The following is a 55,021-nucleotide window of genomic DNA, read 5'->3' as shown; positions in this document are numbered from 1 at the left end:
GCCCGCGTACTCGCCGCGCGCGGACACCGCGTCGAAGGTCGTCGCCGTGCCGAAGTCCACGACGATCGCGGGGCCGCCGTACATGTCGACGGCCGCGACCGCGTTGATGATGCGGTCGGCGCCGACCTCCTTGGGGTTGTCCATGAGGATCGGCACGCCGGTCTTGATGCCGGGTTCGACCAGGACGGCGGGCACGTCGCCGTAGTAGCGGCGGGTGACCTCGCGCAGCTCGTGCAGGACCGAGGGGACGGTCGAGCAGATGGCGATGCCGTCGATGCCGTCGCCGAGTTCGTCGCCGAGCAGCGGGTGCATGCCCATCAAGCCCTTGAGCAGGACGGCGAGTTCGTCGGCGGTCCTGCGCGCGTCCGTGGAGATGCGCCAGTGCTCGATGATCTCCTCGCCGTCGAACAGACCGAGGACCGTGTGGGTGTTGCCCACGTCGATGGTGAGCAGCATCAGGCGTCCGCCTCGCGCAGGTCGAGGCCGATGTCGAGGATCGGCGAGGAGTGGGTGAGTGCGCCGACGGCGAGGTAGTCGACGCCCGTCTTCGCGTACGTGGCGGCGTTCTCCAGCGTGAGGCGGCCGGAGGACTCCAGGAGCGCGCGGCCGTCGGTGATCGCCACGGCCTCCTCGGTCTCGCCCGGCGTGAAGTTGTCCAGGAGGATCAGGTCGGCGCCCGCGTCGAGGACCTCGCGCAGCTGGTGCAGGGTGTCGACCTCGACCTCGATCGGCAGGCCGGGGAAGCGGTCACGTACGGCCTGGAAGGCCTGTGCCACGCCACCGGCGGCGACCACGTGGTTGTCCTTGACCAGGGCCGCGTCCGACAGGGACATGCGGTGGTTGACGCCGCCGCCCATCCGGACCGCGTACTTCTCCAGGGAACGCAGGCCCGGGGTCGTCTTGCGGGTGTCGCGGACCTTCGCCTTCGTGCCGTCCAGCACGTCCGCCCACGCGCGCGTGGCGGTCGCGATGCCGGAGAGGCGGCACATGATGTTGAGCGCGGTGCGCTCGGCGGTGAGCAGGTCGCGGGTGCGGGTGGTGACGGAGAGCAGCTTCTGGCCCGCCTCGACCCGGTCGCCGTCCTCCGCGTGCCGCTCGACCTCGAACTCGTCCGTCGCCACGACGGAGACGACCGCCTCGGCGACCCGCAGACCGGCCACGACGCCCGCCTCGCGGGCCGTGAAGTCGGCGGTGGCGACGGCCTCTTCGGGGATCGTGGCGACGGTCGTGACGTCCACGCCGCCGTCCAGGTCCTCGGTGATCGCCATGTGGGCGATGTCCTCGATCTCGACCGGGTGCAGGCCCGCGTCGAGCAGCAGCTGGGCCAGCGACGGGTCGAGGCCGCACTCCATGACGTCGTCGGAATCTCCCTGCGCACAGCCGCAGTCGTCGCCGCAGCCTTCGCTGCCGGCGGCTGCCAGGGGGAGGTCGGGGGTCGCGCTCACGTCGGTCACTGCTCCTGAGTGTTCTTGGCCGTTGCCGGGAAGTCTGCTGCGGGTGTGGTGTGCGTGGCCAGGGTCCGGTCCGGATTCAGGCGTACGACGATGTGGCGGCGCCACGTGGCATCGTCGCGGTCCGGGTGGTCCTCGCGCCAGTGGCAGCCGCGGGTCTCCTCGCGGCGGCGCGCGGCGGCGACCAGGACGCGGGCCACGCACAGGAGGTTGGTGGCCTCCCAGGTGTCGACGCCGGGCTCGGCCGTCTTGCCGTTCTCCGTCAGGGAGTTGACCGCCTCGGCGTGGATGCGGCCCAGCCGGGCGGCGGCCTCGGCGAGGGAGTCCGCCGAGCGCAGGACGCCCGCGCCCGCCGTCATCACACGCTGGATGGCGAACCGGGCCTCCGGCGGAAGCAGCGGGTGCGTCGGGGTCTCCGGGTGCTCCACGGGTGCGGGCACGCGCGCGTGGAGGGCGTTCTCCGCGTGCAGGCGCGTGATGTCGTCCGCGATGCGCTCCGCGTAGACGAGGCCTTCCAGAAGGGAGTTGGAGGCCAGCCGGTTCGCACCGTGGACGCCCGTGCAGGCGGCCTCCCCGCACGCGTACAGGCCCGGCACCGTGGTGCGGCCGTACAGGTCCGTGCGGACGCCTCCGGAGGCGTAGTGCGCGGCGGGGGCGACCGGGATGGGCTCGGTGACCGGGTCGATGCCGTGGGCGCGGCAGGCGGCGAGGATCGTGGGGAACCGGTTCTCCCACATGTCGGCGCCGAAGTGCCGCGCGTCCAGGTACATGTGCTCGGTGCCGAGCTCCTGCATGCGGCGCGTGATGCCCTTGGCGACGATGTCGCGGGGCGCCAGCTCGGCGAGTTCGTGCTGGCCCACCATGAAGCGCACGCCGTCCGCGTCCACCAGGTGCGCGCCCTCGCCGCGCACGGCCTCGGAGACGAGCGGCTGCTGGCCCTCCGCGTCCGCGCCCAGGAACAGCACGGTCGGGTGGAACTGGACGAACTCCAGGTCGCTGACCTCGGCGCCCGCGCGCAGGGCGAGCGCGACGCCGTCGCCCGTGGACACGTGCGGGTTCGTGGTCGCCGAGAAGACCTGGCCCATGCCGCCGGTCGCGAGGACCACGGCGGGCGCCAGGACGGCGCCCACGCCGTCGTGCTGGCCCTCGCCCATGACGTGCAGGGAGACGCCGGCCGTGCGGCCGTCGGCGTCCGTCAGCAGGTCGAGGACCAGGGCGTTCTCGACGGTCTCCACGCCACGCGCACGTACCGCCTCGACGAGCGCCCGGGAGATCTCGGCTCCGGTCGCGTCGCCGCCCGCGTGCGCGATGCGGCGGCGGTGGTGGCCGCCCTCGCGGGTCAGCTCCAGGGCGCCCTCGGTGGACTCGTCGAAGTGCGCGCCGGTCTCGATGAGGCGGCGTACGGCGTCGGGGCCCTCGGTGACGAGGGTGCGCACGGCAGCCTCGTCGCACAGGCCCACGCCGGCGACCAGGGTGTCGTCCAGGTGCTGCTCGGGGGTGTCGCCCTCGCCGAGGGCCGCCGCGACGCCGCCCTGCGCCCAGCGCGTGGAGCCGTCGTCGAGGCGGGCCTTGGTGACGACGACGGTGCGCAGGCCGGCGGCCTGGCAGCGCAGCGCCGCGGTCAGCCCCGCGACGCCGGAGCCGACGATCACGACGTCCGCCTCGACGTTCCAGCCGGGGGCGGGGGCGTGGAGCCTTATGCCGGTGCTGCTCACTCGTGGCCTCCGAAGGTCAGCGGCAGGTTGTCGATGAGGCGGGTGGCACCCACGCGCGCGGCGACCGCGAGCACGGCCTCGCCCTCGAAGCCGTCGGTCACGTCGGTGAAGTCGCGCGGGTCGACGAGGGCCACGTAGTCGAGCTCGACCGGCGGCTGGAGCCGCTTCGCCTCGTCGAGGATCAGGCGGGCCGCCGCGAGGACGGCCGAGGGGCGGCCCGGGGACGCCGTGGCGACCGCGTGCGCGTCGGCGGCCGCCCGGGCCTCGCCGATCCTGCCGAGCGCCTTGGCCCGCGCGCGCGGGGTCGGGCTCTCGGCGGCACGCGCGCGCAGGGCCTCCTGCGCCGCATGCCGGTCGCGGCCCGTGAACAGGGCGTCGGAGAGGGCCAGCGCACTGCGGCGCTCGGCCGGGGACAGGTAGCGGTTGCGGGAGGAGAGCGCGAGCCCGTCGTCCTCGCGGACCGTGGGCACGGCGACGATCTCCACGTCGAAGTTCAGATCGCGCACCATGCGGCGCACCAGGGCCAGTTGCTGCGCGTCCTTCTGGCCGAAGAGGGCCACGTCCGCGCGCGTGAGGTGCAGCAGCTTGGCGACCACGGTGAGCATGCCGTCGAAGTGGCCGGGGCGCGAGGCGCCTTCGAGCCGCTCCCCCATGGGGCCCGCCGTGATGCGGATCTCGGGCTGCCCGCCGGGGTAGACCTCGTCGACGGAGGGCGCGAACACGGCGTCCGCCCCCGCCTGTTCGGCGATCCTCACGTCGGCGTCGAGGGTGCGCGGGTAGCGGTCGAGGTCCTCGCCCGCGCCGAACTGGAGCGGGTTCACGAAGACGGTGACGACCACTTCGCCGTCCGCCCCGGCACGGGCCCTGGCCGAGCGGATCAGCGTCGCGTGCCCCTCGTGCAGGGCGCCCATCGTCATGACGACGACGCGCGGCCCGGTACGCGTGCGTGCCCGCAGGTCCGCGCCCTTGTGGAGGAGCCGCGTACGCGAAGCCCTCGAGGGGCTCGCCGCTATGGAATCGGTGGGGCTCATCGGGTCTCCTCCGCACCGGTCGCGAGGACGCCCAGCAGGTCCTCGGCGAGCTCCGGCTTCAGCAGGCCGTGCGCGAGCGCGCGGTCGGCGGTCGCACGGGCCATCGCGAGATACCCGGCGACGGTCTGCGGGGCGTGCTTGCGCAGCTCCGTGATGTGGGCGGCGACGGTGCCCGCGTCGCCGCGCGCCACCGGGCCCGTGAGGGCCGCGTCGCCGGACCTGAGCGCGTTGTCGAGGGCCGCGCCGAGCAGCGGGCCGAGCATCCGGTCGGGGGCGCCGACGCCCGACTCGCGGAGCAGTTCTATGGACTGCGCGACCAGGGTGACCAGGTGGTTGGCGCCGAGCGCGAGGGCCGCGTGGTAGAGCGCGCGGTTCTCCTCCGCGATCCACTCGGGCTCGCCGCCCATCTCGATGACCAGGGCCTCCGCCGCCATCCGCAGCTCTTCGGGCGCGGTGACGCCGAAGGAGCAGCCGGCCAGCCGCTGGACGTCGACGGGGGTGCCGGTGAACGTCATCGCGGGGTGCAGCGCGAGCGGCAGGCCGCCCGCGCGCAGCGCCGGTTCGAGCACCTTTGTGCCGTACCGTCCCGAGGTGTGCACGAGCAGCTGTCCGGGCCGTACGGAGCCGGTCTCGGCGAAGCCCTCGACGAGGCCCGGCAGGACGTCGTCGGGGACGGTGAGGAGCACCAGGTCGGCCTGCGCGAGGACCTCGGCGGGCGGCACCAGCGGCACGTCGGGCAGCAGCGTCGCGGCCCGGCGCACGGAGGCGTCGGAGACTCCTGAGACGGCGACGGGGCGATGCCCGGCCAGTTGCAGGGACGCGGCGAGCGCGGGGCCGACGCGGCCCGCGCCGACGACGCCCACGGTGAGGCGGGCGGGGCGGTCCTTGGGGGCGATGGGCTCGTTGGGTTCGGATCGCGGGTTCGGAGAGGGTGTAGTCACGAGGCGATGGCCTTCCGTTCCAGTCCGCTCGGGGTACCGGACGATTTCTCGTCATGTTAACGCTATCTGTCCGCACGGGTCCCGGCCGTCCACAGGCTGTGGGCAAGCGCACGCGGGTGCGCCATGATCGACGGATGGACGGAACCGCCGAGAACACTGTCACGCCCGAGAAGACGCAGGCCGAACGGCTGATCACAGCGTTGCGGGGCGCCGAGCGCACGCTGGCCCGCAGGCCGAACGAGGCCACCTTGGGCGAGCGGTGGGAGAGCCTGTCCGGCGCCGCGGCCGCGGTGGCCGACCTGTCGGGCGACGTCGACATCTACGGGGACGGCGTCGTGGCCGACCTGGAGACGAGGGTCGCCGCGCTGCTCGGCAAGGAGGCGGCCGCGTTCTTCCCCACCGGCACGATGGCCCAGCAGGTGGCGCTGCGCTGCTGGGCGGGCCGCACCGGGAACGCCACGGTGGCCCTGCACCCGCTGGCGCACCCGGAGGTGCACGAGCGGGAGGCGCTGACGACGGTGGCGGGGCTGCGCACCGTGCATCCCACGAAGGCGGCGCGGCAGATCGGCGCCGACGACGTGCACGACCTGGCCGAGCCGTTCGGGACACTCATGCTCGAACTGCCGCTCAGGGACGCCGGGTTCACGCTGCCCACGTGGGAGGAGCTCGAAGAGGTCTGCGAGGCGGCACGCGCGCGTGACGCCGTGATCCACTTCGACGGGGCCCGCCTGTGGGAGACCACGACGCACTTCGGGCGGCCGCTGGACGAGATCGCGGAGCTCGCGGACAGCGTCTACGTGTCGTTCTACAAGTCGCTCGGCGGCCTCAGCGGCGCGGTTCTCGCCGGCCCGGAGTCGTTCGTCGGGGAGGCGAGGGCCTGGCGGCACCGCTACGGCGGCCAGGTCTTCCAGCAGTTCCCGCAGGCGATCTCGGCCCTTGCGGGCCTGGAGCGGGAACTGCCGCGGCTTCCCGAGTACGTGGCGCACGCGCGCGTGGTCGCGCAGGCGCTGGTGGAGGGCTTCGCCAAGGCCGGTGTCGCCGGGGCGCGGGTGTTCCCCGAGGTGCCGCACACGCACCAGTTCAAGGTCTGGTTGCCCTACGACGCCGAGGCGCTCACGGAGGCCGGGATCGCGCAGGCGGAACAGACGCGGACGGCACTGTTCGCGCGCTGGTCGGACGAGGGTGCGGTGCCGGGGCTCGCGGCGACGGAGGTCACGGTCGCGGCGGCAGGTCTTGATTGGGGGCCCGACGACGTCCGCGCGGCCGTCGCGGACTTCGTACGCCGGCTCCCCTCGTAGGCCTCTCATGGGCCATGGGGGTCAGCAACCGGCGGGATGACCGCGGCGCCCCGAGACGCGGCGTCCCGACAGCCGGCGGGCCAGCGCCGCCCGGATCCGGCCGCGGGCCGGACGGCCGGCCACGACCGCCCTGAACCGGCGGTAGTCGCGCAGCTCCCGGAGGGCGGCCAGCTCGTGCCGACCGGGCGCCGGCGGGGCCGCTTCGCCGCGCTGGGCGGCGCGGTAGAGGTCGATGGCGTACTGCTGGGTGACGCTCATGTCGAACACCTCGCTCTTCATCTCGATTGTCGCGCTGCGACCCGGAATCAGCCTGTTTGCTGTCGTTCGGGGCCGATGGGTACGAGACTGCGCCCGGCCCCACCGGGCGGTCACGTCGATTGACGGGAGCCGTCAATCGACGACCCGGCTGTCAGTGGCGGCGTGCACCATGGGGTCATGAGCGTGAGCATCGACATCACGGGCCTGACGCCCGAGCGGATCCATGTCGTGCCCTCGCCCCTGGCCGAGCTGGGCATGGCACTGCACGCACTGTCGGAGCCCGCCCACCACCCGGGGTTGCAGGGGTGGACGACGAGCGTGTCCGCGTGCCTGGACCCGTGCCTCGCGGACCGGATGTGCGAGGCGGACTTCCTGTGGCGCACGACGTTCTCGGACGTGTTCACGCCGTCCGCCGGGATCCCGGGGCGGCGCACCCTGCCCGGTGCCACGCTCGCCGAGGAGCTCGACCTGCTCGACAAGCTCTCCGACGAGCAGTTCGTGGACGCGGCCCTGGAGTTCACCTGCCAGTCGCAGTACGCGGAGCGGGTGGTGAGCCGGCTCGACGACCCGGGCACCCGCGAGCGCGCGCTCGAGCTCGCGGCCGCGCGCGGAGCGCCTCAGGTCCGGTTCACCCAGCGCCTCCTTGAGGACCCGCCCGCCGTCAGATCATGGTTCCGCGAGCTGCTCCAGGACTGCGACGAGGCGTTCTTCTCGGACGTATGGGCGCGCGTGCGGCACCAGTTGGCGGCCGACGCACGGCACAAGACGGAGGTGCTGCGCCGCAAGGGGCTCGGCGAGGCCCTCGCGGCGACCTCCTCGGCGGTCGCGCTCGACGAGGCGCGCCGCGCCGTCGTCGTCGACAAGATCTCCGTGGGGCGCACGGAGACGGGCAGCGGCAATCTGATCCTCACGCCGACCAGCCTGGGGTGGCCGCATCTGTGGGTGCTGCACCGCAAGGGCTGGCAGCCGATGATCACGTACCCGATCGCCTCCCCCGGGCTCACGACGCCGCCCTCCGTCGAGCAGCTGACGCGGCGCATGTCGGCGCTCGCCCACCCGACGCGGATGCGGCTGTGCCGGCACCTGGCCCGGGGGCCGTACACGACCAGTGAACTGGCGGACGCGCACGGGATGTCCGCGCCGGAGATATCCCGGCACCTGTCGGTGCTGAAGAAGGCCGGGCTGATCACGACGCGGCGGCGGGGCCGCTATGTGCAGCACCAGTTGGACCTGAGCGTGGTCTCGCGCCTCGGCGGGGACTTCATCGAGGGCGTGCTGCGCTGACCGCCGGAGCCCTGGCCTCCGGGGTTCAGGCCCCGGCGCCGCCCGCGCGGACGAGCCCCGTCTCGTAGGCGAGGACGACGACCTGGACCCGGTCGCGCAGATCGAGCTTGGTCAGGATGCGGCCCACATGGGTCTTCACCGTGGCCTCGGACAGCACCAGGCGCGCGGCGATCTCGCCGTTCGAGTGCCCCTGGGCGACCAGGACCATGACCTCGCGCTCGCGCTCGGTGAGCCGTTCGAGCCGCTTGTGCTGCGGCTGGTCGGGGCTGCTCGGCAGCATCGGGGCGAACCGGTCGAGCAGCCGCCGGGTCGTGGACGGGGCGACCACCGCGTCGCCGCTGTGCACGGCGCGGATCGCGGTGAGCAGCTCGCCCGGCGGCACGTCCTTGAGCATGAAGCCGGAGGCCCCCGCCCGCAGCCCCGAGAAGGCGTACTCGTCGAGGTCGAAGGTGGTCAGGATGAGGACCTTCGGCGGCTCGGCCGCCTCACAGATCCGCCGCGTCGTCTCGACCCCGTCGAGCTTCGGCATACGGACGTCCATGAGCACGACGTCGACCGTCGTCGAGCGCAGCACCTCCAGCGCCTCGACGCCGTCGCCCGCCTCGGCGACGACCTCCATGTCCGGCTGCGCGGCCAGCACCATCCGGAAGCCGGTGCGCAGCAGCACCTGGTCGTCGACGAGCATGACCTTGATCGACATCGGGCGGTCCTCACTTGTACGGGGCGGTGGACAGGTACCTGGCAGGGGGCTTGTACGTGTCAATGGGCGGGCTTGAGAGGCAGCAGCACGCTGATGCGGAAGCCACCGCCGGGCCGCGGCCCCGCGTCCAGCGTGCCGCCGACCATACCGACGCGCTCGCGCATCCCGATGAGGCCGTGGCCGCAACCGTCCGCGCCCCCGTCCTCGTACAGCTCGTGCGGGGCGCCCTTGCCGTCGTCCTCGACGAGCAGGCCGAGGCCGTCGTCGAAGTAGACGAGGCGGACGCTGGCGCCCGCGTTGGGCCCCGCGTGCTTACGGGTGTTGGTGAGGGCTTCCTGGACGATGCGGTACGCGGTCAGCTCGACGCCGCTGGGCAGCGGGCGCGGGGTGCCCTCCACCCGGAAGTCGACCGGGAGACCCGCCGTGCGCACCTCGTCGACGAGCTCCTCTATCTGCTCGACGTCGGGCTGCGGAACGTACTCACCGGCCTCCTCGTGCTCGCCGGTGCGCAGCACGCCGAGCAGCCTGCGCATCTCCGCGAGCGCCTGGCGGCCGGTGCCCGAGATGGTCTCCAGGGCCTTCTTGGCCTGGTCGGGCGCCTGGTCGAGGACGTACGCGGCGCCGTCCGCCTGCACCACCATCACCGACACGTTGTGCGCGACGACGTCGTGCAACTCGCGTGCGATGCGCGCCCGTTCGGCCGCCACCGCGACCTTCGACTGCGCCTCGCGCTCCTTCTCGAGCCGGTCGGCGCGCTCCTCCAGCTGGTCCAGGTACGCGCGTCTGGTGCGCAGCGAGTCGCCGAGCACCCAGGCGAGGGCGAACGGCACCATCTGGAAGACGGTGACGAGGACCTGGCCCGTGGTGCTGATGTCGCCCGCGGTGGGCCAGCGGAGCTGGGAGAGCGGCGCCGCGAGCAGCCCGCCGACGAGACCGGAGCGGGACGCCCAGCGCGGTCCGCTCACCGCGCACGTGTAGATGATGACCAGCATCGCGAAGTCCGACGGGTTGACCCGCGCGTCGAACACCAGCTGGCCGAGGCCCGTGGCCACCGCGAGCAGCAGCATCTTGTCCGGCATGCGGCGGCGCAGCGTGACCACCACGGACATCAGCACGGCACAGACGAGCAGCGCCGCCTCGTTCCCGTGCCCCGCGCTGCCCGCGCCGTTCGCCCCGACCACGGACATGCCGAGAAGAATCACGGCCCAGAAGCCGTCGACCCATGTCGGGTGTCTGCGGATGAAGTCGTAGACGCGCTGCACGTAACCCAGAGTAGGGAAGCGTGCAGCGTGCAGGGGTCAACCGGAGGGTCGATCCGGACCCGGCGCGCGTACTCCTGAAGGTGGAGGGACCCCACGGCGCACGCGCCCGGCGCACATAGCCTTCAGGTGTGGAGAACGGACAACGGGAGGCGCCGCGCGGATGGCGCGCGGCCACCGAAGAGGCGCTGTACGGACCGGCCGGCTTCTACCGGAGGGCCGAGGGCCCCGCGGGGCATTTCCGCACGTCGGTGCATGCGTCGCCGCTTTTCGCCGGGGCCGTGGCCGAGCTGTTGTGCCGGGTGGACGCGGCCCTCGGCGAGCCCGCGGAGTTGGCGTTCGTCGACATGGCGGCGGGCCGCGGCGAGCTGGTTTCGCGCGTCCTGGAGGTGCTGCCGGAAAAAGTGGCACTACGCGCGCGTGCCTACGCAGTGGAGAAGGCGGAACCGCCCGCCGGGCTCGACCACCGGATCGAGTGGCAGGCCGAGCCGCCCGCCGGTGTCACCGGCCTCCTCTTCGCGAACGAGTGGCTCGACAACGTGCCCCTGGAGGTCGTCGAGGCGGACGCGAACGGCACGGCCCGGCTGGTCCTCGTACGCGAGGACGGCACGGAGACCCTGGACACGGCGCCCCTGGACGAGGCCTCGGCGGAGTGGCTGCGCCGGTGGTGGCCGCTGCCGGCCGAGCCGGGCCTGCGCGCCGAGGTCGGGCTCCCCCGCGACGAGGCCTGGGCGGCCGCTGTACGCACCCTGGAGCGCGGCCTGGCGGTCGCGGTGGACTACGCGCACACCCGCGCCTCGCGGCCGCCCTTCGGCACGCTCACGGGCTTTCGCGAAGGCCGGGAGACGACGCCAGTGCCCGACGGTTCCCGCGACATCACGGCGCACGTGGCACTGGACGCGTGCGCGAGCACCCCGGGCGCCCGCCTCCTGACGCAGCGCACCGCCCTGGGCGCGCTGGGGGTGAGTGCGGGCCGCCCGCCGCTGGCCCTCGCCTCGCAGGACCCGGCGGCGTACGTCCGGGCACTCGCGGGCGCCGGAGAGGCGGCGGAGCTGACCGCGCGCGGCGGGCTCGGCGACTTCGGCTGGCTGGTCGAACCGGTGGGCCTGGCGCCGGACGGCCCGCTCGTCGGCGCCGGACTACTTGTCGATGTCCCCGACCACGAAGAACAGTGACCCGAGGATCGCCACCATGTCGGCGACGAGCGTCCCCGGAAGCAGCTCGGTCAGCGCCTGGATGTTGTTGTACGAGGCGGAGCGCAGCTTGAGCCGGTACGGCGTCTTCTCGCCCTTGGAGACGAGGTAGTAGCCGTTGATGCCGAGCGGGTTCTCCGTCCACGCGTACGTGTGGCCCTCGGGCGCCTTGAGGACCTTCGGAAGGCGCTGGTTGACCGGGCCCTGCGGGAGTTCCGCGAGCCGGTCGAGGCAGGCGTCGGCGAGGTCCAGCGCGTTGTGCGCCTGCTCCAGGAGGCACTCGAACCGGGCCAGGCAGTCGCCTTCCTGCCGCGTGACGACCTTCAGGGTGTCCTGAAGGTCTCCGTAGGCGAGGTACGGCTCGTCGCGCCTGAGGTCGAAGTCGACGCCGGAGGCGCGGGCGATCGGGCCGCTGACCCCGTAGGCGTGCGCGGCCTCGGCGGACAGCACGCCCACCCCGCGCGTGCGGCCCCGGAAGATCTCGTTGCCGAGGACGAGGTTGTCGTAGACGTCCATGCGGGAGCGCACGCTCGCGACGGCCGCACGCGCGCGGGTCGTCCAGCCGAGCGGCAGGTCCTCCTTGAGGCCGCCGACGCGGTTGAACATGTAGTGCATGCGCCCGCCGGAGACCTCCTCCATCACGTTCTGGAGCTCCTCGCGCTCACGGAAGGCGTGGAAGACGGGCGTGATTCCGCCCAGTTCGAGCGGGTACGAACCAAGGAACATCAGATGGTTGAGCACCCGGTTCAGCTCGGCGAGCAGCGTCCGCAGCCACACGGCGCGCTCCGGTACCTCCATGCCCAGCATCCGCTCGACGGCGAGCACGACGCCCAGCTCGTTCGAGAACGCGGACAGCCAGTCGTGGCGGTTGGCGAGCATCACGATCTGCCGGTAGTCACGCGCTTCGAAGAGCTTCTCCGCACCGCGGTGCATGTAGCCGATGACCGGCTCCGCGTGCTGGATCCGCTCGCCGTCGAGCACGAGACGCAGGCGCAGCACACCATGGGTGGACGGGTGCTGCGGACCGATGTTGAGCACCATGTCGGTGCTCTCCGCGGCACCACCGATGCCGACCGTGGCCTGAGTCGTGGGCGTCATGGACACAGTCTCTCGTACGTAGGGTGAACCCATGGAAACAGGGGCGGCAGGGGCGACAGGCGCGGCAGGGCCGACAGCGTCGACAAGCACGACAGGGCCGGACTGGACCGGGCTGCCCGCCGGACTGCTGAGACTGCGGCGCCTGCTGCTGCTCTTGTGGCTGGTGCCGCTGACGGCTGCGCTCGCGGTGCTGCTCGCCGTGTTCGCGGGCCCCGGCTGGGCGGCGTTCGCCGCGCTCCCCCTCGCGGTCCTGGCCTGGGGCTGGGTGATGCTCGGGCGCAACTGGCGCTCGTGGCGGTACGCGGAGCGGTCCGACGACCTGCTGATCACCCGCGGCGTCCTGTGGCACGAGGAGACGATCGTGCCGTACGGACGGATGCAGCTCGTCGAGGTGACATCCGGCCCGCTGGAGCGGAAGTTCGGGCTGGCGAGCCTGCAACTGCACACCGCCGCCGCGGCCACCGACGCGACGATCCCCGGCCTCGCGCCGGAGGAGGCCGAACGCCTGCGCGACCGTCTCACCGAACTCGGCGAGGCCCGATCGGCGGGCCTGTGACGGCCTCCCGCGCCCCCGAGGGCGTCCCGGTCCAGGAGTCCGAGGAGAACGCGCGAGAGCGGCGCCTGCACCCCGTCACGCCGCTGCGCCGCGCGTGGGCGCCGATCGCGATCCTGCTCGGCTGGGCCGTCCACGACATGGACCAGGCGCAGCGTCAGCTGGCCCACCTCACCACCGCCATGCTGCTGATCGGCATCGGAGTGCTGGTTCCGGCGGCCGCCCTGTACGGATTCCTCACCTGGTGGTTCACGCACTTCGCGGTGACCGACACCGAACTGCGCATCCGTACGGGCCTGTTGTTCCGCCGTACCGCCCACATCCGGCTCGACCGCCTCCAGGCGGTGGACGTCACGCAGCCCCTCCTCGCCCGCTTCGTAGGCGTGGCCAAGCTCAAACTCGACGTAGTGGGCGCCGACAAGAAGGACGAGCTCGCCTTCCTGGGAGAGCGCGAGGCCGGGAAGCTGCGTGCCGAACTCCTCGCGCGGGCCGCCGGTTTCGCGCCCGAGTCGGCGCACGAGGTGGGCGAGGCGCCGGCGCGGCCGATCCTGCACACGCCCCCGCGCATGCTCGCGGTGGCGCTGCTCCTGACGGGCGCTCCGTGGGCCATGCTGCTCGCCGCGGTCGCCGTTCCGCTGCTCCTGTGGTTCGCGACCCACAACCTGTGGACGGTGGTCGCGGTCGCGGTGCCGCTGGTCGGCGGCGCCTTCACCAACAGCGCGGGCCGGTTCATCAAGGAGTACGACTGGACGGTCGGCGAGTCCCAGGACGGGCTGCGCATCGACCACGGGCTGCTCGACCGGGTGCACGAGACCGTGCCGCCGGGGCGGGTGCAGACCGTACGGATCGTGGAGCCGCTGCTGTGGCGGCGGCGCGGCTGGGTCCGCGTCGAGCTGCACGTCGCCGGGTCGTCGAACACCGCGCTCGTCCCCGTGGCGCCGCGCGAGGACGCCGAGGACGTCGTCGCGCGGATCCTGCCGGGGGTCTCCGTGCCGAAGCCCGCCGACTTCGCAGGGGCGCCGCGGCGCGGGCGCTGGTGCGTGCCGGTGTGGTGGCGCAGCTACGGAGTGGCGGTCACGGAAACGGTGTTCGCCGCGCGCCACGGGCTGCTGCAACGCCGCCTCTCGCTCGTCCCGCACGCCAAGGTGCAGAGCGTGCGCCTCACCCAGGGGCCCTGGGAGCGGTACTGGCGCGTCGCCGACCTGCACCTGGACACGGGCGCCAACAAGACGGTGACGGCCCGTCTGAGGGACGCGGACGAGGCGTCCGACCTGCTGCGGACCCAGGCGGACCGGTCCCGCACGGGGCGGCGCGACGCGCGCCCCGACCGGTGGATGGCCGGGGCGTAGGCCCGGGAAGGCGGGAACGAGTGGGGGGGCGGGAAAGAGTGAGGGGCGGGTCGGCTGTCCGCCGACCCGCCCCTCACCTGCCCGTTTCACGCCTGACGCGTCCCGTTCTGGGCATCACGCCCAGGACTTCACGCCCAGGACTTCACACCCAGACCTCACGCCCAGACCTCACGCCTGAAGTGCCGACCTCAGCTCGCCCATGTCGATCTGCTCCGTCTCGTCGTGCGCGGTCAGGTCGATGACCTGCTGCTCGCGCTCGGCGTCCGCGGAGGCTTCGCTGTCCGCCTCCGCCTCCGCCATGACCTCGGACTCGGACTCGGGCTCAGCGTCGGCGCCGGCGTCGGCGTCGGCGTCGGCGTCGGCCTGCGACTCGGCCACCGGCTCGTCCGCCTGGTCGACCTCGGCCGCGACCTCCGCCGCCAGCTCCTCGCCCACGACATCCGCCAGGTCTTCCTCGCCCTGCGCGGAGCGCCCCGCGCCGAAGAAGTCGAAGCCGCCCTGGGGCACCTTCCGCGCGGGAGCCGCGGGGACGACCATCGCGGCGGTCGGCACGGTGAAGTGGCCGGCCGCCGCCTCGGACTTCCCCTGGGAATCGGCCTCCTCCGCGGCGTGCGCCGCCGGCTCGGGCCGCGCGAGACGCTTGAGCGCCACATTGGCCCGCCGGTACATCTCCGGGGTGGGACGGCCCGGCACGGCCGGGGGCACGGGCGGCAGCGCCCGCGCCGGGGCCGAGGCCTCTATCGCGAGGCGACGACGGCCTTCGAGCGCGCTGGCCCGCTCCGTCTCCGCGTTCGCGTACCGGCGCAGCAGCGCCGCGTGCTCGCCCCGCAGCGCGGCGAGCTCGGCACGCTTCGCCCGCAGCTTGCCCTCCAGGCGGGTGCGCAGCTCACGCGATTCGTCGAGGTCGCCCTCCAGCTCCGCCACGGCCTCCTCGTGCCGCCACCGCTCGCTCGCGGCGCCGCGCGTCAGCTCGGCGACCCGCTTGCCGGCGAGCCGGTCCCAGCGACGCATCACCACGGCACCGACGACCGCCGCGGCGGCGGCCGCGGCCGCGACGCCCCGCAGCACGAACGGATCGTCGGACAGCCAGGCGGCCCCCGCGCAGACGAGAGGCACACCGGCGATCACCGTCGGAGGCAGGAGTCGGTGCAGGGGCGGAGAATGGCGGTGGCGTCCACGTGGCATGGCCAGAAACTTACCGCGCGTAGGCAAATCGCGAAGCCCCGCCCGGCAATATTCGGACACACCTGTCACAGAAAACACCTAACCCCCGTACGGACAAGGCCACTTACCGCGGCCGATACCGATCACGCCCCTCCCGAACGCGCGCGTCGATCAAGATCATTTAGCGATGAGGTCCTTGGACTCCAGATACTCCTTCGCGACATCGGCTTCCTTCTGACGCTCGGCGTCGACCTTCCGGTTCAGCTCGACGAGATCGTCGGTCGTGAGCGCCTTCGTCAGCTTCCCGAGGACATCCGCAATCTTCTTGTCGCCCGCATCCTTGGCGTTCACAACCGGAACGATGTTGTCCGCGTTCTGGAGCTTCTTGTCGTCCTCCAGAAGAACAAGCCCGAAGTTCTCCAGAGTCGCGTCGGTCGTGGTCGTCAGGACCAGCTGGTCCGTGCCGTTCTTCACCGCCTGCTTCGACTGCGTGGTGCCGACGCCCTTCGGGTCGATTCCCGTGACATCGATCCCGTACGACTTCTTGAGTCCGGGTGCGCAGAACGGCCGGGTCTCGCATTCGTCACCGGCCGCGATCTTGACCTTCTGGCCCGACTTGCCAAGATCCGAAAGCGTCTTCAACTTGTGCTTCGCGGCGAAGTCCTTGCTCACCGCGAACGCGTTCTGGTCGACGGCCTCTCCCGCGTCCAGAACCTTCAGCCCCTGCGGCTCCGCCAGCTTGCGCAGTGCGGACACCGTGGCATCCACATCGCTCGACGCGACCGGCTTCGCCTTCGACCCGTTCTCCTTCAGATTGAGGAATTCGGCGAGGGTCGCCGCGTATTCGGGCACCACATCGATGGCGCCCTTGGCGAGCTGCGGTTCGTAGATCTCGCGGTTCTCCACCGTCTTGACCGACGCGTCGTACCCGGCGTCGTCCAATATCTGCCGATAGAGCTCACCGAGCACCTTGGCCTCGGTGAAACGCGCGGCGCCGATGACGACCTTGCCCTTCCCGCCGCCACCCGACCCGCCCGCATCGTCCTTGCCCTCGAGGCTGTCGCCACCGCACGCGGTGAGCCCCGCGGTCAGCGCACCCACGGTCACGGCCGCCAGGGCCACCCGACGCGTTCTGCTGTTCATCGCTCTCCTCGTCGCACTGCTGCCGGTACCGAAAAAACAAAACCGAGCCCTTGGGCCCGCCCCTGGGTCACGCCCGCCTCCGCATGGGGTCGAAGACCCGCCCCAACGCGACGAACAAGCCCTCCGCGGCCAGCGCGAGCACGGCCACGAGCACCGCCCCGGCGACCACCTGCGGCGTGTCCTGGAGGTTGAACCCGGCGGTGATGATCCGCCCGAGCCCGCCCTCCCCCGCCATCGCCGCCAGCGTCGCCGTCGCGATCACCTGCACCGTCGCGGACCGGAGCCCTGTCATCACCAGCGGGTACGCCAGCGGCAGCTCGACCCGGGCGAAGACCTGGCGGCCGCTCATCCCCATGCCGCGCGCCGCCTCCACCACCGACCGGTCGACCTCCCGCATCCCCACGTACGCGTTGGTGAGCAGCGGCGGCACCGCGAACAGCACCAGCGCGATCAGCGTCGGCACATCGCCGTGCCGGCCGAGCGGGGTGAGCGTGAGGAGCACGAGGACGGCCAGCGTCGGCACCGCGCGCCCCACGTTCGAGATGTTGATGGCGAGCGCGCCGCCCTTGCCCTTGTGCCCGAGCCACAGGGCCAGCGGCAGCGCGATCAGGCAGGAGACGGCGAGCGCGACGCCGCAGAAGTACAGGTGCTCCGCGAGGCGGTGCCACACCCCCTTCTCCCCTTGCCAGTTGGCGCCCGTGGCCAGCCAGTCGTAGGCCCCCGATATCGCGTTCATGCTGCCGCCTTCTCCGGCTTCTCCCGCTCGGCGCGCGGCTCGTCGCCGCGGCCGCGCGGCCCCCGTATTCGCGAGCCGCCCCGAGCGGGCGCACCCACCCTCGTCCACGGCGTCAGCCACCGCTGCACGCCGAGCAGCAGCAGGTCCGCCAGGACCGCGAGCACTACGCACAGCACGGACGCGGTGAGCACCTGTGCCTTGAAGTCGCTCTGGAGGCCGCCGACGATCAGCGTGCCGAGCCCGCCGTAGTCCACGATCGAGCCGACCGTCGTCAGCGCCACCGTGGAGACCGTCGCGATCCGCACTCCGGCGAGCATCGCCGGGAGCGCCAGCGGGAGTTCGACCTCCCACAGCAGCCGCAGCGGCCCGTACCCCATCCCGCGGGCGGCCTCTCTCGCCTCTTCGGGCACCGCCTGCAAACCCGCCAGCATGTTCCGCACGAGGATCGTCAGGGAGTACAGCACAAGACCCGTGACCACCAGCGAGACCGAGAGGCCGAACAGCGGCAGCAGCAGCGAGAACATCGCGAGCGAGGGGATCGAGTACAGCACCGTCGTCACGCCGAGCACCGGTCCCGCGAAGACGCGGGCGCGCCGGGCGAGCAGCGCGAGCGGGACCGAGATCAGCACGCCGATCAGCACCGACGCCGCGGTGATGCCGAGGTGCTGGACGGTCGCGTCGACCAACTCCTGGCCGCGGGTGCGCACATACTCCCCGCACACCCAGTCATTGGCCACCAGGCAGTTCCGCTCGCTCACGCCGGCCACCTCCCCCGATTCCCCGAACGTATGTCAGTGGCCCGCACAGCCGCACGCGCCTTTCCCGACTGCCGAAGACCCTAGCCCGCGCCACTGACAATGACCGAGGCCCGGACGCCGGACGCAACACGGACGTCACATGACTGCCGTCTCCGGTCATCCCCAACCGGGCCGCGGCCCGGCAGAATGGGGTCCCATGATCCGGTTCGAGCACGTCAGCAAGCGGTACGCGGACGGCACCACCGCCGTCGACGATCTGTCCTTCGAGGTGGCCGAGGGCGAACTGGTCACGCTCGTCGGCCCGTCGGGCTGCGGCAAGACCACGACGATGAAGATGGTGAACCGGCTGATCGAACCCACCGCGGGCCGGATCTTCCTCGACGGCGACGACATATCCGAGGTCGACCCCGTCCAACTGCGCCGCCGCATCGGCTATGTGATCCAGCAGGTCGGCCTCTTCCCGCACAAATCGGTCCTCGACAACACGGCGACCGTCCCGCACCTCCTGGGCGTCAAGCGCGCCAAAGCCCGTGAGCGGGCCGCCGAGCTGCTCGACCTGGTGGGACTCGACCCGAAGGTGTTCGGCGGGCGCTACCCCGAGCAGCTCTCCGGCGGCCAGCGCCAACGCGTGGGCGTGGCACGCGCCTTGGCCGCCGACCCGCCCGTCCTGCTGATGGACGAGCCGTTCGGCGCGGTCGACCCCGTGGTCCGCGAACACCTCCAGACCGAGTTCCTGCGCCTTCAGCAGACGCTCGGCAAGACCGTCCTGTTCGTCACGCACGACATCGAGGAGGCCGTCCGCCTCGGCGACCGGATCGCCGTCTACGGAGAGGGCCGCATCGAGCAGTACGACACCCCGTCGGCCGTCCTGGGCATGCCCGCGACCGACTACGTCGCCGACTTCGTGGGCGCCGACCGCGGCCTCAAGCGCCTCTCGGTGACACCCATCGAGGAGGGCGACCTGGAGCAGCCGCCCGTCGTCCACCTCGACGACCCGCTGCCCAAGGAGCTCGACGCCCGCTGGGCCGTCGTCCTGGACCACGACAACAACCTGCACGGCTGGATCTCCGCCGACCACGCGCGCGTGGGCACCGGTTCCGTACGTGAGCACGCCCGCCGCATGGAGGCCTGGCTGCCCGTCGGCGCCCCGCTCAAGCAGGCCTTCGCGACGATGCTCCAGCACGACGCGGGCTGGATCGCCGTCATCGACGAGCACAGCGCCGGCCGCTTCCTCGGCGTGCTCACCCCGGCCCGGCTGCACGAGGCCCTGCGCCGCTCCACCGCCGCGGACGCGCGCGACATCTCGCGCGCGGAGGTCGACCTGGAAACGGTGGAACAACTGCTCCCCTGACCGGGCCGCCGTTCACACTCCCGTGGGGTTCGCCCTTCACGAGTGAACCGGGGTCGCTCCGCTTCCGTCCTACAGGTCGTACGTCACGGATGCGGCATTCGCACCGTGTTCACATGCCTCGTGGGGCGAGCGGCGGGAGGGGGCGCGGGGATGCGGCGGATCGCGGGCGCCTGCCTCCTGGCCGGCGGCGCGGACATCGTGGCCGGTGTCCTGCCGCGGCTCGCCCGCGGCCGTACGGGCGCCGTCACGGAGGCACTGCCTGGCCCCCTCGGCCCGTACGCCGCGGCCCTCACGCTCGGCAGCGGCGTCCTGCTCGTCCTGCTCGCGCGCATGCTGCGGCGCCGGAAGCGGCGGGCCTGCTGGGCGGTGATCGCGCTGCTGCCGCTCGGCGCCGCCGGACAGCTCGCGTACCGCGAACCGCCCGTGGGGGCCGTCGGCGCGGCGCTCTCCCTGGTGCCGCTGTGGCTCCTGCTGCGCGACCGGAAGCAGTTCGACGCGCCGCCCGACCCCCGGGGCCGCTGGCGCGCCCTGGCCAACTTCGTGCTCCTGGGCGCCGGTTCGCTGCTGATCGGCCTCGCCGTCGTCAGCGCGCACCCGCAGCGGCTCGTCGGCGCCCCCAGCCTCGTGGACCGCCTGGAGCACGTCCTGTGCGGCCTGCTCGGCATGGCGGGCCCCCTCGTCTACACGGGCGGCACGGCGCACACCGTCGCCCTCTCGCTCGGCGCCCTCGGCCTCGTCACCGCGTTCACCACGCTCTACCTCGCGTGCCGCCCCGAGGGCCCGACAGCCCGCGACAAGGGGATCGTGTTCTCGCCCAGCGGCAAGGCGGCGGTCCGCTACCGGGTCGTGTCGGGCGTGATGCTGGCCAAGGGCGATCCCATGGGCGACGTCGAGGCGTGGCCGGGCGCCATGGAGCGCTTCATGGACGAGGCCCGGACCCACTCCTGGACGCCGGCCGTCATGGGCTGCTCCGAGACGGGGTGCGCGGTCTGGACCCGCGAGACCGGCCTGGCGGCGCGGCCCCGCCACGAAACCCGCGGTGCCTTCCCGGGGCGCCGAAGCCGCGAGATCCCGGCCGCCGCGAAGGGCCTAGGCTTGAGGCCATGAGCACGTCGCAGGTCCGCCGGGGCCACGTAGCCAACCTCCCCGTTTGGGACCGCTGCGCGGTCATGGGCGTCGTCAACGTGACGCCGGACTCGTTCTCGGACGGCGGCCGCTGGTTCGACACGACCGCCGCGATCAAACACGGCCTCGACCTGGTCGCCCAGGGCGCCGACCTCGTGGACGTCGGCGGCGAGTCCACCCGCCCCGGCGCCACCCGCGTCGACGAGGACGAGGAGCTGCGGCGCGTCATCCCCGTCGTCCGCGGACTCGCCTCCGAAGGCGTGACGGTCTCGGTCGACACCATGCGGGCCTGCGTCGCCGAGCAGTCCCTCGCGGCGGGCGCCTCCCTGGTCAACGATGTGAGCGGCGGGCTCTCCGACCCGCAGATGGTCCCCGTCGTCGCCGCCGCGGGAGCGCCCTTCGTCGTGATGCACTGGCGCGGCCTCCTGGAGGGCACCAATGTGCCCGGCACCTACGAGGACGTCGTCGCCGAAGTCGTGGACGAGCTGCACGCGCGCGTGCGGGCCGCCATCGAGGGCGGCATCGCCCCCGACCGCATCGTCATCGACCCGGGCCTCGGCTTCTCCAAGAACGCCGAGCACGACCTCTCCCTGCTCGCCCACCTCGACCGGCTGCACGCGCTCGGCCACCCGGTCCTCGTCGCGGCCTCCCGCAAGCGGTTCCTCGGCCATGTCCTGGCCGGCGAGCAGGGCGCCCCGCCGCCCGCCCGCGAGCGCGACGCGGCCACCGCCGCCGTCTCCGCGCTCGCCGCGCAGGCGGGCGCCTGGGCGGTGCGCGTGCACGAGGTGCGGGCCACCGCCGACGCCGTACGCGTAGCCCGCGCGGTCGAAGGAGCCCAGTGACCGGCGCCGACGCCGAGGCCGTGGAGACGGCCAACCGCTCGTACTACGAGGCCATGGAACGCGGCGACTTCGAGGAACTCACGTCGCTGTGGCTCGCCCCCGAGGACGTCGAGTACGCCGAGGACGCCGATCCGGACGAGGCCGAGGACACCTCCATCAGCTGTGTGCACCCCGGCTGGCCGGTGCTCACGGGCCGCGGCGAGGTGCTCCGCAGTTACGCGCTGATCATGGCGAACACCGAGTACATCCAGTTCTTCCTGACCGACGTGCACATCAGCGTCGTCGCCGACACCGCCCTCGTGACCTGCACGGAGAACATCCTCAGCGGCGGTCCCGCCCCCGAGGGCGGCGAGGAACTCGGACCGCTCGTCGGCCAGCGCGTCGTCGCCACCAACGTGTTCCGGCGCACGCGCGACAGCTGGAAGCTCTGGTCGCACCACGCCTCTCCCGTGCTCGCCGAATCGGACGACGAATCCGACGAGATGGGCAACGCGGACGACGGCGACTCACCCGCCTGAGTGGGCAGGCACCCCCGTGGAACCCGAGATCCCGCATGCGGGGTTGGGTGCTCGACCCCATGGGTATGGGCGGCTACCAGCCGAGGGCACACCCTGGGGCGGGCGCTCCGGGTGGGATCAGTCATAGCCCCCGCGGGCCGGTGCTGTCAGTGCCCGCAGGTAGATTCGATCGAGGCCGGGACACCGACCGCACATCGGTGGCACCGGCCGTCACCAACGACTGCAGGAGTGATTCGCGTGGATCGTGTCGCGCTGCGCGGCCTCAAGGCCCGTGGGCACCATGGCGTTTTCCCCAAGGAACGCGAGGAAGGCCAGACCTTCATCGTGGACCTGGTGCTCGGCCTGGACACGCGGGCGGCCGCGGCCGACGACGACCTGGCGAAGACCGTGCACTACGGCGTCGTGGCGGAGGAGGTCGTGGCCGTTGTCTCGGGCGACCCCGTGGATCTCATCGAGACGCTCGCCGAGCGCATCGCCCAGACATGCCTGAAGCACGAAGGCGTACAGGAGGTCGAGGTCTGCGTCCACAAGCCGGACGCACCGATCACCGTGCCCTTCGACGACGTGACCGTCACCATCACCCGGAGCCGAGTATGAACAAAACTCCGTTCGACCCGACCGTCCAGCCGGTGCCGACCTCCGTGGTGGAACAGGTCGACGCGGCCGACACCACGCTCTCCAACCCCAAGCGCGCCGTGATCTCCCTCGGCGCGAACCTGGGCAACCGCCTGGAGACCCTCCAGGGCGCCGTGGACGCCCTGGAGGACACCCCCGGCGTCCGCGTCAAGGCCGTCTCTCCCGTCTACGAGACGGAGCCCTGGGGCGTCGCCCCGGACAGCCAGCCCTCGTACTTCAACGCCGTCGTCGTCCTGAAGACGACGCTGCCGCCGTCCTCGCTCCTGGAGCGCGCGCAGGCCGTCGAGGAGGCCTTCCACCGGGTCCGGGACGAGCGCTGGGGTGCCCGCACCCTCGACGTGGACATCGTCGCGTACGCCGACGTGGTCTCGGACGACCCATATCTCACGCTCCCCCACCCCCGGGCCCACCAGCGGGCCTTCGTGCTCGTCCCCTGGCACGACGTGGAGCCGGAAGCCCAGCTCCCGGGGCACGGCACGGTCGCGCAGCTGCTCGGCTCCGTGACCCGCGAGGGCGTCGCGGCACGCGCCGACCTGGAACTCCGCCTCCCCGAGTAATCGTTAGGGTCTACCGGGCACGGTAAAACGGCCCCGGACACCGGGCGACAAGAGCACCAGGGCCAAGACGACGAGGGGCGACCAACCGGGATGAAGCAACTGCGCATCAGGACACTGGTCGGCCTCTTCGTCGTCGCCGGAGTGCTGTCCTGGGCGGGCGCCCGCCTGTGGGACTCGCTCGGCACGCTGCCGAAGGTCCCGCTGGCCGCGCCCATCGTGCTCGCGGTGATCGCCGTCGTGCTGCTCGCGACGGCGCTGTCCATCCGCTCCCGGCTGCGCGCCCAGCGGGAGCGCCGCCCCGAGGCCAAGGGCGTCGACCCCATGATGGCGGCGCGCGCCCTCGTCTTCGGCCAGGCCAGCGCCCTGGTGGCGGCGCTGGTTGCCGGAATGTACGGCGGCACCGGCGTCTTCCTCCTGGAGTCCCTGGACGTCCCGGCCCGCCGCGACCAGGCGATCTACGCCGGACTCTCGGTACTCGCCGGCATCGCCGTCGTCGCGGCGGCCATCTTCCTGGAGCGCATCTGCAAACTCCCGGACGACGAGGACCCGGAGGAGGCGGCACCGGCCGCCTAGGGCCCTTCCCGAAAAAGCGCGTCAGCGCAGATCAGCGCCCGATGATCAGGCTCATCGCCTCGCTGCGGGTCGCCGGGTCCCGCAGCTGCCCCCGCACGGCGGACGTGAGCGTCTTCGCACCGGCCTTGCGGACCCCGCGCATCGACATGCACATGTGCTCGCACTCGATGACGACGATGACGCCGCGCGGCTCCAGGATCTCCATCAGGGAGTCCGCGATCTGCGTCGTCAGACGCTCCTGGACCTGCGGACGGCGGGCGTACACGTCGACGAGGCGGGCCAGCTTCGACAGGCCCGTGATCTTGCCGTCGGCGGACGGGATGTAGCCGACGTGGGCGACGCCCACGAACGGGACCAGATGATGTTCACAGCTCGACTGGACCTCGATGTCCTTCACCAGGACCATCTCGTCGTGCCCCAGGTCGAACGTCGTCGTCAGGACGTCCTCGGGCTTCTGCCACAGGCCCGCGAATATCTCCTTGTAGGCGCGGGCGACCCGGCCCGGAGTCTCCCGCAGGCCCTCGCGGTCCGGGTCCTCGCCGACCGCGATGAGCAGCTCGCGCACGGCGTTCTCGGCCCGCTTCTCGTCGAACTCGCCGATCGAGCCCTCGCCGTCCAGCGTCACCGGGTCGGTCATCTGGTGCCTCTTTCTCTGCTTACATTCGCGCGCGACCGCGCAAAGGCCGCGTCCCCCACACCGTAAAGCGTGGGGGACGCGGCCTGCATTCCGGGTCTGGCCTGCCCAATGAGGGCCGGGTCAGCTCTCGGGGCGCTCTTCCTTCACCGTGTCCACCGGGGTGGTGGACTCGATGGCGGGCGACGCTCCGTTCGCCCCGTTCGTCAGTGACAGCTCCTTGGGGGAGAGCACCGGCGGGCGGGTCGAGGGGGTGCGGCGGTTGGAGCCGGTCCACGCGGGGCGGGCCGGGCGCTTCACGATCGGAGCGAAGATCTCGGCGATCTGCTCCTTGTTCAGCGTCTCCTTCTCGAGCAGCGCGAGGACCAGGTTGTCGAGAACGTCGCGGTTCTCGACGAGGATCTCCCAGGCCTCGTTGTGCGCCGTCTCGATGAGCTTCTTGACCTCTTCGTCGACGAGCGCGGCGACCTCTTCCGAGTAGTCGCGCTGGTGACCCATCTCGCGGCCCAGGAAGGGCTCCGAGTTGTCGCCGCCGAACTTGATCGCGCCGAGCCGCTCGGTCATGCCGTACTGCGTGACCATCGCGCGGGCCGTGCTGGTGGCCTTCTCGATGTCGTTCGCGGCACCCGTGGTCGGGTCGTGGAAGACGAGCTCCTCGGCCGCGCGCCCGCCCAGCATGTAGGCGAGCTGGTCGAGCATCTCGTTGCGCGTGGTCGAGTACTTGTCCTCGTCGGGCAGGACCATCGTGTAACCGAGGGCCCGGCCGCGGGAGAGGATCGTGATCTTGTGGACCGGGTCGGAGTTCGGCGAGGCCGCCGCGACCAGGGCGTGACCGCCCTCGTGGTACGCGGTGATCTTCTTTTCCTTGTCCGACATGATCCGGGTCCGCTTCTGCGGGCCCGCGACCACACGGTCGATCGCCTCGTCGAGCATCGTGTTGTCGATCAGCTTCCGGTCCGAGCGGGCCGTAAGGAGCGCGGCCTCGTTCAGCACGTTGGAGAGATCGGCACCGGTGAAGCCCGGCGTACGGCGGGCGACGGCCGACAGGTCGACGTCCTGGGCGACCGGCTTGCCCTTCTGGTGAACCTTGAGGATCTCCAGACGGCCCTGCATGTCCGGGCGGTCGACCGCGATCTGGCGGTCGAAACGGCCGGGCCGCAGCAGCGCCGGGTCGAGGATGTCCGGCCGGTTCGTGGCGGCGATCAGGATGACGCCGCCCTTCACGTCGAAGCCGTCCATCTCGACGAGCAGCTGGTTGAGCGTCTGCTCGCGCTCGTCGTGCCCACCGCCGAGTCCGGCACCACGGTGCCGGCCGACCGCGTCGATCTCGTCGACGAAGACGATCGCCGGGGCGTTCGCCTTGGCCTGCTCGAAGAGGTCACGGACACGGGAGGCACCGACACCGACGAACATCTCGACGAAGTCGGAACCGGAGATCGAGTAGAACGGGACGCCCGCCTCGCCCGCGACGGCACGCGCGAGCAGGGTCTTGCCCGTACCGGGCGGGCCGTACAGGAGTACGCCCTTGGGAATCTTGGCTCCGACGGCCTGGAACTTGGCCGGCTCCTGGAGGAACTCCTTGATCTCGTGGAGCTCCTCGACGGCCTCGTCGCTGCCGGCGACGTCGGAGAACGTCGTCTTGGGGGTGTCCTTGGTGATGAGCTTGGCCTTGGACTTCCCGAACTGCATGACTCGGGAGCCGCCGCCCTGCATCTGATTCATCAGGAACAGGAACACGACGACGATGAGAACGAAGGGCAGCAGCGAGAGCAGGATTCCCACGAAGGGGTTCTGCTTCGACGGCGAGACGGTGTACCCGTCCGGAATCTGCTTGTCCTCGAACTTGGCCTGGAGACTCTTGGCCACGTCGACGCCCTGGTCGCCGATGTAGCTGGCCTGGATCTTGTTCGAGCCGTCGACCTTCTGGCCGTCCTTCAGCTCGACCTTGATCGTGCTCTCATCGCCGGTGGTCAGCTTGGCCGAGTCCACCTTGTTGTCGTTGATGGCCTGAATTACCTGGCCGGTGTCCACCGTCTTGTAGCCGCCGGACGAACCGACGACCTGCATCAACACGACCACGGCAAGGACGGCCAGCACGATCCACATGACCGGCCCACGGAAGTATCGCTTCACGTCCATCCATACGGAGCGGTGCCGCCCCGTCCCTCCTGCCATAGTGAGTTTGATAAGGCTGTTTGGAGCTGTTGGTGCTGTTGTAGCTGTTTGAAGAACTGTTCTTCGGACGGTACCCCAGCATTGTCACCCGAAGCCGCAGGGGAGGGCCGGGAATCTGCCCTTCGCATGCTCCAACGGCGGGAACCCCGCGAGGGTTCCCGTCCCGGCGAGCAGCTCTGACGACGGCTCAGCCGCCGTAGACGTGCGGCGCGAGAGTGCCGACGAACGGCAGGTTCCGGTACTTCTCCGCGTAGTCCAGGCCGTAACCGACCACGAACTCGTTCGGGATGTCGAAGCCGACCCACTTCACGTCGATGTCGACCTTGGCCGCCTCCGGCTTGCGCAGCAGCGTGCACACCTCGAGGGAGGCGGGCTCGCGCGAACCGAGATTGGTGAGCAGCCAGGACAGCGTCAGACCGGAGTCGATGATGTCCTCGACGATCAGGACGTGCTTGTCCTTGATGTCGGTGTCGAGGTCCTTGAGGATCCGCACGACCCCGGAGGACTGGGTGCCCGAGCCGTACGAGGACACCGCCATCCAGTCCATGGTGAGCGGGGTGGACAGGGCGCGAGCCAGGTCCGCCATGACCATCACGGCGCCCTTGAGCACCCCGACGATCAGCAGGTCCTTGCCCGCGTACTCCGCGTCGACCTTCGCGGCCAGCTCGGCCAGCTTCGCGTCGATCTCTTCCTTGGTGATGAGCACCGACTGAAGGTCGGTGCCCATGTCTTTCGCGTCCACCCGCATCACTTTCGGTCGTCCCACCGGCCGCCGCGACGTGACCGTCGAGTCAGCCTTGCCGGATGACCAGTCTGCCACCCTGCCGCTGAGCGAGAACTTTGCCCGGCAGATTGATCTCTCCCTGGCCCCGCCATCCCGTGATCAGGCGGTCGACCTCCTCGATGTGCCGGGCGAACAGCGCACCGGCCGGGGCGCCGGCCTCGATGGCCGTCCGGCGCAGGATTCTGCGGCGCACGGCGGGCGGCAGGGCGTAGAGCTTGGCGCATTCGAGGAGTCCGGCCGCGTCCCGTACGGACTCGGCGGCGTCGCGGGCCCAGGTGTCGAGCGCGTCGGCGTCGTCGCGCGACAACTGGGCCGTACGGGCGAGAGCCTCGACGACGCCCTTGCCGAGCGCCTTCTCCAGGGCGGGCAGACCCTCGTGGCGGAGTCTGGACCTGGTGTACGTCGGGTCGGTGTTGTGCGGGTCGTCCCAGACGGGCAGGTGCTGGACGAGGCAGGCCTTGCGGGCGGTCTGCCGGTCGAGCGTCAGGAAGGGGCGCCGGTAGCGGCCGCCGGTCCCCGACATCGCGGCCATTCCCGACAGGGAGCGGATGCCGGAGCCGCGGGCGAGGCCGAGCAGGACCGTCTCGGCCTGGTCGTCGCGGGTGTGGCCGAGCAGGACGGCGGCGGCGCCGTGGTGCTCGGCGGCGGCGTCGAGGGCGGCGTAGCGGGCGTCGCGGGCGGCGGCCTCGGGGCCTCCGTCGCGGCCGACGTCGACGGCGACGGACTCGACCGGCTTCAGGCCGAGGGCGGTCAGGCGCAGGACGACGTCTTCAGCGCGGGCGTCGGAGCCGGGCTGGAGGCCGTGGTCGACGGTGATGCCACCGGCGCGGATGCCGAGTTTGGGGGCCTCGAAGGCGAGGGCGGAGGCGAGGGCCATGGAGTCGGCTCCGCCGGAGCAGGCGACGAGCACCACGGGCTCGGCGTCCGGAGGGGAGTCGTTGAGGATGTCGTGGAGGACGCGGCGGACCGCCAGGCGTATCGCCGCGACCGCAGGATGGGGACCCATGTCCGGTTCCCTTCATTCCGTTGTCTGGGGGGTGGGCGCTGCTGGACAACTCGAACCGGACCAGCGCCGGCTGACCCGGCTCAATCGCTCAACGGTGACCGGGTGAGATCGGTCACGCAGAGTGTGTCGATGGTGACAGAGCCGAGCGGTTCCCCGAGCATTGCACGCCAGCCCACGGCCTACGGTCCCTCGGATGGGTGATCCTGAGCAATTATGGGCGTGCCTTACGGGGCTTCGTGAGCGCCGTCCGTCCTGTTGTGCACCCGCGCGACCCAGTCCGCCGGTTTGGCGATCTCCGCCTTCGTCGGCAGCGTGTTGGGAGACGTCCACACCCGGTTGAAGCCGTCCATGCCGACCTCGTCGACGACGGCCCGGACGAACTTCTCGCCGTCGCGGTACTGGCGCAGCTTCGCGTCGAGGCCGAGGAGCTTGCGCAGGGCCAGGTCGAGCCGGGACGCGCCCTTCTGCCTGCGCTGTTGGAACTTCTCGCGGATCTCCTCGACGGACGGCACGACGGCCGGGCCCACGCCGTCCATCACATAGTCCGCGTGCCCTTCGAGCAGCGACATGACGGCGGTGAGGCGGGCGAGGATCTCGCGCTGCGCCGGGGTCTGCACCAGTTCGACGAGCGAGCGTCCGCCATCGTCCTCCTCGCCCTCGGGGCGCCCTCCGGCCAGCGACTGGGCCGCTTCCCGTACGCGCTCCAGGAACGTCGTCGGGTCGACCTCGGTCTCCTCCAGGAATGACTGGATCTCGCCCTCGAGGTGGTCGCGCAGCCAGGGCACGGCCGTGAACTGGGTGCGGTGCGTCTCCTCGTGGAGGCAGACCCAGAGCCTGAAGTCGTGCGGCTCCACGTCGAGTTCGCGCTCCACGTGCACGATGTTCGGCGCGACGAGCAGGAGCCTGCCGCCGCCGTTCGGCGCGGCGGGCAGGTCACGGGTGGCAGGGGCGAAGGTCTCGTACTGGCCGAGGACGCGGGAGGACAGGAACGAGAGCAGCATGCCGAGTTCGACGCCGGTGACCTTGCCGCCGACCGCGCCGAGCATCGCGGGGCCCGGTCCCGAGCCGCGCCGCTCGTTCATCTTGTCGAGCAGCGGCCTGAGCACCTCACGGAAGCCCGCGACGTTGGCCTTCACCCAGCCGGGCCGGTCGACCACGAGCACCGGGGTGTCGTGGTCGGAGTCGGTGGCCATCCGCGTGTACGCGCGCACGTGCTCCTCGGAGGCCTTGGCGTGCCGGCGCAGCTCCGCCACGACGGCCCGCGCCTCGTCCCGGCTGACCTCGGGACCTGGTCGTACGAGTCGGGTCGCGGTCGCCACCGCGAGGTTCCAGTCGACCATTCCCGAAGATGCAGCACCGCCGAGGCTCGTCATGCGTCAACGGTACGTGACCCCTCGCGTACGGGAAGAGGGGTCGGCCCCGGAGTGCCGCCCCACTTCGGCCCCTCGGAACCCTTAAGGGTTCACCTACAGCCGCAGTTCGCGACGGAGGAGGCGAGGCGGTCGAGGCCCGACTGGGCGGCCTTGGGGTCCGTGGCGCCCTCCGTCATGAAGGCGAAGACGAGGAGGCGTCCGTCGGCGTCGACGACCGTCCCGGCGAGCGTGTTGACGCCGGTGAGGGTGCCGGTCTTGGCGCGGACCAGGCCGGTTCCCGAGGCGTCGGCGGCGTCCTCGTAGCGGCTCGCGAGGGTTCCGGTGAAGCCGGCGACCGGCAGGCCCGTCAGGACGGAGCGCAGTTCCGGGCGGGACGGGTCGGCGGCCTTGGCGAGCAGCCCGGTGAGCAGGTCCGCGGAGACCTTGTCGGCGCGGTCGAGGCCGCTGCCGTCGGCGAAGCGGGTGTCCTCGACGGGGAGGCGGAGCTTTTCGAGCTGCTTCTTCACGGCCTTGCCCGCGCCGTCGAAGTCGTGGCTCCCGCCCGCGGCGATCGCGGTCTGCCGGGCGAGCGCCTCGGCGATGTCGTTGTCGCTGTGCGTCAGCATCCGCTCGACGAGGGCGGAGAGCGGCGGCGAGGAGACCTCCGCGAGCTTCTCGGCCTTGCCGGACGCCTTGCCGGAGGCCGGATCGCCCTTGGTCTTGATGCCGCGGTCGTTCAGCAGGTCCGCGAACTTCTTCGCCGCGGCGGCCGCCGGATCGCCCTCGCGCGCGGCCGGTCCGCTGTCGGAGTCGTCGGTGCGGGCCTCGTCGGCCATCAGCGGGGTGACCCGGGCGAGGTTCTCGTTGGGGCCGATGGGGTGGGTGTCGGGTCCCGAGTACAGCGAGGTGTCGTACGTGAGGGTGATCTCGCCGATGTCGCGTCCCTTGAGGTCCTTGGCGGTCTCGTCGGCGAGAGTGCCCAGGTCGGCGGCACCGTAAGGATTCTTCTCGCGGGCGGTCAGGGTCGGATCGCCGCCGCCCACCAGGATCAGCTTCTTGGAGTCCTTCTCCAGGGCCGTACGGGTGGCGATGCGGTGGTCGGGGCCCGCGGCGGAGAGGGCCGCGACCGCCGTGGCCAGCTTCGTCGTGGACGCCGGGGTGAGGGTGTCGCCCGGCGACCTTCCGTAGAGCCTCTTTCCGGTGACGGCGTCGACGACCGCGGCCGTGCGCCTGCCGCCGAGCGCGGAGCCCTTGAAGAGGGGGTCGAGCACATCGGCCAGGGCGCTCTTCGTGGGGCCCGGCACGGACGCGCCGGGGGCCGAGAGGACCACGGGCGCGCTCGGCGCCGCCTCGGCCTCACGGCCGTGATCTGTGCCACCTCCGGCCTCCGAGGAGGCGGCCCGGTCGGACTCGGCCTTACGCTGACCCGAAGCGTCCCAGGGACCGGCCGCGACCGCCACGACGGCCGCGAGGGCGAGACCCACCGCCGTCGCGCCCACCGTGACGTGCTTGGTCTTGGATCCGGCAACAGTCTTCGCCGCACTCTTCACGAGCTGCGAAGCCTTCGGCTCCGGCACCGCGGACCAGCCCCTTTCGCGATCACACATCTGCGTAGGGGACACTTAACCACCAGACGTTTGTGTTGATCATTGAGGAGCCACCGGTGGAGTTCGACGTTCTGATCGAGATTCCGAAGGGATCGCGGAACAAGTACGAGGTCGACCACGAGACCGGTCGCATCCGCCTCGACCGTCGTCTGTTCACGTCGACCGCGTACCCGACGGACTACGGCTACGTCGAGGACACCCTCGGCGAGGACGGCGACCCGCTGGACGCCCTGGTCATCCTGGACGAGCCGACGTTCCCGGGCTGCCTCATCAAGTGCCGCGCGATCGGCATGTTCCGGATGACGGACGAGGCCGGCGGCGACGACAAGCTGCTGTGCGTCCCGGCGACGGACCCGCGGATGGAGCACCTGCGCGACATCCAGCACGTGTCGGAGTTCGACCGCCTGGAGATCCAGCACTTCTTCGAGGTCTACAAGGACCTGGAGCCCGGCAAGTCCGTCGAGGGCGCCGACTGGGTCGGCCGTACCGAGGCCGAGGCCGAGATCGAGCGTTCCTACAAGCGCGCGCAGGACAACGGCGGCCACTGAGTCACCAGCGTTCACGTCCGGGCCGCCCCCCTGGGGCGGCCCGTTCGCGTATCTGTGCGCATACTGAGGCGTACGTGCGGTACATGGATACGCAGCGATGTGAAGGGCGAGGAACGACAGAGGTGACGGAGCGGGAGTCCGAGGCCCCCGAGGACCGCAAGCCGCAGTCCGACGAGGCGCGCAGCGCGTTCACGCAGCCGATCGGGATCATCACGCCGCCCCCGGTGGTCGACGAGGACTCGTCGACCACATCGGAGTTCGCGGTGCCCAATGGGCTGAACGTGCAGGCACCGGAGCCGGTGGACACGGAGGGCTCGGCGTTCACGCCGCCGCGGACGTACAGCGCCCGCGAGTCGCCGCCCGCGTTCACCCCGCCGCAGGGCATTCCCATGGTCAAGCTGATCAAGGAGGCGCCCTGGCAGGACCGGATGCGCACGATGCTGCGGATGCCGGTCGCCGAGCGGCCCGCCCCCGACCTCGTGCAGAAGCACGACGAGGAGTCGGGCCCCGCCGTCCCGCGCGTGCTCGACCTGACGCTGCGTATCGGTGAGCTGCTGCTCGCCGGTGGTGAGGGCGCCGAGGACGTGGAGGCGGCGATGTTCGCCGTGTGCCGGTCCTACGGGCTCGACCGCTGCGAGCCGACGGTGACGTTCACCCTGCTGTCGATCAGCTTCCAGCCGTCCCTGGTGGACGACCCGGTGACGGCCTCGCGCACCGTGCGGCGCCGCGGCACCGACTACACGCGTCTCGCGGCCGTGTACCGGCTCGTCGACGACCTCAGCGACGAGGAGACCGAGGTCTCCCTGGAGGAGGCCTACCGGCGCCTCGCCGAGATCCGCAGGAACCGGCACCCCTACCCGGGCTGGGCGCTCACCGGGGCGAGCGGGCTGCTCGCCGGTTCTGCCTCGATCCTGGTCGGCGGTGACCTGCTGGTGTTCGTCGTCGCCGCGATAGGCGCGATGCTCGGCGACCGGCTCGCGTGGCTCTGCGCGGGGCGCGGGTTCCCGGAGTTCTACCAGTTCACGGTGGCCGCGATGCCGCCCGCCGCGATGGGCATCGCGCTGACGCTCGCGCACGACTACGTGGATGTGCGGGCGTCCGCGGTGATCACCGGTGGGCTGTTCGCCCTGCTGCCGGGGCGGGCCCTCGTGGCCGGTGTGCAGGACGGCCTGACCGGTTTCTACATCACGGCCGCCGCCCGCCTGCTCGAAGTCATGTACTTCTTCGTGGGCATCGTCATCGGCGTCCTGATCATGCTCTACGTGGGTGTGCAGCTGCATGCCCAGCTCGATCCGGAGGAGTTGCTGAAGGGCACCGACCGGCCGGTCTGGCAGATCCTCGCGTCGATGTCGCTGTCGCTCGCGTTCGCCGTGCTGCTTCAGCAGGAGCGGGCGACGGTGATCGCCGTGACGCTCAACGGCGGGGTCGCGGGCGCGATCTTCGGGGCGCTGCACTACCAGGGCGGGATCTCGCCGGTGGCCGCGACGGCCGCGGCGGCGGGGCTCGTGGGCCTGTTCGGGCAGCTCTTCTCGCGCTACCAGTTCGCCTCGGCGCTGCCGTACGTGACGGCCGCGATCGGTCCGCTGCTGCCCGGTTCGGCGACGTACTTCGGTCTGCTGGCGATCGCGCACAGCGATGTGAACAGCGGGCTCACCTCGCTGTCCAAGGCGGCGGCGCTCGCCCTCGCCATCGCGATCGGGGTGAACCTCGGTGGCGAGATCTCCCGCCTGTTCCTCCAGGGCCCGGGCGCCGCGGGACGGCGCGCGGCCAAGCGCACGAGGGGCTTCTAGCGCTTCGCGTGGCGGCGGCGCGGCGGCGCGGGCGGGGTGTCGCCGGGGCCGCCGGGCTCCCCCGCCTGCGCGGAGCGGGCGGCTTCCTTCTTCGACTTGCCGCGGGCCCGCAGGAACTCGATCACGATCGGCACCACCGAGATCAGGACGATCAGGATCAGGATCGCCTCGATGTTCTTGTGCACGAACTCGATGTTGCCGAGCCAGGAGCCGAGCAGCGTCACGCCCGCGCCCCACAGGACGCCGCCGATCACGTTGTACGTGATGAACGAGCGGTACCTCATGCCGGAGACACCGGCGATGATCGGCGTGAACGTGCGGACGATCGGCACGAAGCGGGCCAGGACCAGCGACTTCGGCCCGTGCTTCTCGAAGAACTCGTGCGCCTTCTGCACGTTCTCCTGCTTGAACAGCTTGGAGTCGGGGCGCCGGAACAGCGCGGGGCCGACCTTCTTGCCGAAGAGATAGCCCGCCTGGTCGCCCAGGACCGCCGCGACGCAGATCAGCGCGACCGCGCCCCACAGCGGGAAGTCCAGGGTGCCCGCGGTGATCAGCAGACCCGTGGTGAACAGCAGCGAGTCGCCCGGCAGGAAGAAGCCGATCAGCAGCCCCGACTCGGCGAACACGATCAGCAGCAGGCCCCAGATGCCGAACGTGTTCAGCAGATAGTCCGGGTCCAGCCAGCTTGGTCCTAGAGCAAGCGTCATCACGGGTCCGGACTCCTGAGGGGCTTGGTGACAAAGGCAGGGCAAGGCAACGGCGATGCAAAGTTATCAACGCCGGTCGTGCCCGCCAGGTTCCAGTGGCCCCCTCAGGATGCACTGTGCGGAAACTGTGGCATACCTGTGGTTCAGCCGTTCCGTACCGAGTTGGCGTGGATCGCGGTGCTGAGGTGGTCGGCGAGCCCCTCGCCCAGGGCGTCGTAGTACGCCTTGAAGCGCTCGTCGGCCACGTACATGGCGCCGAGGCAGGCGTGCATCTGGTGCGGGCAGTCGTAGAACCACCGCGAGATCTGGTCGCGGTGCTCCTCGGCCAGATCCATGGCGCGCTCGCCGTCCGCCGGTTCGCCGGCCGCGACGAGGGCCGCGTAGCGCGCGAGCCAGTCGTCGTTCTCGGCCTTCATGCGCAGCCAGTCCTCCTTGGAGTACGTCGCGGCGCGGCGCTGCGACTCGGCGTACGCCTCGGTGTTGCCCCAGCGCTGCTCGGTCTCCTCCGAGTACTCCACGGGGTCCTTGTCCCCGAAGACCTCGAAGCGCTCTTCCGGGGTGAGCTGGATGCCCATCTTCTGTGCCTCCATGGCGTGTTCGACGGCCTCGGCCATCTTCTGCAGTTTCTCGATGCGGACGGTCAGCAGTTCGTGCTGGCGCCGCAGGTGCTCGCGCGGGTCGGACGCCGGGTCGTCGAGCAGGGCCTGGATCTCGTCGAGCGGGAAGCCGAGCTCCCGGTAGAAGAGGACCTGCTGGAGCCGGTCGAGGTCGGCCTCTCCGTAGCGGCGGTGTCCCGCCGTGCTGCGCTCGCTCGGGGTGAGCAGGCCGATCTCGTCGTAGTGGTGCAGGGTGCGCACCGTGGTTCCGGCGAAGCGGGCGACCTGGCCCACGGAGTAGCTCATCCGCCGTACCTCCTTCCTCGTACGTGATTCAGCTTGGGGCCTCACGTGACGTGAGGTGCAAGTCGATTCCTTCGGCGGATTTTCGGGGTGTTATGCGTTTTATGTCCGCTTAGGGTGGCGCCGTGAGCACGCATACCGAGATCGAACCGCCGCCCCCGTCCGAGCCCCCGTCCGCCGTCTCCGCTCGCACCCTGCTGCCGTTCGTGCTGCCCGCCCTGGTGGTGGGCGTCGGTTGCAGCCTGCTGTTCCTCGCGCTCGACCGGATCGCGGAGAAGCTGGCCGGACTGGTGTGGGAAGACCTCCCCGACGCCCTTGGCATCGGTGGCTACTCCACGCTGTGGATCATCGTGATGCTCACCGTCACGGGCGTCCTCGTCGGGCTCGTGGTCTGGAAGGTGCCGGGCCACGCGGGCCCCGACCCGGCCACGATGGGGCTCGGCGGCGAGGCCCCGCTGCCCCCGTACGTGCTGCCGGGGCTCGCGCTCGCCGCCGCGCTGATGCTGGCCGGCGGGCCGAGCCTGGGCCCGGAGAACCCGATCATCGCGGTGAACGTGGGACTCGCGTTCTGGCTCGGCAAGAAGCTGTTGCCGCGGTCCCCCGCGACGATGTGGGTGAGCCTCGCGACGGCGGCGACCGTCGGCGCCCTGTTCGGTACGCCGATCGCGGCCGCGCTGCTCGTCTCGGAGACGCTGGCCGGCAAGGCGATGCCGATGAAGGGCTCGCTGTGGGACAACATGTTCGGGCCCCTGCTCGCGGCGGCCGCGGGCTCCATGACCACCGCCCTGGTCGCCTCGCCCTCCTTCGACCTGGGCCTGCCGCCGCTGAGCGACCCCGACTGGGTGGACCTCGTCTCGTCGATCGTCGTCGCGTGCGCGGCAGCGGTGTTCGCGATGACCGCCGTCTACGCCTTCCCCTACGTGCACCGGGCCTTCGGCCGCCTCGGCCACCCGATGCTGACGCTGCCGCTCGGCGGGCTCGTGCTCGGCCTGCTCGGGGCGCTCGGCGGCGAACTGACCCTGTTCAAGGGGCTCGCGGAGGTCAAGGAGATCGCCGGTTCCCCGGACGGCTGGTCGGCCGGGGAGTTCGCCCTGATGACCGTGGTGAAGCTGGCCGCGCTGCTGATCGCCGCCACGTGCGGGTTCCGCGGCGGGCGGATCTTCCCCGCCGTCTTCGTGGGCGCGGCCTTCGGCCTCTTCGCGCACGCGCTCGTGCCCGGCGTGAACCCGTCCGTCGGCATCGCGGCCGGGGTTCTCGGGGTGCTGCTCGCGGTCACCCGGCAGGGCTGGGTCAGCCTCTTCACGGCGGCCGTCCTGGTCGCGTCCCCCGCGATCATCGCCCTGATGTGCATCGCGTCACTGCCCGCCTGGCTCCTGGTGACGGGACGCCCGCAGATGCAACTGTCGGAGGACGGATCGGCGATCCGCTGAGCGCGACGGAAACGACGCAACTTCCCTTTCTCCCGAAGGAGTTGACCCTCATGTCACCGCTGCATCAGAGTCCGGCCGACCGCTACGGCAAGCCCGACGAGCGACCGGTCGCCGTCAACCCCTTCTACGGGGAGGCGAATCCGACGGCCGGGATGACGGACGCCCCGCCCAAGCACCGGCTGCCGCAGGGCCCGCTCGCGCCCATGACCGCGTACCAACTGGTCCGCGACGAGCTGATGCTGGACGGGAACGCGCGCCTCAACCTCGCCACCTTCGTCACGACGTGGATGGAGCCGCAGGCCGGTGTCCTCATGGGCGAGTGCCGGGACAAGAACATGATCGACAAGGACGAGTACCCGCGGACGGCGGAGCTGGAGCGGCGCTGCGTCGCGATGCTCGCCGATCTGTGGAACGCACCCGATCCGTCCACCGCCGTCGGGTGTTCGACCACCGGGTCGAGCGAGGCGTGCATGCTCGCCGGGATGGCGCTCAAGCGGCGCTGGGCACTCAAGAACGCCGACCGCTACCCCTCGCGCGAGGCCCGCCCCAATCTCGTCATGGGCGTGAACGTGCAGGTCTGCTGGGAGAAGTTCTGCAATTTCTGGGAGGTGGAGGCGCGCCAGGTGCCGATGGAGGGCGGCCGGTTCCACCTCGACCCGGCGGCGGCAGCGGAGCTGTGCGACGAGAACACGATCGGCGTCGTCGGCATCCTCGGCTCGACGTTCGACGGTTCGTACGAGCCGATCGCGGAGCTGTGCGCGGCGCTCGACGGGTTGCAGGAGCAGACGGGCCTCGACATCCCCGTGCACGTGGACGGGGCCTCGGGCGCGATGGTCGCCCCGTTCCTCGACCCGGATCTGGTGTGGGACTTCCGGCTGCCGCGGGTGGCGTCGATCAACACGTCGGGCCACAAGTACGGGCTCGTCTACCCGGGCGTCGGCTGGGCCCTGTGGCGCGACGCGGAGGCGCTGCCGGAGGAACTCGTCTTCCGGGTCAACTACTTGGGCGGGGACATGCCGACGTTCGCGCTCAACTTCTCGCGGCCGGGGGCGCAGGTGGTCGCCCAGTACTACACGTTCCTGCGCCTCGGCAGGGAGGGCTACCGGGCCGTCCAGCACGCCACGCGGCAGGTGGCGCGCGGACTCGCGGAGCGGATCGAGGCGCTGGGCGACTTCCAGCTCCTGACGCGGGGCGACGAGCTGCCGGTGTTCGCGTTCACCACGGCGCCCGAGGTCACGGCGTACGACGTGTTCGACGTGTCGCGGCGGCTGCGGGAGCGGGGGTGGCTCGTGCCGGCGTACACGTTCCCCGCGCACCGGGAGGATCTGGCGGTGCTGCGGGTGGTGTGCCGCAACGGGTTCTCGTCCGACCTGGCGGAGCTGCTCGTGGAGGACCTGGGGCGGCTGCTGCCGGAGCTGCGGCAGCAGCCGCATCCCTTCACGCGGGACCGGGGCGCGGCCACCGGGTTCCACCACTAGGGCCTGCTAGCGGTTCAGCCCCGCGAACCTCCGTACCGCCAGCGGGAAGAAGACCGCCACGAGCCCCACCGGCCACGCCACCGCGAGCCACACCTCGTCCGCGCCGCCCGGGTTGCCGAACAGATACCGGACCGACGAGGCCGTGGCCGACATCGGGTTCCACTCCACGACCGCGCCCAGCCAGTCCGGCATGGCCTGCGGCACCGCGAAGGCGTTGGAGAGGAACCCGACCGGCCACACCAGGATCTGCACGGCCTGCACCAGCTCCGGCCTCCCCGCCACCATGGCCAGCCAGATGCCCGCCCACAGCATCGCGAAGCGCAGCAGGAGCAGCAGCCCGAAGGCCCCGAGCACCGCGCCGAACGAGCCGTGCACCCGCCAGCCGATCGCGAACCCGACCCCCGCCATGACCACGATCGACGCCGCCGACTGGAGCATGTCCGCCACCGAACGGCCCACGAGGACCGCGCCGTTGGTCATCGGCATGGACCGGAACCGGTCGACCACCCCCTTGTTGAGGTCCTGGGTGACCGCCAGCATCGTCGACTCCAGGCCGAACGCCATGGTCAGCGCGAGCATGCCGGGGACGAGGAAGTCGACGTAATCGCCTTCGACCCCCTTCCCGCCCCCGACCAGGTAGCCGAACATCACGAGCAGCATCACGGGGAAGACCAGGCCGACCACGACCTGCACCGGTTGCCGCGCCCAGTGGGCGAGTTCGCGGCGGGTCATCGTCCAGGAGTCCGTGACCGCCCAGCTCACCGACGTACTCATGCGGGGACCTCCGTCAGGTGCAGGAACACCTCGTCGAGCGTGGGACGGCGCAGCGCCACGTCCTCCGCCTCGACGCCGGTCTCCTGAAGGGCTCGTACGACATCGGTGAGCGCGGCCATCCGGTCGGCCACCGGGGCGCTCACCAGGCGGCGGTCGGCGTCGACCGTGGCGCCCGCGGGCAGCATCGCGGCCACCCGCGGCAGCTTCGCCGCGTCCCGGACCACCACGTCGATCCGGTCGCCGCCCAGCTTCGCCTTCAGCTCGTCCGGGGTGCCGTCCGCCACGACCCGGCCCCGGTCGACCACCGAGACCCGGTCGGCCAGCTGGTCCGCCTCCTCCAGGTACTGCGTGGTCAGGAGCACCGTCGTGCCGCCGCCGACCAGCGAGCGCACGGCGTCCCAGACCTCGGCGCGGCCCCGCGGATCGAGCCCGGTCGTCGGCTCGTCGAGGAAGAGGACCTCCGGCTCCGTGAGGAGCGATGCGGCGAGGTCGAGGCGGCGCCGCATGCCGCCGCTGTACGCCTTGACCGCCTTGCGGCCGGTGTCCGCGAGGCCGAAGCGGGCCAGGAGCTCGTCGGCCCGAACCCCCGCGCGCCGGGCGGCCAGGTGGTGGAGCCGGCCGAACATCTCCAGGTTCTGCCGACCGCTCAGCTCCTCGTCGAGCGCCGCGTGCTGGCCGAGCAGGCCGATGCGGTGGCGGACCTCGTCCGGGGCGCGCCGCACATCGTGGCCCGCCACCTCGACGCGGCCCGCGTCGGCCCGCAGCAACGTCGTCATGACGCGTACGGCGGTGGTCTTGCCCGCCCCGTTCGGCCCGAGCACGCCGTGCACGGTGCCCCGGCCCACCGTCAGGTCGAGCCCGTCGAGTGCCGCCTTCTCCCCGTACCGCTTACGCACTCCCTCGGCGACGATCGCGTCCGTCATCCGGCTCCCTCCGTGACCCAACCCGTCGTAGTCAAACTTGACTAGATGGACGAAGGTAAGGGAAGCGAGGCCATTCGTCAAACTTGATTAGCGGTCTTTCCCCGCGGCCTGCTCACCCGCCGCGTACGGGTTCTCCTGCCCCTCCGCGAGCACCCCGACGAAGGGTTCGCCCTCGCCCGCGAAGGTGTAGGCGCCCCCCTCGATGCGGGCGATCAGGCCCTTGGTCCACTGCGCGCCGGTGTCGGCGGAGAAGACCCAGTGGTTCATGATCTCGCCGATGTGGCCCAGCTGTTCGGGGCCCTCCTCGGGCGTGTAGTACTCCGTGACGGAGCGCCGCCACTCCTCCATGCCCCGCACCCGCTCCTTGAGCAGACCCACGACCTCGTCGCGCGGCAGGTCCACCATGCAGCCGAGCGCCGCCGTGAGGATGTCGGGCCGCTGGTCGTACGAGGTCAGCGACTCACGGACCAGGGCGAGGTACTCCTCCTGCCCCTGTTCCGTCAGCTCGTACTCGGTGCGCGGCGGGCCGCCGGCCGTGGAGGGCGCGACCTCGTGGGCACGCAGCAGTCCTTGCTTCGCCATCTGCTTGAGCGCGTGGTAGATCGAGCCCGGCTTGGCGTTCGACCACTCGTGGGCGCCCCAGTACTCCAGGTCGTTGCGTACTTGATAGCCGTGCGCGCGGCCGTGCTGGCGTACGGCCCCGAGAACCAGCAGACGGATCGCTGACATGCGGTCCAGCGTAGACGTCGGGGCACAGGAGCCCGCCGCCGGTCAAGCTCCGCACGGAAACGCGTAGGAATTCCCCTACGTTTGACGCTTAGGGAAATTCCTACGTATCTTCGGGCGCATGAACATCACCCACGCCTCCTTCCTCACCCTCCCCGTCGCCGACCAGGACCGCGCCCTGCGCTTCTACGTCGACGTGCTCGGCTTTGACGTCGTCGTCGACCGGGAGATGCCGCCGGGCCGCTGGCTTCAGGTCGCGCCCGCGGGCGCCCAGACCGTCTTCACGCTGGCCGGACCCGGCATGGGCGATTTCACGCCCGGATCGGCGCGGGGGATCATGTTCGTCACGACCGATGTCGACGCCGACTGCGAGCGCCTGAAGGCCGCGGGCGTCGAGGTCAGCGGGCCCGAACAGCTGCCGTGGGGGCGGATGGCGGGCCTGAGCGACCCGGACGGCAACGGCCTGATGCTGATCACCGAGAACGAGACAGGGAGCTTCTGACCGCCATGAACCCCGCGAGCGCGCGCACCGCCACCGGCCAGGACCCGGACCGGATCTTCGCCGCGCTCGCCAACGGCACCCGGCGCGAGATCCTCCACCTGCTGCGGGAGCTGGGACCACAGCCGGCCGGGGCACTGGCGAACCGCTTCGACATGGCCCGGCCCAGCCTCTCCGAACACCTGAGGGTGCTGCGCGAGGCGGGCCTCGTCTCCGAGGAGCGCTCGGGCCGGCAGCGGATCTACCGCCTGGAGGCCGCCCCGCTCGCCGACGTGCAGGACTGGCTGCATCCCTATGAGCGATTCTGGCGGAAGAAGCTGAGTGACCTCGGCGACGTACTGGACGCCATGCCCGACGATGACGCCTCATGAGCACCCCTGAGCCCGGCCCGACGCCCGACCCCACGACCATCACCGTCGACCAGTTCTTCCCCCACCCGCCCGCCAAGGTGTGGCGCGCGCTGACCGAACCCGAGCTGATCCGGCGCTGGATGATGCCGGGAAGCGAAGGGTTCCGGCTCGTGGTCGGACACCGCTACACGATGACGGCGGTGCCGCGCCCCAACACCGGTTTCTCCGGCACGGTCGAGGCGGAGGTGCTCGCCTACGAGGACGGGCGGATGCTGAGGATGCGCTGGGCGGATCGAGATCCGGCCAATTCCGCGGACTGGACGATCACTTGGACTCTGTACGCCGAAGGCCGTGGGACGCGGCTTTTCCTGGTTCATGAAGGATTCGATCCGGACGACCCCGCGCAGGCGATGGCTCGAAAGATCATGGACGGTGGATGGCGGTCGCATGTAATGCGGGCACTGGGGCAGGCGCTTTCCGAGCTGTAACTGCGAGAACACCCCGCGTGCACGTGCATCTGCCCATGCATGGGCATTTGAACGCAGCTATGATCCTGGACAGTTGGGGCAGTTGATCATTGCCGCCCCGGCTTTCGCATTGACCACAGAATCATTCACTGTTACAGCACTGACAGCACCACCGGGGAGCGAACCGTGCACCACGTGTACAACGGCATGGCGGCCACGGAGTTGCACGGAGTGGTCTGGCAGAAGAGCAGGCACAGCAACTCGCAGGGTTCCTGCGTGGAGTTCGCGAAGTTGCCCGGCGGAAGGGTCGCCGTGCGCAACTCGAACTTTCCCGAAGGGCCCGCGCTCGTCTATACGCCCGCGGAGATAGAGGCGATGCTCCTCGGCGTGAAGGACGGGGAATTCGACCATCTGACGGCCGGGGCCTGACGCGACCTCAATAGGGCGGCCGTCAGAACCTGAAGAGCGCCCAGACGACCTTTCCGCTCAGCGCTCCGGCCAAGGGGTGCCAGCCCCAGCTGTCGGCGAAGGAGTCGACGAGGAACAGACCGCGCCCCGACTCCGCCGAGAAGTCGGCGTCGATGTCCACCTCTTGAGCGACCGGACTGTCGTCGCTGGGGTCACGGACCGCGCACACTACGCGCGAAGACCAGTGCATCAAATGGAGCCGTACGGGAGGGTCGTGGCCGTGCGGCGTGTCCGCCGGGAGGCCGTGCCGCAGTGCGTTGGTGACGAGTTCGGAGACGACGAGGCAGATGTCGTCGAAGCGCTCCAGCGCCTCCCAGTCGGCGAGCGTCCTGCGACTGAACTCCCGTGCGCAGCGCACCGCTTCATAGCGGGCGGGCAGAGCACAGGACGCGGTACTGGAGACGGCCGAGGGATCGACCGGAGGCAGGCTCTGCCTCCATGCGTCTAAAGACTCAAGCATGGTCGATCCGTCCGTCCCCATGCGAGGCACTCCCATTTTCGCAGTACGCAGCGAGCGGTGGTGGCGCCATCGTTCCGAATGCGTACAGCGGATGCAAGGGCAGATGCACGTGCACGCGCCCGACTTGAGCAGCGACGTACCGCTTCTCGCTCTTTTCTTCCTACGACTTCTTGCGCATGTAGTTCGTGATCTTTCCGTTTCTGTAACCGAACGAGTACAGGCTGGAGCGTTTTGATGGCAGACTTCGGCCGTGGACCAATGGGGAGGATGAAGAGACGTGACCGCTGGGGAGGCATGGGGGTCGCCCCAGGCGCTGAACTCTGGTGGGGGCTCGGTGGTGCGACGCATCCTGCTGGGCTCGCAACTGAGGCGCCTGCGGGAATCGCACGGGATCACCCGCGAGGCCGCCGGCTACTCGATTCGCGCCTCCGAATCGAAGATCAGCCGCATGGAGTTGGGACGGGTGAGCTTCAAGACGCGCGATGTCGCCGACCTGCTGACGCTGTACGGGGTGGATGACGAGGCGGAGCGCTCCGCCCTGCTCTCGCTCGCGAAAGAGGCCAACGTCGCGGGCTGGTGGCACAGTTACAGCGACGTACTGCCCGGCTGGTTCCCGACGTATCTCGGGCTCGAAGGCGCGGCCACCCAGATCCGCGGCTACGAGGCCCAGTTCGTGCACGGCCTGCTCCAGACCGAGGGGTACGCCCACGCGGTCGTCGAGCAGGGCATGAAGGGGGCCCCGCGCGAGGACGTCGAGCGGCGGGTCGCGCTGCGCATCGAACGGCAGAAGCTGCTGGTCGACGAGCGGGCGCCGGAGGTGCACATCGTGCTCGACGAGGCCACGGTGCGGCGCGTGCAGGGCGGGCGCGAGGTGATGCGCGGACAGCTGGAGCATCTCGTCGAGCTGGCGTCACTCCCCCATCTGACCCTTCAGATCATGCCGTTCAGCCACGGCTGGCACGCGGGCGAGTCCGGCACGTTCACCATTCTCACGTTCCCGGAGTCCGATCTCTCGGACGTCGTCTTCCTCGAACAGCTCACCAGCGCCCTGTATTTGGACAAGCGCGAGGACGTGACGCAGTACGAGAAGGCCATGACGGAACTCTCGGCCCAGTGCCCCTCGCCCGAGGACAGTGTGCGACTGCTCCGTGACGCGTTGTCCGAATTGGCTTGAGCCTGCTGTGAGTTGACGGAACTCCTGCTGCAACTGTCATTACCCGCCCGTACGATGACGTGCATCAGAGGTGCCCGGCGCTGCAGCAAGGGATTACATGTCCTACTTCACGGAACTGGACCGGCAATACATCGACGGCTCGTGGCGTCCCGGACGCGGGGCGTGGGACATCATCGACTTCAATCCCTACAACGGTGACAAACTCGCCTCCATCACCGTCGCCTCCGTGGAAGAGATAGACGAGGCGTACCGCGCGGCCGAAAGGGTCCAGAAGGACTGGGCGGACACCAACGCGTACGCGCGCCGCGCCGTCTTCGAGCGCACCCTGCGCCTCCTGGAGGAGCGCGAGGAGGAGATCACCGAGGCGATCATCGACGAGCTCGGTGGTACGCGGGTCAAGGCCGGCTTCGAGCTGCACCTCGCCAAGGAGTTCCTGCGCGAGTCGGTCCAGCTGGCGCTGCGCCCGCAGTGCAGCGTGATCCCCTCGCCGGTGGACGGCAAGGAGAACCGGCTGTACCGGGTGCCGGTCGGGGTCGTCGGGGTCATCTCGCCGTTCAACTTCCCGTTCCTGCTGTCGCTGAAGTCCGTGGCGCCCGCGCTCGCGCTCGGCAACGGCGTGGTCCTCAAGCCGCATCAGAACACCCCGGTCACCGGTGGTTCGCTGATCGCGAAGCTCTTCGAGGACGCGGGCCTGCCGGCCGGTCTGCTCAACGTCGTCATCACCGACATCGCCGAGATCGGCGACGCGTTCCTGACCCACCCCGTGCCCAAGGTCATCTCCTTCACCGGCTCCGACCAGGTCGGCAGGCACGTCGCGACGGTGTGCGCCGCGCAGTTCAAGCAGTCGATCCTCGAACTCGGCGGCAACAGCGCGCTGACCGTGCTCGACGACGCGGACATCGACTACGCCGTGGACGCCGCGGTCTTCAGCCGGTACGTCCATCAGGGCCAGGTCTGCATGGCGGCGAACCGGATCCTCGTGGACCGCAAGGTGGAGAAGGAGTTCACGGAGAAGTTCGTGGCGAAGGTCTCCTCCCTCAAGTCGGGCGACCCGCGCGATCCCGCCACCGTCATCGGTCCGGTCATCAACTCCACACAGGCGGAGGCGATTTCGAGCGTCGTCGCCACCGCGGTCGCGGAGGGCGCCACCGCTCTCGTGCGCGGGGGCGTGGACGGGAACATCGTGGAACCGGTCGTGCTGACCGGGCTGCCCGCCGACTCCCCCGTCCTGCGGCAGGAGATCTTCGGGCCCGTCGCCCTGCTCATCCCGTTCGACGGGGACGAGGAGGCGGTGCGGATCGCGAACGACACCCCGTACGGGCTGAGCGGCGCCGTGCACACGGGCGACGTGGAGCGCGGGGTGGCCTTCGCCCAGCGGATCGACACCGGCATGTTCCATGTGAACGACGGGACCGTGCACGACGAGCCGCTCGTCGCCTTCGGCGGGCAGAAGCAGTCGGGAATCGGGCGGCTCAACGGCGAGGCGACGCTGGAGGCGTTCACCACGCAGAAGTGGATATCGGTGCAGCGGGGACGCTCGCAGTTCCCGTTCTGAGGACGTACTGAGACGTACTGAGGTTGGGAGACGTTGTGCGCAGCAGGACCGTGCGGTGCGGAGTGGGCGCTGCCGCCCTGGTGGTGGCGCTCGCCCTCGGCGGGTGCAGCGGCGGGGGCGACGACGGCGGCGACGGCGGAAAGGACCAGGGGAAGGGTTCCGGCTCGGCCTCGTCCGCTGCCTCCGACTCCGCCTCGAAGGGAAGCTCGTCGGCACCCGACGAGGAGTCGTCCGCCGGGTCGGCGGCCGGGCCCGGTACCGCGAAGGATGCCGAGGGTGTGTGGAAGGCGTCCGGCGGCGGCAAGCCCGTCGTCCTCGTCGTCGGCGCGAGGCAGGCCGCGCTGACCACCGCCGACGGACACCTGTGCACCGGGACCCTGGCGGGCACCGGGAAGCCGGCGATCACGCTCAGGTGCGCCGACGGGAACACCGACCGCACGAAGGGCGCGGTCGAGTCCAACGACGGCGGCACGATGCGGGTCTCGTGGGACGGCGGCAAGCAGGACACGTTCAAGAAGGCGAAGGGCGGCGAGCTGCCGACCGGGCTGCCCAGCGGCCTCCCGACGAACTGAGCCGCCCCTGGTGTCACCGCTGGTCGGTCGACTCCCTGGTCATCGGCGGCACGTCGGTGTCCAGGGCGTCGGAGAGTTCCTCCAGCGTTTCGAGGAACAGCCCCGCCCCGCGGCGCACCACCCGGTCGGGGACGCCCTCGCCGTCCCACGCTTCGAGGGCCTCGCGGACCGGCTTCCAGCGCGGGATCCGGCGCTCGCGGATGGCCTGGGCACCGTCGCGGGTCGCGGCGCGCAGCGCGTCGGCGAGCGCGTCCGCGGCGGGCACCGGGGTGGCACCGCGCTCCGGCAGGTGCGCCTCCATCAGCATCACGACCCGGCCGATGTGGTGCAGGGCGTGCGCGGCCTCGTCGGCGGCGGCGTTGGAAAGGCCGCGGTGCCGTACGGGTTCGGTCTTGGCGCGGGCCGCGGCCTGCTCCCAGGCGATGTGCGCGTCCCGGGCCTTGAGCAGGGCCTCGCGCACGTCCGGGCAGCTCTTGCCCGCCGGGCTCGCGTAGTGGGCGACGACCGCGGCGGCGTACTCGCCGAGCGCGGCCAGCCAGTCGGCGAGCCGGGTGCGCAGGCGGGGGGTCTCCCAGGCCGGGTACAGGGCGTACGACAGCATCGCGAGCACGCCGCCGACCAGTGTCAGGACGACGCGTTCGGGGACCGTCTGGCTCCACTCCTGGCCGCCCATGCCGAGCAGGAACACCACGTACATGGCGACGCAGGCCTGGGCGGCGAGCTGTCCCGTGCGCATCAGCAGGTACATCAGCGCCGCGCACACCACGGCGAGCAGCGCGGAGAGATACGTGCCGGGGTGCGCGAGCTGGAGGATCGCGGTGGCCGCGGTGACGCCGACGAGCGTGCCGCCGAATCGTGCGACGGCGCGGGAGTACGTCTGCGAGAAATCGGGCCGCATCACCATCACGGCGGACATCGGGGCCCAGTAGCCGTGGCCGTACGGGAGGACCTCGCCGATGAGGTACCCGGCGACGGCGACCGCGGCGACGCGGTTCGCGTGCCGCAGCACGGGGGACCCTGGCCGGGCCTCCCGCCGGATGGCCCGCACGGCGACGGGCAGCAACGTGAAAACACTGGGCCGCCGAAGCGGTTGGGCGGGTCCCTCAAGCCCCTGCGGCGATTGAGCAGCGGGGTCCGGGGCGGAGCCCCGTGCGGTGCCGGGGTCGGCGGCGTCGTCATCGGCGCGCGGCACCGTGGGCCGCCTTGCCCACCCTGCCGCCCGATGGGGTCTCCCCTGCTCGGAGCCTGTCGCAGAGCTTGGGGAAGGCAGATTGCCCAAGGCTGGGTCGGCATCATCAGGCCCGTCCGGCGGGTGGGCACTTTCTTGCCCGTCCGGCGGGTGGGCAAAATCAAGCCCCGCCGGCGATTGAGGCGCGGGGTCCGGGGCGGAGCCCCGTGGCGTGGGGACGGGGTCCCCTGACTCGTCGGACAGCCGCACCCCGCCCGCCGTCTCCAGGACATCCCGCAGAAGCGACCCCAGACGGTTGGCCGCACGCTGCGGCGGCCCGGACAGAATGCCCCCGGTATCCGGGGACCGGAACGCCGCGATCGCATCCGGCGGCACCTCCACCCGGGACCCGTGCCGGATGGCCCTCGCCGCGGCGTCCAGAATCGCCCCCGCCGCCGCCAGCAACTCCCGCACACGGTCCCGCTCGGGCCCCTCCTCCGGCACCCCGACCGCCGGATCGGCGAGCGAGGCGAGGACCGGGCGGATGCGCTCCGCGACCCCCCGCGCACCGTGCAGCTGCGCGGGCCGCGTCCTGGCCTGCCGCGGCGTGAGCGCGGCCGCGTTGCGCGCCAGCATCAGCGGCTCCGGATCGAACGCGGCGACGGGATCGTGCCGCAGCCGCCGCGCGTAGTCCGCCTCCGCCGCGAGCGCGTCGGCGAGGGCGTCACGGTGCGCCCCCCACCGCCGTACGGGGAAGAGGATCACCAGGGCCGCCTGGACCAGGCCGCCGAAGACCATCATCGCCGCGTGGCCCGCGGCCTCGGCGATCGTCGTCGGCAGGGTGATGGTCACCAGCATCATCGCGACGTTCGACGACGCCATGATGCCGATGGTCGGCCCGGCCGCCCAGGCGAGCCCCGCGAGATACGTCCACAGGGCGAGCAGCGGCAGGAAGAAGACGAGGTGGGAGCCGGTGAGATAGCCGAGGAACGTCGAGATGCCGAGGCTCGCGCCGGAGGCGAGCGCGAGTTCGGGCCGCGGCCGCCAGCTCCGCTGGAACGTGGCGATGGCCGCCTGGAACGCGCCGAACGCGGAACCGGCCGCCACCGCGGGACCGAACAGCGACAGACTCACCGCGATCACGATCGCGAGCCCCGCGGCGCCGCGCAGGGCGATCAGCGGTTCGAGACGCTTGCGCTCCACGGTCAGGCCCGAGCGCGTGGTCACCTTCAACGCCCGGAACCAGCTCATTTCGCCAGAATACGGGCATTGGCCGTTCCGGACGGCGGGCCTTACTCCCCTTCGCGGAGCACCAGGTCCAGGAGACCGGGGAAACGGGCGTCGAACTCGGCGCGGCGCAGCCGGTTGAGGCGCCTGGGCCCGGCGTCCCGCTGTTCGAGCAGCCCCGCCTCCCGGAGCACGGCGAAGTGCCGGCTCAGCGTCGCCTTGGTGACCGGCACGTCGAAGGTGCCGCAGGTCCGCTCCCAGTCGACGGCCCCGGCCAGCTCCCGCACGAGCGTGCGCCGTACGGGGTCGGCGAGCGCGACGAGCGCCGCCTCCAGCGGAACATCCACCGGATCGACGTGCACGGGCGCCGCCCGGTGCCCGCTCGCCGTACCCTCCGCCGCTGCCCGCGCCGCCGCCATGCCGTCCTCCCTGTCCTCGGGTGAGCCGGCTCCCGGACACCCCTTGCCGAGTGTTCGATGCCGTGCGTACACTCCGAATGTTCGTTGATCATCAAACACTCTACTGCCTCATGGCCTCGCGGAGGAGTCCCGTCATGCCCCTGTCCCAGCCGTCTCCGGTCCGTGTGGGCATCGTCGGTCTCTCCGCGAAACGCGGTTGGGCCTCCCGTGCCCACCTGCCCGCCCTGCGCCGACTCAAGGGTTTCGAGGTGCGCGCACTCTCCGCGAGCAGCGCCGAATCCGCGCGGGCCGCCGCCGAGAAGTACGGCATCGCGCACTCCTTCGGCACCGCCGCCGAGCTGGCCGCCTCCGACGAGGTCGACCTCGTCGTGGTCACCGTCAAGGTGCCGGACCACCGGGAGATCATCGAGTCCGCCCTCGCCGCGGGGAAGGCGGTGTTCTCCGAGTGGCCGCTGGGCGTCGGGCCCGCCGAGGCCGAGGCGCTCGCCGCGCTCGCCGCCGACCGCGGGGTACGCACCTTCACCGGGCTACAGGCGCGCTCCGCCCCGGTCGTGCGCCACCTGCGCGATCTGGTCGCGGAGGGCTACGTGGGCGAGGTGCTGTCCACGAGCCTCGTGGCGTCCGGGCGCGGCTGGGGAGCGGAGTTCCCCGAGGGCGGCGCGTATCTCCTGGACCGGGCCTCCGGGGCGAACATGCTGACCATCCCGTTCGGGCACACCCTCGACGGTCTGACCTCGGTCCTCGGCGACTTCGACGAGGCCGCTCCCCTCCGTGCCGTTACCGCGACCCGGCACCGGGAGATCAAGGACCCGCGCACCGGCGGGATCCACCGGCCCGACGTCGCCGACCAGGTGGTGCTCGGCGGGGTGCTGGCCTCCGGCGCGGTGGCCTCCGTGCACTTCCGGGGTGGTCAGTCGCGCGGCACGAACTTCCACTGGGAGATCAACGGCACCGAGGGCGATCTGATCCTCACCGGCGACCACGGCCACCTCCAGATGGGCGAGTACACCCTCAGCGGGGCGCGCGGCGCCGACACCGCGCCCACCGTGATCACCGTCCCCGAGCGCCACTTCGAGCCCGAACTCGCGGAGCTGCGCGGCACCGACGCGTACAACGTGGGCGCCGCCTACGCCCAGCTCCGGCGCGATCTGGCCGAGGGCACGTCCGTCGTCCCCGACTTCGCGCACGCCGTCCGGCACCACCGGCTGCTCGACCGCATCGAGCGCGCCGCCGCCTGACGCCGGCTCACCCGTCGAGCCGGGCCCTCCGGGCCGCCTCGGTGCCCTCGGTCCAGCCCGCTTCGTCGGTGACGCCCCTCATCCGGGTCGTCACGGTCTCGGGGAACAGCTCCTCGGCCCGGTCCGTGACGGCGACGTCGCGGGCGGCGAGGACCGGGAGGGCGTCGCCCAGCGACTCCGTCACCTGGTCGGCGACGGCGGCGAGACGGTCCCCGATGCGGTGGGCGTACGCGGCCAGGAACGACTGACGGAAGGTCTTCGTGCGCCTGCGGCCGCCCGCCCGCTGCTCGGCCTCGGCGCGCGTCATCGCGGCCGTGGCCTGCACGAGCAGCGACGTGTGGAGCACCTCGACGACCTCCAGGTCCGGCTCGAAGCCGACCACCGTCGAGAAGCCGAACGCCGAGTTCCACACCGCGCGGCAGCGGTTCGCCGAGGCCACCGCGTCGAGGAGGACCGCCTTCGCCGTCTCGTAGGGGGCGTCGACGCCGATCCGGCAGGCGGCGGGCGTGTCCTTGGCGTGCGTACGGGACGCGAGCAGCGCCTCGTCGACCGAGTGCCGGGCCATCAGCTCCTGCGCCTTCGCCGACAGCGCCTCCGCCTCCGGCGGGTACCCGGTCCGCTCCGCCTTGGCGAGCAGCGCGCGGATCTTCGCCAGGGCGCGCGGCTCGCCCGCCACGGGGACGGTGACCGACTCCCCCGGCACCGGACCGACCGGCTCGATCGCGGGCAGCCGCGCAAGGAGCCGGTACAGCTCCAGGGCGGTCGTCGCGTACGAGAACCGGTCCGTGCGCGCGGGCCCGTCCGCCGGCAGCTCGGCGAGCTGGGCGGACCAGCGCGGCGGCAGGTGCTCGTACCGCTCGGTCTCGGTGCGGATCAGGCGGGCCGCGAGCCGTTCGTGGCCCGCGTCCAGGCCCTCCTGCCGTACGACCATCCGCAGCACGTCGGCCGGCTGCCAGCCGCGCTCCCACGCCCGCCGCACGAACTCCCGTCCCCGCAGGGCGAGTTCCGTGTCGGACGACGGGTCCGCGGCGAGCAGCGAAGCCCCGGTGTCGAGGTCGCCGCCGTCGTGGAGGGCGGCGGCGAAGGCCCGCCCGACCGTGCTGTCACTGCTCGTACCGCTCATCCGGCCATGATCCCAGCCCTAGGAGGCCAGGCGTTCCACGATCAGTTCGGCGGCCCGCTTCACCAGCGGGCTGTCGCCCTCGGTGTCCTCGTCGCCGTCCGGCTTGGTCGACAGGACGGAGAGGATCACCGGCGCCCCGTCCGGCGTCCAGGCGATGCCGACGTCGTTGGCGGTGCCGTACCTGCCCGTGCCGGTCTTGTCGCCGAGCAGCCAGTCGGCGGGCAGGGCCGCGCGGAAACGTTCACCGCTGGTGGTGTTGGCGAGCAGCCACTTGGTCAGCCGGTCGCGGTCGGCGGGCGCGAGGGCGTCGCCGAGGACCAGACGCCCGTAGGTCGTGCCGATCGCGCGGGGCGTGCTGGTGTCGGTGATCCGGCCCGGCTCGGCCGAGTTCAGCTCGGGCTCCCAGCGGTCGAGGCGGGTCGTGCGGTCGCCGGTCGAGCGGGCGAAGCGGGTGACGGCGGTGGGGCCGCCGAGGCGCTCCATGAGGAGGTTGGCCGCGGTGTTGTCGCTGTACGAGATCGCGGCGCCGCACAGCTCGGCGACGGTCATGCCGTGCGCGAGGTTCTCCGGCTTCCCGGTGACCGGGGCGCCGCCCGCGCGGTCGATGTCGGCCTGCGTGTAGTGGACGCGGCGGGCCAGGAACTCCCCGTCCTTGTCGAGGTCGCGCAGCACGGCGGCGACGGCGAGCGTCTTGAACGTGGAGCACATCGGGAAGCGCTCGTCGGCGCGGTACCGGACGGTGCGCCCGGTGCCGATGTCGTGCGCGAACACGCCGAGGCGGGCGCCGTGCGCGCGCTCCAGGGCGGCGAAGCGGCCGTCGGCCGGACCGGCGGCGTGCGCGGTGCCGGATGCCGCCCGAGGGGCGGCGGAAGCGGTACCGGCGAGCGCGGTGGCGCCGACGGCGGTCGCGGTGGCGAGGATGGCGCGGCGGGTGGTGGACACGGTGGGGGGTGGTCCCTTCTGCGCGACGATGATCTTCTTGAACGTTTCGGTTACGAGGACGGTCCCGCCCACCCGAACGGTTGCGGCCCACCGAGATGCCAGGGGCCGCCGCGACATGCGAGGCTCAAGAGCATGAGAGTGGCACTGGCGCAGACCGACTGCGAACTCGGCGAAGTGGACGCCAACCTGGACACGGCCCGCGAACAGATCGCGCAGGCCAGGGCCCAGGGAGCGGACCTCGTCGTCTTTCCCGAACTGAGCCTGCACGGCTACCACCTCGGCGGCCTGAAGTCGGACACGTCGATCGCCACGAACGATCCGCGCCTGCTCGGCCTCACGTCCCCGGACGGCCCGGACGTCATGGTGGGCCTGCACGAGCACACCAGCCTGCGTGCGTACAACACGTCCGCCTACTACGCGGGCGGCGCCCTGCTGCACGCCCACCGCAAGCTGTACCTCCCGAACTACCTGGCCTGGGAGGAGCGCAAGCACGTCAGCCCCGGCCAGCACTCCCGCGCGTACGACCTGCCCGGCGAGCACGGCAGGGCCGCGACGCTGGTCTGCAACGACGCGTGGCAGCCGGTGCTTCCGTGGCTGGCGGTGCAGGACGGTGCGGAGGTCCTGTTCGTCCCCGCGAACAGCGCGGCGACGCTCGACCCGGAGGCCATGGACACGACCCTCTACTGGGACACGCTCCTGTCCTACACGGCCAAGATGCTCCAGTGCTGGGTCGTCTTCGTGAACCGCGTCGGCAACGAGAACGGGGCGTCCTTCTGGGGCGGCTCCCGCGTCGTCGACCCGCGCGGCACGGTGGTGGCGCAGGCGCCGCAGTGGGAGCCGGGGCTCGTGACGGTCGACATCGACGTGCACGAGGCACGCCGCCAGCGCAGGGCGGTCCCCTTGGTGGCGGAGGCGCGGCTCGGCCTGATCGACCGGGAGGTCCGCCGGTTGATCGACGAGGGCGGCGACAGCTGAATCGCCCCTGCGGCGGGTGGGCAAAATCAAGCCCCGCCGGCGATTGAGGCGCGGGGTCCGGGGCGGAGCCCCGAGGCCGCAACGCCGTCGCCGCAGGAAGATTGTCAGTGCCGGGTGTGACACTCGGCAGCGTGACCGGACGATGGGCTCTCGCCCCCACCGAGCGCGGCGGCGCCGACCTGGTGCCGCTGGGCCCCGACGGGCTGCCCGCCGGACCGGTCGTACGGGAACCCGATCTCGCGGAAGCCGTCCGCTCCCGGCCGGAGGTCACCCGGTGGGTCTGGCGGGACACCCACGCCGTATACCCCCAGCTGCTCGCCGCGGGCGTCCGCGTGGAGCGGTGCTACGACATCGAGGCCGCCGAGAACCTCCTGGTCGCGCACGAGGGACGGCACGGCGACCCCCGCTCCGCCGCAGCCGCCCTCGCCCGCCTCAAGGGCGCCCCCGTACCGCCCGATCCCCCGCCCCGCGTCGCCGCCCCCGGCTCCCAGTCCTCCCTCTTCGAGCCCCGCCCACCCGTGGACGTATCGCTGACCGACCTCGTCGAGGTGTACGCGGAGCAGCAGCGCCGCCACGACGCCACCGCCCACCCGGGCCGGATGCGGCTGCTCACCGCGTCCGAATCGGCGGGCATGCTGGTGGCCGCCGAGATGCACACGGCGGGCCTGCCGTGGCGGGCGGACGTGCACCGCGCGGTCCTCGGCGAGCTGCTCGGCGAGCGGTACGGGGGCGGCGGCGAGCCGCGCCGCCTCGCGGAGCTGGCGGACGAAGTGTCAGCGGCGTTCGGCAGACCGGTGCGCCCCGACCTCCCCGCGGACGTGATCAAGGCCTTCGCCCAGGCGGGCATCAAGCTGACCTCCACCCGCCGCTGGGAGATCGAGAACATCGACCACCCGGCCGTACCGCCGCTGATCGAGTACAAGAAGCTGTACCGGATCTACACGGCCCACGGCTGGTCCTGGTTGCAGGACTGGGTCAGGGAGGGCCGGTTCAGACCCGAGTACCTGCCGGGCGGCACGGTCTCGGGGCGGTGGACGACGAACGGCGGGGGCGCGCTCCAGATCCCCAAGGTCATCCGCCGCGCGGTGGTGGCCGATCCGGGCTGGCGGCTCGTCGTGGCCGACGCCGACCAGATGGAGCCGCGGGTGCTCGCCGCGATCTCCCGCGACCCCGCGTTCATGGAGGTGTCCGGGCAGGCCGCCGACCTCTACCAGGCCGTCTCCGACCGGGCGTTCGCCGGTGACCGGGGGCAGGCCAAGCTGGCCGTGCTCGGCGCCATATACGGGCAGACCTCGGGCGACGGCCTGAAGAACCTGGCGCTGCTGCGGCGCCGCTTCCCGCAGGCGGTCGCGTACGTGGACGAGGCGGCACGCGCGGGCGAGGAGGGCCGCCTCGTCCGCACCTGGCTCGGCCGCACCTGCCCACCCGCCGTCGGCTCCGCCGAACCCGACGAGGCCGGCATCCCCCAGGACGAGCCCGAACAGCCGTCGTCCGCCGGGGATTCCGCCTACGGCTACGCCTCGTCGAACTCGCGCGCCCGCGGCCGCTTCACCCGGAACTTCGTCGTGCAGGGCAGCGCCGCCGACTGGACACTCCTGGTACTGGCCGCACTGCGCCGCGACCTTGCTTCCATGGCAGCCGAGCTGGTCTTTTTCCAGCACGACGAGGTGATCGTGCACTGCCCCGAGGACGAGGCCGAGAAGGTGAGCGCGGCGATCCGCGAGGCCGCCGACCTCGCGGGCCGGATCGCGTTCGGCGAGACACCGGTGCGCTTCCCGTTCACGGTGGCGGTCGTGGAGTGCTACGCGGACGCCAAGTAGAACCGAGACCGCGGACCGCCGCGCGGCCCGTGCGCGCCGTCGTCGCCGCATCCGCTGGAACGACAGAACCCCAGGTCGGAATGGATTCCAACCTGGGGTTCCCTGCCTGAGCCGCCTTCGGGATTCGAACCCGAGACCTACGCATTACGAGTGCGTTGCTCTGGCCATCTGAGCTAAGGCGGCGCCGCCGCGCGCACC

The 55,021-nt window shown here is 71.5% G+C and carries 53 protein-coding genes, 1 tRNA gene and 2 pseudogenes (1 of these 56 cut by a window edge); 26 read left to right on the top strand and 30 right to left on the bottom strand.

Annotated features, from left to right (window positions below):
* The 5 genes in view from ACNYS0_RS22995 to ACNYS0_RS22975 are tightly spaced (each overlapping or abutting the next) and all read right to left on the bottom strand, a layout consistent with a single transcriptional unit that may run on beyond the window.
* A protein-coding gene (locus ACNYS0_RS22995; protein ID WP_422476379.1) for a type III pantothenate kinase crosses the window boundary here: on the bottom strand, positions 1-456 show its 5' portion. The gene continues 342 nt to the left of window position 1, outside the view; 456 of the gene's 798 nt are visible here — the first part of the coding sequence; its start codon is at positions 454-456; the stop codon falls past the left edge of the window.
* Positions 456-1,454 carry a carboxylating nicotinate-nucleotide diphosphorylase gene (nadC, locus tag ACNYS0_RS22990; RefSeq protein ID WP_422476378.1) on the bottom strand — a complete coding sequence of 333 codons (999 nt, stop codon included), beginning with the start codon at positions 1,452-1,454 and terminating at the stop codon, positions 456-458. Before nadC ends, ACNYS0_RS22995 begins: the two co-directional genes overlap by 1 nt.
* On the bottom strand, positions 1,451-3,166 hold the full coding sequence (locus ACNYS0_RS22985; RefSeq protein ID WP_422476377.1) for an L-aspartate oxidase: 1,716 nt from the start codon (positions 3,164-3,166) through the stop codon (positions 1,451-1,453). Before ACNYS0_RS22985 ends, nadC begins: the two co-directional genes overlap by 4 nt.
* Positions 3,163-4,197 carry a pantoate--beta-alanine ligase gene (gene panC, locus ACNYS0_RS22980; protein ID WP_422476376.1) on the bottom strand — a complete coding sequence of 345 codons (1,035 nt, stop codon included), beginning with the start codon at positions 4,195-4,197 and terminating at the stop codon, positions 3,163-3,165. Before panC ends, ACNYS0_RS22985 begins: the two co-directional genes overlap by 4 nt.
* Positions 4,194-5,138 (bottom strand): Rossmann-like and DUF2520 domain-containing protein, encoded by a 945-nt coding sequence (locus tag ACNYS0_RS22975; RefSeq protein WP_422476375.1) that lies wholly within the window; start codon positions 5,136-5,138, stop codon positions 4,194-4,196. Before ACNYS0_RS22975 ends, panC begins: the two co-directional genes overlap by 4 nt.
* A 134-nt stretch (positions 5,139-5,272) precedes the next feature.
* On the opposite strand from ACNYS0_RS22975, the gene ACNYS0_RS22970 reads away from it, so the two are divergent.
* The gene (locus ACNYS0_RS22970) at positions 5,273-6,436 is read left to right on the top strand and encodes a threonine aldolase family protein (protein WP_422476374.1); all 1,164 of its coding nucleotides are present in this window, start codon (positions 5,273-5,275) and stop codon (positions 6,434-6,436) included.
* Positions 6,437-6,457: 21 nt separating this feature from the next.
* On the opposite strand, the gene ACNYS0_RS22965 is transcribed toward ACNYS0_RS22970, so the two are convergent.
* The gene (locus ACNYS0_RS22965; protein WP_422476373.1) at positions 6,458-6,694 is read right to left on the bottom strand and encodes a hypothetical protein; all 237 of its coding nucleotides are present in this window, start codon (positions 6,692-6,694) and stop codon (positions 6,458-6,460) included.
* Between the two features lie 177 nt (positions 6,695-6,871).
* Between ACNYS0_RS22965 and ACNYS0_RS22960 the strand changes: the two genes are divergently transcribed.
* Entirely contained in the window at positions 6,872-7,978 is a 1,107-nt protein-coding gene (locus ACNYS0_RS22960; protein ID WP_422476372.1) for a DUF5937 family protein, read from the top strand.
* A gap of 25 nt (positions 7,979-8,003) precedes the next feature.
* Here ACNYS0_RS22960 and ACNYS0_RS22955 read toward each other — a convergent pair whose 3' ends face one another.
* A complete protein-coding gene (locus ACNYS0_RS22955) occupies positions 8,004-8,678 on the bottom strand; it encodes a response regulator (protein ID WP_422408033.1) in 675 nt (224 codons plus the stop codon).
* Between the two features lie 59 nt (positions 8,679-8,737).
* Positions 8,738-9,940, bottom strand: coding sequence for a sensor histidine kinase (locus ACNYS0_RS22950; protein ID WP_422476371.1), 1,203 nt, complete (start codon positions 9,938-9,940; stop codon positions 8,738-8,740).
* Positions 9,941-10,068: 128 nt separating this feature from the next.
* On the opposite strand from ACNYS0_RS22950, the gene ACNYS0_RS22945 reads away from it, so the two are divergent.
* On the top strand, positions 10,069-11,112 hold the full coding sequence (locus ACNYS0_RS22945; protein ID WP_422476370.1) for an SAM-dependent methyltransferase: 1,044 nt from the start codon (positions 10,069-10,071) through the stop codon (positions 11,110-11,112).
* Here the strand turns inward: ACNYS0_RS22945 and ACNYS0_RS22940 are convergent.
* Positions 11,077-12,261, bottom strand: a complete 1,185-nt coding sequence (locus tag ACNYS0_RS22940) for an NADH-quinone oxidoreductase subunit D (RefSeq protein ID WP_422476369.1) — start codon at positions 12,259-12,261, stop codon at positions 11,077-11,079. The two genes, ACNYS0_RS22945 and ACNYS0_RS22940, sit on opposite strands and share 36 nt — an antisense overlap.
* On the opposite strand from ACNYS0_RS22940, the gene ACNYS0_RS22935 reads away from it, so the two are divergent.
* On the top strand, positions 12,260-12,784 hold the full coding sequence (locus ACNYS0_RS22935; protein ID WP_422476368.1) for a PH domain-containing protein: 525 nt from the start codon (positions 12,260-12,262) through the stop codon (positions 12,782-12,784). The two genes, ACNYS0_RS22940 and ACNYS0_RS22935, sit on opposite strands and share 2 nt — an antisense overlap.
* Positions 12,781-14,130: a PH domain-containing protein gene (locus ACNYS0_RS22930; protein WP_422476367.1), complete on the top strand. Its 1,350-nt coding sequence runs from the start codon at positions 12,781-12,783 to the stop codon at positions 14,128-14,130. Before ACNYS0_RS22935 ends, ACNYS0_RS22930 begins: the two co-directional genes overlap by 4 nt.
* Before the next feature lie 168 nt (positions 14,131-14,298).
* Here ACNYS0_RS22930 and ACNYS0_RS22925 read toward each other — a convergent pair whose 3' ends face one another.
* The 4 genes from ACNYS0_RS22925 to ACNYS0_RS22910 form a co-directional block, all read right to left on the bottom strand.
* Positions 14,299-15,315: a hypothetical protein gene (locus tag ACNYS0_RS22925; protein ID WP_422476366.1), complete on the bottom strand. Its 1,017-nt coding sequence runs from the start codon at positions 15,313-15,315 to the stop codon at positions 14,299-14,301.
* 156 nt (positions 15,316-15,471) lie between these two features.
* A complete protein-coding gene (locus ACNYS0_RS22920) occupies positions 15,472-16,437 on the bottom strand; it encodes an ABC transporter substrate-binding protein (RefSeq protein WP_422476365.1) in 966 nt (321 codons plus the stop codon).
* A 67-nt stretch (positions 16,438-16,504) separates the two neighbouring features.
* Positions 16,505-17,173, bottom strand: a complete 669-nt coding sequence (locus ACNYS0_RS22915; protein WP_422408041.1) for an ABC transporter permease — start codon at positions 17,171-17,173, stop codon at positions 16,505-16,507.
* Entirely contained in the window at positions 17,170-17,931 is a 762-nt protein-coding gene (locus ACNYS0_RS22910; protein WP_422476363.1) for an ABC transporter permease, read from the bottom strand. The genes ACNYS0_RS22915 and ACNYS0_RS22910 overlap by 4 nt, the downstream gene beginning before the upstream one ends.
* A gap of 196 nt (positions 17,932-18,127) precedes the next feature.
* Between ACNYS0_RS22910 and ACNYS0_RS22905 the strand changes: the two genes are divergently transcribed.
* From ACNYS0_RS22905 to ACNYS0_RS22875, 7 genes and pseudogenes are all read left to right on the top strand, one after another.
* Complete coding sequence (locus ACNYS0_RS22905; protein WP_422476360.1) at positions 18,128-19,282, top strand: ABC transporter ATP-binding protein; 1,155 nt, start codon at positions 18,128-18,130, stop codon at positions 19,280-19,282.
* Between the two features lie 159 nt (positions 19,283-19,441).
* A pseudogene (locus ACNYS0_RS22900) lies at positions 19,442-20,299 on the top strand (phosphatidylglycerol lysyltransferase domain-containing protein); the annotation flags it as partial.
* An 86-nt stretch (positions 20,300-20,385) separates the two neighbouring features.
* A complete protein-coding gene (gene folP / locus ACNYS0_RS22895) occupies positions 20,386-21,249 on the top strand; it encodes a dihydropteroate synthase (RefSeq protein ID WP_422476358.1) in 864 nt (287 codons plus the stop codon).
* Between the two features lie 53 nt (positions 21,250-21,302).
* Positions 21,303-21,767 carry a nuclear transport factor 2 family protein gene (locus ACNYS0_RS22890; protein ID WP_422482755.1) on the top strand — a complete coding sequence of 155 codons (465 nt, stop codon included), beginning with the start codon at positions 21,303-21,305 and terminating at the stop codon, positions 21,765-21,767.
* 237 nt (positions 21,768-22,004) lie between these two features.
* On the top strand, positions 22,005-22,364 hold the full coding sequence (folB, locus tag ACNYS0_RS22885) for a dihydroneopterin aldolase (RefSeq protein WP_385762823.1): 360 nt from the start codon (positions 22,005-22,007) through the stop codon (positions 22,362-22,364).
* Entirely contained in the window at positions 22,361-22,960 is a 600-nt protein-coding gene (folK, locus tag ACNYS0_RS22880) for a 2-amino-4-hydroxy-6-hydroxymethyldihydropteridine diphosphokinase (RefSeq protein ID WP_422476355.1), read from the top strand. Before folB ends, folK begins: the two co-directional genes overlap by 4 nt.
* Positions 22,961-23,050: 90 nt before the next feature.
* Positions 23,051-23,533: a DUF3180 domain-containing protein gene (locus ACNYS0_RS22875; protein WP_422476353.1), complete on the top strand. Its 483-nt coding sequence runs from the start codon at positions 23,051-23,053 to the stop codon at positions 23,531-23,533.
* Positions 23,534-23,564: 31 nt separating this feature from the next.
* Here the strand turns inward: ACNYS0_RS22875 and folE are convergent, their stop codons facing one another.
* The 6 genes from folE to dacB form a co-directional block, all read right to left on the bottom strand.
* Positions 23,565-24,170 (bottom strand): GTP cyclohydrolase I FolE, encoded by a 606-nt coding sequence (gene folE, locus ACNYS0_RS22870; protein ID WP_422408048.1) that lies wholly within the window; start codon positions 24,168-24,170, stop codon positions 23,565-23,567.
* Positions 24,171-24,290: 120 nt separating this feature from the next.
* Positions 24,291-26,306: an ATP-dependent zinc metalloprotease FtsH gene (gene ftsH / locus ACNYS0_RS22865; RefSeq protein WP_422482754.1), complete on the bottom strand. Its 2,016-nt coding sequence runs from the start codon at positions 26,304-26,306 to the stop codon at positions 24,291-24,293.
* 223 nt (positions 26,307-26,529) lie between these two features.
* Positions 26,530-27,090, bottom strand: coding sequence for a hypoxanthine phosphoribosyltransferase (gene hpt, locus ACNYS0_RS22860; RefSeq protein ID WP_266718689.1), 561 nt, complete (start codon positions 27,088-27,090; stop codon positions 26,530-26,532).
* 43 nt (positions 27,091-27,133) lie between these two features.
* Positions 27,134-28,132 carry a tRNA lysidine(34) synthetase TilS gene (gene tilS / locus ACNYS0_RS22855; RefSeq protein ID WP_422476351.1) on the bottom strand — a complete coding sequence of 333 codons (999 nt, stop codon included), beginning with the start codon at positions 28,130-28,132 and terminating at the stop codon, positions 27,134-27,136.
* Between the two features lie 224 nt (positions 28,133-28,356).
* Complete coding sequence (locus tag ACNYS0_RS22850) at positions 28,357-29,505, bottom strand: zinc-dependent metalloprotease (protein ID WP_422476350.1); 1,149 nt, start codon at positions 29,503-29,505, stop codon at positions 28,357-28,359.
* An 89-nt stretch (positions 29,506-29,594) separates the two neighbouring features.
* Positions 29,595-31,091, bottom strand: coding sequence for a D-alanyl-D-alanine carboxypeptidase/D-alanyl-D-alanine endopeptidase (gene dacB / locus ACNYS0_RS22845; protein ID WP_422476349.1), 1,497 nt, complete (start codon positions 31,089-31,091; stop codon positions 29,595-29,597).
* A gap of 56 nt (positions 31,092-31,147) precedes the next feature.
* On the opposite strand from dacB, the gene ACNYS0_RS22840 reads away from it, so the two are divergent.
* Together ACNYS0_RS22840 and ACNYS0_RS22835 are read left to right on the top strand one after the other, a co-directional pair.
* Positions 31,148-31,639, top strand: coding sequence for an inorganic diphosphatase (locus ACNYS0_RS22840; RefSeq protein ID WP_385762809.1), 492 nt, complete (start codon positions 31,148-31,150; stop codon positions 31,637-31,639).
* An 83-nt stretch (positions 31,640-31,722) separates the two neighbouring features.
* Positions 31,723-33,429, top strand: a complete 1,707-nt coding sequence (locus ACNYS0_RS22835) for a threonine/serine exporter family protein (RefSeq protein ID WP_422476348.1) — start codon at positions 31,723-31,725, stop codon at positions 33,427-33,429.
* A gap of 23 nt (positions 33,430-33,452) precedes the next feature.
* Here the strand turns inward: ACNYS0_RS22835 and ACNYS0_RS22830 are convergent.
* Positions 33,453-34,136, bottom strand: a pseudogene (locus ACNYS0_RS22830) (DedA family protein); the annotation flags it as partial.
* 143 nt (positions 34,137-34,279) lie between these two features.
* The gene (locus tag ACNYS0_RS22825; RefSeq protein WP_422476347.1) at positions 34,280-35,038 is read right to left on the bottom strand and encodes a MerR family transcriptional regulator; all 759 of its coding nucleotides are present in this window, start codon (positions 35,036-35,038) and stop codon (positions 34,280-34,282) included.
* A 122-nt stretch (positions 35,039-35,160) separates the two neighbouring features.
* On the opposite strand from ACNYS0_RS22825, the gene ACNYS0_RS22820 reads away from it, so the two are divergent.
* Both ACNYS0_RS22820 and gad read left to right on the top strand, forming a co-directional pair.
* Positions 35,161-36,465 (top strand): ion channel protein, encoded by a 1,305-nt coding sequence (locus ACNYS0_RS22820; RefSeq protein WP_422476346.1) that lies wholly within the window; start codon positions 35,161-35,163, stop codon positions 36,463-36,465.
* Between the two features lie 50 nt (positions 36,466-36,515).
* Positions 36,516-37,943 carry a glutamate decarboxylase gene (gad, locus tag ACNYS0_RS22815; protein WP_422476345.1) on the top strand — a complete coding sequence of 476 codons (1,428 nt, stop codon included), beginning with the start codon at positions 36,516-36,518 and terminating at the stop codon, positions 37,941-37,943.
* A 6-nt stretch (positions 37,944-37,949) separates the two neighbouring features.
* On the opposite strand, the gene ACNYS0_RS22810 is transcribed toward gad, so the two are convergent.
* The 3 genes from ACNYS0_RS22810 to ACNYS0_RS22800 form a co-directional block, all read right to left on the bottom strand.
* Positions 37,950-38,717, bottom strand: coding sequence for an ABC transporter permease (locus ACNYS0_RS22810; protein WP_422476344.1), 768 nt, complete (start codon positions 38,715-38,717; stop codon positions 37,950-37,952).
* Entirely contained in the window at positions 38,714-39,640 is a 927-nt protein-coding gene (locus tag ACNYS0_RS22805; RefSeq protein ID WP_422476343.1) for an ATP-binding cassette domain-containing protein, read from the bottom strand. The genes ACNYS0_RS22810 and ACNYS0_RS22805 overlap by 4 nt, the downstream gene beginning before the upstream one ends.
* A gap of 87 nt (positions 39,641-39,727) precedes the next feature.
* Positions 39,728-40,369: a PadR family transcriptional regulator gene (locus tag ACNYS0_RS22800; protein ID WP_422476342.1), complete on the bottom strand. Its 642-nt coding sequence runs from the start codon at positions 40,367-40,369 to the stop codon at positions 39,728-39,730.
* A gap of 118 nt (positions 40,370-40,487) precedes the next feature.
* Here ACNYS0_RS22800 and ACNYS0_RS22795 point away from each other — a divergent pair, with 118 nt between their 5' ends.
* The 4 genes from ACNYS0_RS22795 (at position 40,488) to ACNYS0_RS22780 (ending at position 42,111) form a co-directional block, all read left to right on the top strand.
* Entirely contained in the window at positions 40,488-40,868 is a 381-nt protein-coding gene (locus tag ACNYS0_RS22795) for a VOC family protein (protein ID WP_422476341.1), read from the top strand.
* A 5-nt stretch (positions 40,869-40,873) separates the two neighbouring features.
* Positions 40,874-41,236 (top strand): ArsR/SmtB family transcription factor, encoded by a 363-nt coding sequence (locus tag ACNYS0_RS22790; protein WP_422476340.1) that lies wholly within the window; start codon positions 40,874-40,876, stop codon positions 41,234-41,236.
* Entirely contained in the window at positions 41,233-41,703 is a 471-nt protein-coding gene (locus ACNYS0_RS22785) for an SRPBCC family protein (RefSeq protein WP_422476339.1), read from the top strand. The genes ACNYS0_RS22790 and ACNYS0_RS22785 overlap by 4 nt, the downstream gene beginning before the upstream one ends.
* Positions 41,704-41,868: 165 nt before the next feature.
* Positions 41,869-42,111, top strand: a complete 243-nt coding sequence (locus ACNYS0_RS22780) for a DUF397 domain-containing protein (RefSeq protein ID WP_422408062.1) — start codon at positions 41,869-41,871, stop codon at positions 42,109-42,111.
* A 22-nt stretch (positions 42,112-42,133) separates the two neighbouring features.
* On the opposite strand, the gene ACNYS0_RS22775 is transcribed toward ACNYS0_RS22780, so the two are convergent.
* A complete protein-coding gene (locus ACNYS0_RS22775; protein ID WP_422476338.1) occupies positions 42,134-42,631 on the bottom strand; it encodes an ATP-binding protein in 498 nt (165 codons plus the stop codon).
* A 256-nt stretch (positions 42,632-42,887) separates the two neighbouring features.
* Here ACNYS0_RS22775 and ACNYS0_RS22770 point away from each other — a divergent pair, with 256 nt between their 5' ends.
* From ACNYS0_RS22770 to ACNYS0_RS22760, 3 genes are all read left to right on the top strand, one after another.
* Complete coding sequence (locus ACNYS0_RS22770; protein ID WP_422476337.1) at positions 42,888-43,784, top strand: helix-turn-helix domain-containing protein; 897 nt, start codon at positions 42,888-42,890, stop codon at positions 43,782-43,784.
* A 97-nt stretch (positions 43,785-43,881) separates the two neighbouring features.
* Positions 43,882-45,339: an aldehyde dehydrogenase family protein gene (locus ACNYS0_RS22765; RefSeq protein WP_422431175.1), complete on the top strand. Its 1,458-nt coding sequence runs from the start codon at positions 43,882-43,884 to the stop codon at positions 45,337-45,339.
* Between the two features lie 35 nt (positions 45,340-45,374).
* Positions 45,375-45,911 carry a hypothetical protein gene (locus ACNYS0_RS22760; RefSeq protein WP_422476336.1) on the top strand — a complete coding sequence of 179 codons (537 nt, stop codon included), beginning with the start codon at positions 45,375-45,377 and terminating at the stop codon, positions 45,909-45,911.
* A 13-nt stretch (positions 45,912-45,924) separates the two neighbouring features.
* Here ACNYS0_RS22760 and ACNYS0_RS22755 read toward each other — a convergent pair whose 3' ends face one another.
* Positions 45,925-48,330, bottom strand: a complete 2,406-nt coding sequence (locus ACNYS0_RS22755) for an FUSC family protein (RefSeq protein WP_422476335.1) — start codon at positions 48,328-48,330, stop codon at positions 45,925-45,927.
* Positions 48,331-48,371: 41 nt separating this feature from the next.
* Positions 48,372-48,725 carry an ArsR/SmtB family transcription factor gene (locus ACNYS0_RS22750; RefSeq protein ID WP_422476333.1) on the bottom strand — a complete coding sequence of 118 codons (354 nt, stop codon included), beginning with the start codon at positions 48,723-48,725 and terminating at the stop codon, positions 48,372-48,374.
* Positions 48,726-48,859: 134 nt separating this feature from the next.
* On the opposite strand from ACNYS0_RS22750, the gene ACNYS0_RS22745 reads away from it, so the two are divergent.
* On the top strand, positions 48,860-49,963 hold the full coding sequence (locus ACNYS0_RS22745) for a Gfo/Idh/MocA family protein (protein WP_422476331.1): 1,104 nt from the start codon (positions 48,860-48,862) through the stop codon (positions 49,961-49,963).
* Between the two features lie 7 nt (positions 49,964-49,970).
* On the opposite strand, the gene ACNYS0_RS22740 is transcribed toward ACNYS0_RS22745, so the two are convergent.
* Both ACNYS0_RS22740 and bla read right to left on the bottom strand, forming a co-directional pair.
* Positions 49,971-51,086 carry a DUF2786 domain-containing protein gene (locus ACNYS0_RS22740; RefSeq protein ID WP_422476329.1) on the bottom strand — a complete coding sequence of 372 codons (1,116 nt, stop codon included), beginning with the start codon at positions 51,084-51,086 and terminating at the stop codon, positions 49,971-49,973.
* A gap of 18 nt (positions 51,087-51,104) precedes the next feature.
* Entirely contained in the window at positions 51,105-52,028 is a 924-nt protein-coding gene (bla, locus tag ACNYS0_RS22735; protein ID WP_422476327.1) for a class A beta-lactamase, read from the bottom strand.
* Between the two features lie 132 nt (positions 52,029-52,160).
* Between bla and ACNYS0_RS22730 the strand changes: the two genes are divergently transcribed.
* Together ACNYS0_RS22730 and ACNYS0_RS22725 are read left to right on the top strand one after the other, a co-directional pair.
* A complete protein-coding gene (locus tag ACNYS0_RS22730) occupies positions 52,161-53,003 on the top strand; it encodes a nitrilase-related carbon-nitrogen hydrolase (RefSeq protein ID WP_422476325.1) in 843 nt (280 codons plus the stop codon).
* A 131-nt stretch (positions 53,004-53,134) separates the two neighbouring features.
* On the top strand, positions 53,135-54,823 hold the full coding sequence (locus ACNYS0_RS22725) for a bifunctional 3'-5' exonuclease/DNA polymerase (protein WP_422476323.1): 1,689 nt from the start codon (positions 53,135-53,137) through the stop codon (positions 54,821-54,823).
* Positions 54,824-54,932: 109 nt separating this feature from the next.
* Here ACNYS0_RS22725 and ACNYS0_RS22720 read toward each other — a convergent pair.
* A tRNA-Thr gene (locus ACNYS0_RS22720) sits at positions 54,933-55,006 on the bottom strand.
* Between the last annotated feature and the right edge of the window lie 15 nt (positions 55,007-55,021).

The organism is Streptomyces anthophorae, assembly GCF_049310305.1.
Lineage (GTDB): Bacteria > Actinomycetota > Actinomycetes > Streptomycetales > Streptomycetaceae > Streptomyces.
The sequence above is the reverse complement of the archived record's forward strand: the minus strand, read 5'-3'. Positions and strand labels throughout refer to the sequence as shown.

Coding starts and splice junctions, on each gene's coding strand:
- tilS (WP_422476351.1), bottom strand. CDS start 28,132: ATGGGTCCCCATCCTGCGGTCGCGGCGATACGCCTGGCGGTCCGCCGC.
- ACNYS0_RS22955 (WP_422408033.1), bottom strand. CDS start 8,678: ATGTCGATCAAGGTCATGCTCGTCGACGACCAGGTGCTGCTGCGCACC.
- ACNYS0_RS22970 (WP_422476374.1), top strand. CDS start 5,273: ATGGACGGAACCGCCGAGAACACTGTCACGCCCGAGAAGACGCAGGCC.
- ACNYS0_RS22960 (WP_422476372.1), top strand. CDS start 6,872: ATGAGCGTGAGCATCGACATCACGGGCCTGACGCCCGAGCGGATCCAT.
- ACNYS0_RS22810 (WP_422476344.1), bottom strand. CDS start 38,717: ATGAGTACGTCGGTGAGCTGGGCGGTCACGGACTCCTGGACGATGACC.
- ACNYS0_RS22905 (WP_422476360.1), top strand. CDS start 18,128: ATGATCCGGTTCGAGCACGTCAGCAAGCGGTACGCGGACGGCACCACC.
- ACNYS0_RS22835 (WP_422476348.1), top strand. CDS start 31,723: ATGGATACGCAGCGATGTGAAGGGCGAGGAACGACAGAGGTGACGGAG.
- ACNYS0_RS22795 (WP_422476341.1), top strand. CDS start 40,488: ATGAACATCACCCACGCCTCCTTCCTCACCCTCCCCGTCGCCGACCAG.
- ACNYS0_RS22965 (WP_422476373.1), bottom strand. CDS start 6,694: ATGAGCGTCACCCAGCAGTACGCCATCGACCTCTACCGCGCCGCCCAG.
- ACNYS0_RS22765 (WP_422431175.1), top strand. CDS start 43,882: ATGTCCTACTTCACGGAACTGGACCGGCAATACATCGACGGCTCGTGG.
- ACNYS0_RS22875 (WP_422476353.1), top strand. CDS start 23,051: ATGAAGCAACTGCGCATCAGGACACTGGTCGGCCTCTTCGTCGTCGCC.
- ACNYS0_RS22740 (WP_422476329.1), bottom strand. CDS start 51,086: ATGAGCGGTACGAGCAGTGACAGCACGGTCGGGCGGGCCTTCGCCGCC.
- ACNYS0_RS22745 (WP_422476331.1), top strand. CDS start 48,860: ATGCCCCTGTCCCAGCCGTCTCCGGTCCGTGTGGGCATCGTCGGTCTC.
- ftsH (WP_422482754.1), bottom strand. CDS start 26,306: ATGGACGTGAAGCGATACTTCCGTGGGCCGGTCATGTGGATCGTGCTG.
- ACNYS0_RS22920 (WP_422476365.1), bottom strand. CDS start 16,437: ATGAACAGCAGAACGCGTCGGGTGGCCCTGGCGGCCGTGACCGTGGGT.
- ACNYS0_RS22850 (WP_422476350.1), bottom strand. CDS start 29,505: ATGACGAGCCTCGGCGGTGCTGCATCTTCGGGAATGGTCGACTGGAAC.
- ACNYS0_RS22800 (WP_422476342.1), bottom strand. CDS start 40,369: ATGTCAGCGATCCGTCTGCTGGTTCTCGGGGCCGTACGCCAGCACGGC.
- ACNYS0_RS22775 (WP_422476338.1), bottom strand. CDS start 42,631: ATGGGGACGGACGGATCGACCATGCTTGAGTCTTTAGACGCATGGAGG.
- ACNYS0_RS22925 (WP_422476366.1), bottom strand. CDS start 15,315: ATGCCACGTGGACGCCACCGCCATTCTCCGCCCCTGCACCGACTCCTG.
- panC (WP_422476376.1), bottom strand. CDS start 4,197: ATGAGCCCCACCGATTCCATAGCGGCGAGCCCCTCGAGGGCTTCGCGT.
- ACNYS0_RS22915 (WP_422408041.1), bottom strand. CDS start 17,173: ATGAACGCGATATCGGGGGCCTACGACTGGCTGGCCACGGGCGCCAAC.
- ACNYS0_RS22935 (WP_422476368.1), top strand. CDS start 12,260: ATGGAAACAGGGGCGGCAGGGGCGACAGGCGCGGCAGGGCCGACAGCG.
- folE (WP_422408048.1), bottom strand. CDS start 24,170: ATGACCGACCCGGTGACGCTGGACGGCGAGGGCTCGATCGGCGAGTTC.
- hpt (WP_266718689.1), bottom strand. CDS start 27,090: ATGCGGGTGGACGCGAAAGACATGGGCACCGACCTTCAGTCGGTGCTC.
- ACNYS0_RS22940 (WP_422476369.1), bottom strand. CDS start 12,261: ATGGGTTCACCCTACGTACGAGAGACTGTGTCCATGACGCCCACGACT.
- ACNYS0_RS22790 (WP_422476340.1), top strand. CDS start 40,874: ATGAACCCCGCGAGCGCGCGCACCGCCACCGGCCAGGACCCGGACCGG.
- ACNYS0_RS22825 (WP_422476347.1), bottom strand. CDS start 35,038: ATGAGCTACTCCGTGGGCCAGGTCGCCCGCTTCGCCGGAACCACGGTG.
- folK (WP_422476355.1), top strand. CDS start 22,361: ATGAACAAAACTCCGTTCGACCCGACCGTCCAGCCGGTGCCGACCTCC.
- folP (WP_422476358.1), top strand. CDS start 20,386: ATGAGCACGTCGCAGGTCCGCCGGGGCCACGTAGCCAACCTCCCCGTT.
- ACNYS0_RS22730 (WP_422476325.1), top strand. CDS start 52,161: ATGAGAGTGGCACTGGCGCAGACCGACTGCGAACTCGGCGAAGTGGAC.
- ACNYS0_RS22750 (WP_422476333.1), bottom strand. CDS start 48,725: ATGGCGGCGGCGCGGGCAGCGGCGGAGGGTACGGCGAGCGGGCACCGG.
- ACNYS0_RS22805 (WP_422476343.1), bottom strand. CDS start 39,640: ATGACGGACGCGATCGTCGCCGAGGGAGTGCGTAAGCGGTACGGGGAG.
- dacB (WP_422476349.1), bottom strand. CDS start 31,091: ATGTGTGATCGCGAAAGGGGCTGGTCCGCGGTGCCGGAGCCGAAGGCT.
- ACNYS0_RS22890 (WP_422482755.1), top strand. CDS start 21,303: ATGGAACGCGGCGACTTCGAGGAACTCACGTCGCTGTGGCTCGCCCCC.
- gad (WP_422476345.1), top strand. CDS start 36,516: ATGTCACCGCTGCATCAGAGTCCGGCCGACCGCTACGGCAAGCCCGAC.
- ACNYS0_RS22755 (WP_422476335.1), bottom strand. CDS start 48,330: ATGAGCTGGTTCCGGGCGTTGAAGGTGACCACGCGCTCGGGCCTGACC.
- ACNYS0_RS22785 (WP_422476339.1), top strand. CDS start 41,233: ATGAGCACCCCTGAGCCCGGCCCGACGCCCGACCCCACGACCATCACC.